Here is a 57,671-nt window from a genome sequence, read left to right on the forward strand (position 1 = left end):
GCGACGACGTCCTCCCGGAACTCTCTGGGATAAGGACCGGGCATGATGACATCCTCCCCGCCAGCGCCTCCCGGCACTAACGATCAGTTGACACCGGTTCGTTCCTCACGCCCACGTGATGACGGTCACGTTAGTGGTTTTAGCAGCGCTGCTGGTATCGCCTTGCGCCGAATTCAGGAGAAGCTTGATGCGTACAGAGAGCAGATGAAGGGTCCAGGTCTGTCCGCGCCTGAGCAAGCAAGCTACGCTCTCTTGGAGGAGCTGAAGTCTGAGATCGAGTTGGAATGTGACCGCTACTGGCGACGCAGCGGCATCGACTGGAGACCTCTGAATCCGGTCGCAAAGGGCTTCGTCAAGCGAGCAAACGAATCACACTCTGGCAACTGACGTGATGTCTAACTCCTAGTTGAGAACGCTGGGACCCGCGAGCAAAGTCGTCCGTTGGGATCTCCGCGTCCCATCCGACCGAGTCGTCTGGATGCGAAATCTAGGTAGTCGCGTCTCCATACCCACATGAGATTCATGATCGACAACTCCTTGATCTTGCCAGGCTTGGGACGCTGCTGACGCTGATACAGCTCCCGAACCCCGAGCCGCGTTCCCGACGGGCCGTGCCCCCCCCGCTGGTAGATGCCCCATGGGCCTTGACCTCGATATGCTGATCGTTCGCGATCAGCACCTCCAGGCGCGCCTATTGCTCCTCAGTGAGCAAACCCGAACCGGTGTGGAGGGTTCGGAGACCTTCGTAGAGCGGATCGGCTTTCCCGCCCCGCTGCCCGAACGAGTCGCACTGGATCCGGCGACGCACTCGTCGAGTGCGTCGCCGGCCGACGTCACGGGTTGGAAGGGCCCCCATCAGCGTCACCACGTCGGGCAGCTCCTCACTGGAGACGTTCCTGAGTCCAGTGAATCCGCCCATCGCGGCGGCCTCGCCTCCGCCCCACGAACTGCTTCGCCCTGCGCCGTGGGCTGCCGCCCGCACGCCGCGCACATGCTATTCGGTATCTGTCGGACGAGAAACCCGCTCACCCCGATTGCCCCCGCAGCACCGATAACTCATCTAGCGTTATATGCGCCCAGCGTCGCCCATGTAACAGATGCAACTGTGACACCGGCGTTTCCGTGGAGGCGCGGCGGAGCTGACCCGCACCTCTTCTATCGCGTCAAGAGGTCTCTCGCGGCTCCCGCTTCGCGCGCCGCGTGAAACTCTGGAAGAAGCCCTCCATGGTCAAGTTGAGCGCTGAAAGCTGCGCACCTACCTCCACAGCGTCCTTGAACCCGTCGTTTTGAGCGAGCGCTCGGGCGAACTTCTTCAACGCTTTCTTGAGTTCCTTCATGTCGGCCCGGTTGATCGAGCGACAGTTGGGTGGTGGTGTGCCCGCGCGCTCAACGACGTGACTCGGGTGAACCACGAGAGGGATGACTTTCGCATCGGCACCGTACTCGCCCTGGGCCCAGTTCACGGAACCGGCGAGTTGGTTGATGTCCTTCTTCCAGATGACCTTGGCTGTCGCGCCGGTTTTCGCCTCAATCACCACGTACCGGTGCATTCCGGTCGACCACATCACATCGCTGCCGATCTTGAAGTCCCGTTCCGGCTGCTGGGCGAGGAACCCGAGGTGCTGTCCAAGCGAGGCGAGGGCGTCCTCCGCTTCGTCCGTGCGGACCGGGTCCCACGCCAGATCGGTGATCAGTACGTCGATGCCGACGATCAGCTCCGCGCCGTTGTTGTACGCCGCCGACAGGAAGGACTTTGCCTGCTGTGCTTGATCGTCATTTTGCCCGAGTTGCTCATAGGCGATGCCGGCAAGCGGGGTGAGGACAGCCGGGTTGTTCCGCGAGGCCTGATCCAGCACAAGTTGCGCGGTGACTCCGTTCACGTGACCGAGGTAAGCCGCGTGAGTCTCGCCGAGCCATCCGGCGAGTCGTATGTCACCGACGGCAGCCGCAGCGTTGACAGAGTGCCCCGCGTGCTCGGCCGCTTCCTCATACCGGCCAACGCGCGCGGAGTTGTAGGCCGCGCGTAGGTGGCGCGAGACATCTGAGACGGCACCGGGGTCATACTTAACCCCAAGAAGCGCTTCCCGTGACAGGGTGCGGAAGGCAGCATCGCCACCAATGACCTGCCTGATCACAGCCTCAATGTCGTGAACCGTGGCGCCTTCGAGGTCTGAGGCGATCGTCCGCGAGAGCTTAAGCTGCGCGCGTGTTGCGGGCGAAAGCCTGTCAGCAGTGTCTGCCCTCGCCACGAGCTGTGTCAGGCGCGGGCCAATGAGGACGACCGCGCAACGATCATCCCGACTGCGGACGCCACGACCGATGCCTTGCTCAAGTCGCTGCAACTGGCGGGCGACCATTGCCTCGCTGTCACGCAAAGCGATAGCTTCGCGTCGTTCAGAGCCGGTGTACGCGAAGGGCAGACTGTCGATGACGAGCAACCGGCAAGCTTTGTCTGGTAGATCGATGCCGTCGTAACGCCCAACGACCACAACCAAACCGACATGACCGGCTCGCAGTTTCGCTACTGCCGAGCTGATGTCGTCAGGTTTGCTGACTGTCGTGTGCGCGAAACTCGACCACCCATCGGCGAGCCGCCAGCTCGGTACGAGCACGACGACGTTATGATCCGCTGCGACCGCGCCTGCGAGCTCTCGAATCTCTGAGACTTTGATCGTGGGGTTGAGCTCCTGCGGTGCGAGGACAAGGCGGTCTCCCAGGTCGGACGCCGTATCGGGCACGATCGATTTTGCAACGCTCTCGGGATCGGCATCGAAATGTGTCACCAACAAGCTGTCATCGGCCAGCGTAGCTGTCATGTAGATGCGCCGCTTCGCCTCTGCGAAAGACGGGAATTTCTCGACTGGCGTGCACGGCGGCTTGATCTCAATCTCTTCTGCGGAGACAGTCACCTCGCAGATCGCCAGCAGATCCACTATGACAGGCCAGGACCATTCGAAATCCGAAGTCGTTCGATGGGGACGCAGGATGGCAAGCACCTGCTCCTGCCGCGAAGTCCACGCCCAGAAGGGAACGCGGAGGACTGCACTTCGATCTACATCTCGGATGTCCAGGTAGGCGTTTAGCCCCTGCGCTTTGAGGTCCTCCTCGAACAGGTCAAGCAGTTGCTCATATGCCGCGTGGTTTGCCGGGATCGCCAATCGAGCGCCCTCCTCGGCGATCGCAAGCGCTGCATGTGCGTCATCGATGACGACTGTTCCGACGGGTACTGGCTGGCGCGTGGTTGATCCTGCTATACCAAAGCGGGTCTTGGCGTTCATCAAGGTCTTCATCGTGGTCACGCAGATCGCCTCGCCTGCGGTGAACTTATGATTCTCCGGGTCGGTGACCACCGCCAGCCCGAGAGCGCGTGCTTCCTCCTCGACCCGCTCAGCAAGATGAGAGTCAGGGGCCACGTACAGGGCGGGTCCCTTCCCTTCGTGGAGCGACGACTGCAGCATCAACAGTCCGACGATGGTTTTTCCACCACCCGTATTCGTCTTGATGACGAGGTCTGTTTCGGCCCTACGGGGGTACCAAGCGTCGAGAACAGCGCCTTGCACTGAGCGCAGGTACCCGTAACCAGCTTCCTTGTTCGGCAGAGCATCGAAGAGTTCAGTTGGCTCAGTAATGGCGCGAATCGCCGCCCCAGCAGTCAGCTTGCCGAAGTTGAAACCAGGCTTTTTCGTCATGCCTAAAGTATCCCAGACCATTCCGCGCTTGAAGATGTACGACGACGGCGGTTATTTGGTCTTCGGACTTTGGCAAGGCCGATCCGCCCAGCACCCTTCTTCGGGTGCAGGGCGGATCTGCGTCCTCACTTCGCTGACGTTCAGGCCAACCCCGGATGAGCTGGCAACACGGTAGTCGTGGATGGTGCCGCCTGAGAGGAATAGGCCCCCAGAGGTCTACGTGAAGACGCTGCTTTTCTTATTGTTTGCAACGTTCCTCACGTGTCAGTGGCGTGTAGTGCAAAGTCTTCCTGCCTGGATGTTGCCACCTGCTTCAGCTACGGATCGGCAGGTGCTTCGTAAGAGCAACCGCTGCCACACGCGCGGGAGATTCCGCACCGGTGAAGGGGTTATGGATCACCACATCCGGGTTCGCAATGATGAGAGTCTCCCGAACTACTGTCGCGGTGCTCTCATCGAGAAGTCCGACGTGGTCGAGCACCGTTGCCAGCAAGTACGCCCGTTGCGTATCTAGCGCCGGGCCGCGAGTATACCCCTCCTTGGGCGCCTGGTCCCAGATCGGCGTGCTGGAATCAGACGAAGCAGGATCCTGGATCGCGGCTCGAAGCGCAATGACCGCGTCGGTGTCGTAGCGGATCCGGCGCAATAGTGGGCCTGTTAGGAGGGGAAAAAGCTCAGTGGCGTCTCGGAGCATGATCTGATGGTGCGCCCGCTCGACAATCACCGGTAGCGTGCGGGGTGGGCAGGACCGCAAGGCGATAGCAAGTGAGTCGATCCATTCGCGACGTTCTCGGGGAGCACCATCGCGGAACCAAGACTCCAGATCGGCGAACAGTGCACGACTATGCTCATCGTTCGGGAACAATTCGCAGAACAAGGCCCGGATCTCCGGGTCTGTGTCGAACCCCGGATGCTGCGTCAGCGCATCACGAAGTACGTCAGCAGGAATCTGCCACGAGTTTGGATCGACCAATAGATCATATATCTCTGCCGCCTCACGCCGGTCTGATGCGCCAGAATCGACATGTGCCAGACAAGCGATGAAAAGGTCAAGGTCGCGGCGCCCGCCGCGATGCAACCAAAGCAAATACTCTGCGCTAGCTCGGAACTGAGGGTTTGTGTCGGCCTCTGCGCGAATGAGTTCGTTGACGACGGGGTGTGTCGACAGGCTGGTGCTGAGCCTTCGAAGCACGCTTGCACGTACGCCTTCGCGGACATTTCGCGCGTTGGCAGCGGACAACAGCATGAACAGGTCCTCGCCGAAGTGCGCAAACACCTCGCCCCAATTGGCATTGAGAAGGTCGACCAGCTCACGGTCGACACCTCCGAAAAGATGACGCAAATGCACGCCTGGCCGAGTGGGTTCCCCGATGGTTTCCAGGAGTCCGTCATGCAGTCCGAGGTCGCCGAGCAGCAGCATCCCCACCCATCCGTTCTGCCGACGGTCTTCCAGCACCGGACCGTAACCGCAAAGTTCGGCTTGCACCTGTTCTCGCAACCAGTCGGAAGCCTCCTTGCATTGTGCTTCCTCGGCGCTCGGCGAGATCCGGTACCGTTCCACGCGACGGATCATGCCGGTCAATGCCGCGCGTTGCACCCATACGTCCGGATCCTCACCCCAGTGCTCGAGCAGGTCACGCAAGGTAGCAGGAGTTAGATCGGATCGGGTCAGCGCATCGACGAGCGTCTCCCGAAGTCGTGCTGGTAGGTAGGCGAGCTGATCGAGAACTGCGTCCATCATCAGGTTGGCGGTGGGGTCAGCGCGAGAACCGTACGCGCGCACGATAATTGGAGGTGCGGGGTCGTGGATACCTGGGCTGAGATGCTGGGGGTGCTGTAGGGCTCTCAAAGCGAATGCGATGACGGCTTCGTGCGCCGGCCACGCAGTGACAATCGCGTCTACATGCCAGGTAAGAAATCCGGTCCCGATCGCCGTGCAGAGTGTCGCAAGTTCGTCCGGGTCATAGCCGCGTAGAACAGCAGCGGACGCAGAGTCTTCCGTGGCACTGGCGAGCTGGGCCCAAGCATCAGCGACGGCTGTCGCCAGCACGACCCGAGCTTCTCCGTCTCCCTCGTCCGCTGAGGACCGCAGGAGCCCCACGAGCACCCGAAGCCCTTCTTCGGCACCAAGCACCTCCAGCGCTAGTGGTGCAAGCGGTGCCGCCGTTTCGAGGGGTCCGTACAGTCGCTCATTGAAGACCGCACGCACTTCGGGCTTGTCTCCGAACCGCTCCAACAGCGCTTTCCCAACGCGGACGGGGCGCCAAGAGTCCAGAGCAGGCAGAAGCGCTTCAAGCGCGTCGTCGTCAGGCAACGATTCAGCAAGAGCGAGGACTCCCTCGCTGAACGAAAGGTTTGGAGCTTCTTCCCGGATGGTCGCCGCGGCACTACGCGCGAAAGCGGGATCGGCACTCCACGACTCGGGGATGAGCCTAAGGTTGTGTAGTACGAGCCCGTGCCGATCGGGGTTTTCCAACTCGCCCGCGACCCAGCTCTTGATTTCGTCGTCACCGCTGAATGTGGTGCACGCCAGCAGCCAGGCCATCGACCGGTCGCCACCGTTTTTGCCATTGCCCGATAAGGTCTCCAGCACGAACCGCGCCGCTTTCGGCTGCTCGAACAACGCATGTTGCACAAACGGGACTGCGAGATCTTTCCAGTGCTCCCGCGGCCGCAACCCCTCGTGCCACAGGAACCTTCCGAACCACTGCTCCTCAGCCGCCGAAAGGAAATCAAACTTACCCCCTGCCGCTTCTCGCAGAAGGTGCAGTGCGCAGACTCGCAGCTCCGGGGTGATCTGAGTTCTCGCCCACTCCAGAAGAGGGGGCAGCTGCGGCCAGTCAGGCCACCCAGTTCCCAGGCATAGCAGCGCGAATGCTTGGTCGATGGCTGTCGCGCCGTCTCCGACGCTTGCCTCAATGAGGGCACCAATTGTCGCGTCGCCGGAGTAACGGACGGCGATGGCATGGGCTGCATTCAGCTGCACACTCTCTTCCTCATGTCGCAGTCCCCACATCAGCGCGGGCAGGACCCCCTCCTCCGCAACAGCGGTGTCGCGGAGCATCCATAGAGGGGATTCTGGTGAGGGGTGCGCGGCGCTGAGCCATCGGCTGAATGTCTTGAGAAGCAATGGTGTTAGCGACATATGTTTTGTCATCGAGACCAGCGACGCGATCAAGGTAGCCCGGTGGTCAGTGTTGGCGTGCCCATTGACTCGGTCGATGATTTCCGTCACCCATTGCGATTGCTTCGACGTGGTGATCGCGACGCCGGCCGCGATCGCGTCGGCGATAAGCTCATACTTGTCAACCGGGTCCGCTTCGGGGTGCTCGCTGAGCCGAGTGAGCAGGGACGCGTTCACATGTGCGTTGACCTGCGCGGCAAGCCCGGCGACGAGCACATCCCTCCAGGTAGGGTCGCCAGCCCGTGCGGTCAGGACGTTCTCTTGCGCTTCGGGCGAGAGGGTGGCCAGATGCTCGCCGGCAAGCTGGTCGAGCAGAACCCTGTGCAGGAATCCAACCATACCGACGTCTTGCGGGACCAGCAGACCATACTCGTCTTCCGCCTGCGACAGCACCGCCGTCGCGACCCGGGCCGCATCCGCCGCAGGATAGGCCAACCCGTCGTCGCGACGAAGCTCCTCCCGGAACCATCGCTCCATCTCCTGACGTGGTCGGACTGCTGAGCCGCCCTCTACCCGTGCCTGGTAAGCGACGCCGCGGAGCACAGTGAGCATGTCACCGGTAGAAAACTCTGACCCCGCTGCGTAGGAGGCTCGGCGCCGCATTTGCGGGTGTTTGTCCACCAGAAGTTGGACGAGTGCGGAGTACAGTTGGAATCGTTGTGGAGGGAGTGACTCACCCCGCCAAGATTTCGCCAGCAACCCGAGAAAAAGCGGGGTTCCCAGTAGCGCGCTCAACGCTGGGATCTGGGTCAATTCCGCTAGGAACGAGTCCGCTTGCGGGCTGGGGGCGCCGTCTGCGTTGATCGTGTCGGACTCGGACAGCACCCGGGCGACCAGGTCAATCTGCTGCGGGTAACTGAGCGGCGCGAGGACCGCTTTGGCCCAGGGCTCCACCCAATTCAGCCGGTCCACCGCGTTTGGGCGGGCAGTGAGGATCGCGCCTATGCGGCGCTGGGCCACGAACGACTCGACGAGCCCAAGCGCGTATTCAGCAGAGGCGGGATCACTCCATTCGTCGACGCCGTCGACGAGCAAGACCGCCCGTTCATCATCCAGAGCAGGCTGGGTGAGATCCCACACCGACGGCCCACCTTGGCGGGTGATCCAGGCCTGAATGGCGGACACAACGGAGTTTGTGGTGGAGCCTTCGAGATGTCGGCAGAGAAAGCCGAATGGCAGCCATAGTGGCAAGTCGCCGCCATGCGCCCGCTGCAGCGCCACGGACTGCGGCTCGACAGCGAGCAGGTCCACGGCTGTAAACATCAAGAAACTGGACTTGCCCGACCCAGGTGCGCCTATCAGGAGCCGCAATCGAGCAGACTCGATCCATTCGTCGGCCGGAGTACGTGCCCGGTCAGCCTCTGCGTTTCTGACTGGGCCTCGCCGTACTTGCCGGCGCCCACGGCGACGCATCATCCGAGGAGTCCCCACATACTCCTCCATTGGCTCGAACGAGGCAGGATCCCCCGTCTGATCCGGTTCCACGGCAGCAACCCGTGCCGACGCGTCCCCTGAGGATGGCTGAGTATCGAGAATCAGGTACGGCAAACCCTGGGTATGTGTACCGGTGATCGTCCGGGATGCTCCTTGCGATCGGAACGCGGCCCGGTAGAGACTTCCCAGGGCGCCACGGACCGCTCGTGCCCGCTCGGGGGTGATCCGCCGAGAAAGCTCCGCGGCGCGGTCTTCACCACAAAATGCGGCCACCCACGCCCGCCCAAAGAAGTCATCCACCAGACGAGGATGATCGCGGAGCCGATTCGCAACTTCTTCTGCTCCCCACGGCTCAAACTCGATGCCATGCTCGGCGAGGAACTCGCGCCCAGATCGGACAGCCGCATCCAGACTCGTTTCGCGAAGCGACGAACTCGTAGCGTAGTAGAAGCGAGAGCAACGGTCCGCCCACTCGCCGGCGAGGAAGTCAGCAATCGCAGAGCTGATTGACGCGGCAGTGAGGTTCTTCACCCGACGTGACTGCAAAGCCACGAAACCTCTCTCTGCCGTGGCTTCGGCGTCCAGCGTGGAAGCCCTTCGCGCATACACGTCGATCCCAGCCTGGGCCTGCCCGGGCAAACCGTACAGATTCGCCTGTTCGATGTGCGCTTCCGTCTCCAGCAGGCGCGCAAACAAACGTTCAGCGTTCTCGGGAGTCAAATCACCAACAGGCAACAGCGCCGGCTTGGTCTGCACCGGTGGGTCCGGCCATGGGCCGTCCGGAACGGACCACAGTGTAGCCGGCAGTTCGAGTTGGCTCTTCGACATGAGGCCATGCTATTGGGGCGCTACGACATCGATCGTGGTCTCGAATGCGCCAGTCATGTGCCGATTGCGTCGGACTTCGATCAGGTCTTGTACGGCCAGCGCTTCGGATTGTCCAGGCCACCCATGAAGCAGAAGTCAATGTATCGGCGAGTCCTTTCGCGCCGATACGCCCGCCGCCTCGCCCTCGCCCAAGCTCGGGTAGCAGATTCGGTGTCAACGTAGAGGCGCTTCGCCCGTGATGCCAGCCAGCGTTTCCGGAATCGTCGCGTCCGCGCGATCCTTGAGCGCGCGTTGACTAGTTCATCGTTGAGGATGACATCGGGGTCCGAAGCGACAATAGTCGCCGCCCACCGGCGCTGTCTCTGACGCCTGTCCACAAAGGTGACACAGACCGTCAGCAACAGATATGCAGCCATACAGGAGATGAAGACCCAGAAGGCAAGATCCATGTTCGTGGCCTCCCCTGCCGATCCCGTACGCTGCAGATCTGATTTCTCAGACTGATAGAGCCAGATGAACCCTGCCAGCGTCATCACACCAGCCACTCCAGTGCACCAAACCAGGAGGTTGCGCCAGGGAGAGGGATTGTGATGTCGATACGCGACTAGAAGCAAGGAATCCATCCGGATCTGCTGGTTGACCGCTTTTCTCGCTACGGGGTCGTCTTGGGCGAGGTTGCGGGCTATCTCCAGCCGAGAAAGAGAGGCTTCCAAGCGTCTAGGGTAGGAAAGTTGAACGAGGAAGCCGCCGACAGCGACCAGCCCCGTGGCTCCGCCAATCGCGGTAGCTACTGGCACCCACTCTTCTAAGCTCATCGGTCCCAACCTACCGGCCGTGCCGGACAAACTGGTCGCGACGTGTCAAGGGGCCCAAGGGATTCCACTTAGAAATGAACCAGCCAAGGAAACCGGAGGAATCCCGGAGTTCATGGAGCGTCCAGCAGGCCGAGCGGTGGTGAGCCAAACACCGTTGTTGCCCGTGGCCCGCGCTGTCGCGCGAACGGGCGGAACGGCCGGACTACTCACGTCCGTCCTTGGACTCGCGCTCCTCGGGTTGGCGCCGAGCGCCTACTCCCTGTTCGACGCAGCAATCGCCTTCGGTGTGATGATTGGCACCGTCACCCCGCTCGCCTTCGCCCACCTCGCCGTATCAGCTCCCGAATCGCGCATGGGCCGAACACTAGGCAGCGCCGAGTTGGGCCGCGAACTCGGCGACGCCGGGGGTCCCTTCCTCGTCGGCGCAGCTGCCACCGTTTGGGCACTTCCCGCGGCTCTTGCCCTGCTCGCAGGCGCCACTCTCGCGGCGTCCTTCGTCAGCTGGACTACACTTCGTGCGCCAGCGACCATCCCACGCTCGTCAGCTTAGGCCCGCTGCAAATTCTCCCGACCGCCATACCTGCGGCTTCACCCGGTCATGGACCCAGTGCCCGATCAGTAGCAGCAGGCTGACCGGCCCGAGAACGATGAACGCGATCCCCATGGCCAGGCACCACAGAAGCGGCAGGCTCAACCACACAACGCCGTCATCGTCGATGAAGGACTTTAGCATGTTCGCGACCAGGAAATACGGCACTGCGACAAGCATGGACGGCACACCCCATTTCAGGCCAGCACGGCGACTAATGCGAGAGATCAGCCGTGGGCCAGGTGCATAGCGGGCCACGAAATAGTAGGCGCGGGAGACCCTGGCGAAGACAAAGCGAAGAATGATGTTCCTCTCGAACACACGGCGAAGGAGCGGCGCTTTGAGAGTTGCCCGGAGGCCTGCCCAAGGGGCTAAGAATGTTGTCGCAGGGGTTGCCGATTCACTTCCACTGTACGTCCGAGCCTACGGAAGCGGAAGTGCGCCGAAACTGCTGATCCGCCATCACCCAATGGGGTTCCCTTCGCGATCGAGATGCTAGTTGTCAGAGCGAGCGTCCCTTGGCCGGTACTCGGCTGTCTGAGTTGGGCCTCGCACGCCGCGACCCCGCTGCCGGAATTCCCTACGCCGACTGGGCGGCTCAAGTGGCTGCGCGGCGGCGTGACCTCATCGGCGCGCTCACCGAGACGGTGCTCGACCGTCGGCTCACCCCGGTCAAGCACACCGCAATCGACCTCGCCCTCGCAGATGCCGTCCGATCATCCGAAGTGCCGATCCTGCCCATGGTCGTCGAACGCATCCTCACCCCCTCCGCCACAGACGATCCCGACGGGCGACTCACCGAGGACTGCCGGATGGTCGGGCACACGCTGCGCCGCCTGGTCGCCGGCGACCTCTCCGGACTGTTCGACGGCCCCTCCACCGAGAAGTTCGGCCCAACCCTCCCGATGCTCCCCCTCGGCCTCTCCCGGGTTGCAGAGAACTCGGCGCTGCTCGCGGTGCTGATGACATGCTCGGCCGCATGGATGGAAGCCGCCCTCCAAGACCCGTCCGCGGGCAACGGTTCGTGGTCTACGACGAGGCCTGGTGACTCATGTCCTACCCCGCACTCCTCGCCCGAATGAACGCGCAATGGCGACTCGCCCGCCACTACGGGATCGCGAACCTGCTCATCTTCCACAAGCTCACCGACCTCGAAAATGTCGGAGACCAGGGCTCACGCATGCGCGCCCTCGCATCCTCGCTCCTCGCGAACGCGGAAAAGCGAATCGTGTACCGGCAGGAATCCGACCAGCTCGGCGCCACCGCGCAAACCCTCGGCCTCACCGGCACCGAACGCTCACTCCTGCCCGGCCTCGGCATCGGGCAAGGACTGTGGAAGATCAAGAACCGCAGCTTCGTCGTGCAACATCAACTCCACCCCGCCGAGCTCGCGTTGTTCGACACTCGGGCTCGAATGCTCTAGAAAGGCACCTGCCGATAGTCGTCATCACCTGGAAGAGTGCTCGAACGGCCTATTGACGTCACCTGCCCGAGCCAGCTGGACTCCTGACCATCATCGTTTCTCTTGCGGGCCCTAGCATGAGTTCTGTCACTCCGCTGATAATTCACCTCCGCACGCCAAGTTCCTTCAGCATAAGAGCGAGATTGTCTTTCAACTTTCCGGGGAGAGAATTGTAGCGTCGGCGCCGCAATTCACCTTGATGCTCCTGACGCCACATCTCAAGGTGACCCTGCGTTCCTAACCCAAAGAAGTCAATTGTGGTGGCGCCACGCACGGACGAGTGACGAATCAGAGACGGTCGATGCGCGTCACCGAGATAGCCACCAACAAAATGCGCATCCCGCTGCTGATCCAGATACGGATGAACAATACGGAGAATCACATCACGATACTCATCGACACCCGGTTTCGGTGGTTCAAGAAAATCCTCTGCTTTCTTGATCCGACGATTGCACCAGCTGCAAGCAAGCACAAGATTGAGCGCCTCATACGTCCACTCGGGATACTTCTTGACTGACTTTGGAACAACATGATCAAGGTCGGCCTCCCTTCGAGCCGTCGGAGTGATCGACAACAAGCAAAACGCGCATCGGCCAGACTGATTATCCTCGGCCCAAGAGCGCAAGTTGTCAACGAATCTCTTCCGAGCCCCAGTGCGAGACTTCCAGCCGATCCACGCACCAGCAGAGTCCCGTCGCTCTGTCAGGCTGAGGCGCATCTCCTCAGGAGGCTCTGATAGCGGTATCATCGCGTGCGCTCCAGTTCCATCTCAACCTCTCGAAGAATGTCCTGGACGAGAGGCGTCTCCTCATTTGCCACGCCTTGCAGACGCTTTTGAGCGAGACGAACCTCGGACACTCGAGCCTCGCTCGGTTCCGCGATAAAGCTCGCAAGAAGCGTGAGGTCTTCCTCAACTTCGGTATTCCCGACCACCCGTGCGCCGAACACGCGATAGAGGATGTTCTCGACGGAGCGCCCTCCGACCGCCTCTTCGAAGGGCTCGAACCTGCCCCACTGCTCACCCGACGACAGCACATCGTCTGCATCCACCACCACGTGGGGGGAATGGGTCGCGATGACGATATGCGACTCCAGGTCCTTTGGCACCAAGGCCCGAAGCAGCGGAGCGACTGCCGACTGCCAAGTGGGGTGCAGGCCAATCTCAGGTTCGTCGATGAGCACAAGCGAATCTGGGGCTATGTGCGCGGCGAGGCGAGCAGCCAGTGAGATAACCAGGAGCTGACCAGCGCTTAGCCCACTGACGGAGTCATGCCGAGTGCCTTGGGTGAACACAAGGTTCGCTACCAGTTCGCCTCGCTTCCGAAGGTGAGCGATTCCGTCTGCCATATCGACCTCGCACTTCTGCGCGGAGCTTTCGATTTCGCCCATGAAATAGTGCCACGCATCGAGATCAAGCTTTGAGGGTTCGGCCCGCATCTCACGAAGAAGCGGAAGAACCGCAGCTTCGAACAGGTCCAGCGGACGGGGACCGAGCTTAGTCTCTTGCACCATCCGAGGCCTACCCCGAGGAGGCTTCTTTTCCGCTTCAAGTTCGAGGGCGAATTCCGAGAAACCGATCACTTTGAGCGCGTCATGAAGAGCTTGGATTCTCGACACATCTCGCAAACTCAGGAGGACGGAATCAATCGTAAGTGATTCGACTGCTTTCGTACCGGTCCAGTTTGTGGCCTGGCGCACTCCAAGGTATCGGTACTTGTCCAATCGCCTAGTGGAAGGAAAGACATCTGTGACCAAGTTAGAGATCGCCAACACTTGCGAGAATTTGTGCATGGAGGGAACGATATCGATGACGGAGTCGTTCTCTTTATTTCTACCTTCAGCGGCATCAACGATCGCTCGAAGGAGCTGGCTCTTCCCACTACCATTTGGCCCAATGACACAAGTCACCCGCGACGCACTGGCTTCCATGACGTCAAGCTCGAAGTAAAAGTCGGGGATATTAAACTTAGTTAGGTGAGGCACGTCGGGATTCCACTTCGTCGAAGCTGGTCGGCCCTTGCCAGCGCAAGAGGATGAGAAGGCTCACTCTAGCAAAGAGTGCACGCACGTTGCTTGGATACGAAACCTGGAAACCGCACGAACCGTTCGCCGCAAGCGTCCTTCTTGTGCACAGCATTCAAGTGACACCGCTTCGAACGGTGCTGCACTATTGTGCCCGGAGTCGAAGGATCCGACATAGAAATGACCGCCAAGCTTTTCGCTGCTCGCATTTGTTACAGCGGCGGTCTTGGCCGGTCACGACACCCCAGAATTAGCGGACCATGTAGCGTCTCAGATTCGCAGCGCACGCACCTGACTGGTGGCCGTCGCCTTCCTAGCGATGACCTCCGATCTCGTCAGGAAGGCCTCGCGTATGTCCAGCACGTCTCTCGTCCCACCGGATACCTCACCTCCGCCGCCTGCCCGTGTCACTGCGCGGATCGCGGCGATCCTCACGGCGCTGCTTCTGCTGTTTGGCGGAGTGTTCTTCCCGTCGCCGGCGCAGGCGGCGACGCTGGGCACCGGGTACGGGGATGAGAATCTGTTCATCGGCGCGTTCTCATCGCACGGACGTCAGACGTATTGCATGGATCTCGGCTTGGTCGGTCCGTGGGGTACGACTCAGCCGCCCGAGTTGGCGACCACGCTCGATTCGCTCTCCCGCACCCAGCTCGCCGAGCTCAACCACGTGATGGGTCGGTGGGGTGAATCCCGTGATCCGAACATCACGTCCGCGGTCGCGATGTTCGTCTGGGACGTCGCCGACCACGACGTGTACCTGAGCAAGGGCGGCGACAGCGGGCTCATCACCCGCGTCCCTGGAAACCAGCAGGCCACCGTCCTCGCGCACCTCGCCGGAATGCGCGATGCCGCCGCCTCGAACGCAGTCAAGGACCCGTCGGTGTCCTTGTCGATCGCGATGACCGACCAGTACCACGGGACGCTCACGATCACCGCGGACCCGGCGTCCTTGTCCGGCACGGTGAGCTTGTCGAATGCGACGTTCGCGGACGGTTCTACGTCGGCGACGCCGGGCGCGGGCACGCATCAGATCGTCGGCACCCCGCCCGAGGGTGCACACGACTACCGTGTGCGCGCAGCGTTCACCGCGTCCTCGGTCGGGCGTTGACCTGTTCTACACGCCTGGGTCGCAGCGCATCCTTGCCGCGGCCTCGTTCAAGCCGTTGCTGGCGCAGGCGGAGTCGCCGGTGGTTCCGTTGGATTTCCAGCCGGTCATCGAGACGCAGGTGTCGTCGAAGTTCGTGCAGGCCGGCACCCCGTTCACCGACCAGCTCGCGGTCACGGCTACCAAGCACTCGTGGATCAATGTGAACGGGAGTCCCGTGCCGGTACTCGCCGACGGCACCCTGTACGGACCGTTCGACGCGCAGCCCGCCGAAGCAAGCGCGCCTCCCGCCGGTGCTCCCGTGCTCGGTACCGAAACCCTCACGCTCACGCATCCCGGGAACTATGTGTCGCCGGGCACGCTCGTGGCGCCGTCGTCGGGGTTCTACACGTGGGTGTGGAGCATCGACAAGCAGAAGCAGGGCGAGAACGCGAAGTACCTCACCGATTCGTTCACCGACCGGTTCGGCCGGGTCGCAGAATCGTCGGTGGCGCCGTTCCAGCCGGAGGCGGTGTCGAAGGCGAACGGGCGTCTCGTGACGCTCGGCGATGCGGTCACGGACACGATCACGGTGTCCTCGACGAAACTCGTACAGGGCACGGACATCCCGAAGGGCGCTTACCTGGTGTTCCGCGCCTACGGCCCCCAGCCCGCAGGCGATGCCCCGGTGTGCGAGGTGCCGTTCTTCTCCTCGGCGAAGGTGCCGGTCACGCAGGCCCGCCACTACCGCTCCGACGAGACGACCGTCGACAAGCCGGGGAACGTGTACTGGGTCGAGACCCTGTACGACCAGGACGGGAAGGTGATCGCCTCCGGGAAGTGCGGTGCGCCAGGTGAGACGACCGTCGTGACCGAGCGTCCGCCGGGCACCCCGCCGACGCCCCCGGTTCCGCAGCCGCCGCTGCCGAAGCCCCCGACATCCCTGGCTCAGACAGGCAGCGACGGGTGGATGAGCCTTGTCTGGGGCGGGATCGCGGCAGCGCTCCTCGCGACCGGCGGCACGCTCTGGTTCGGACGCAGGCTCGCGCTCTACCTGGAGCGCAACGGATACGTCAGAGAGGAGGACACCGGTATCGAAGACCTGATGAACAAATAGCGCACCCCCCACTGTGACGGGCGGAACCGTACGGGCCCCCTCCCCCGAGGGCCTGCGCGGTTCCGCCTGTTCTCGTATGCCCGCCCGGCGCACCTGACCCCTGAACAACAACTTCAGGGAGGGCAGAGATCATGCGGGACAGCGACGACGTGCGGGCGCGAATGGAGATCGCCGCGCTCACCGAACCCGGGCATACCGTCACCGGGCAGCTGCTCCGCATCATCGGCCCCGCCGAGACCCTCGCGCTGCTCCGGAACCCGCGCATTCCGCTTCCCGCCAAGGTTGACTCGGTGCTGGGGACGCAGTGGCGAGAGGCGACCGCGGCTCGGCTGGTCGATGGTCTCGCCGACCAGGTGGCCCGCCTCACCGACCGGCACGAGCTTCGCGTCCTCACGCCCGGCCGGGCGGGGTGGCCGGCGTCGTTCGCTGATCTTGGCGATCGGGCCCCGGTGATGCTGTGGGCGAAAGGGAACCCCGAGCTGCTCACGTCGTCGCTGTCGTCACGGGTGACGTTTACCGGGGCGCGGGCCTTCTCCTCGTATGGGGAGCACGTCACGCGGGAGCTCGTGGCGGATCTCTTGCGGGAGCCGCGGATCGTCGTCGCGGGCGGCGCATACGGCATCGATGCCGCCGCGCACCGTGCCGCCCTCCCGGTCCGCCCCGCATCCACGATCGCCATCCTCGCCAGCGGCCTGGACCGCCCCTACCCGGCAGGTCACGCGGGGCTGTTCCAAGACATCGTCGATGCCGGCGGAATCCAGATCAGCGAGACGCCGCCGGAGACGGCGCCAACCAAGTGGCGCTTCATCGCCCGCGCCCGCCTCCTCGCAGCCCTCGGCGGCGCGAGCATCATCCCCGAGGCCGGATACCGGTCCGGGTCGCTGCTCGTCGCCGCGCGTGGGACCGAGCTCGGACGCTCCGTCGGGGCTGTCCCCGGCCCCATCACCTCCGCCGCATCATCCGGCTGTCACCGGCTGCTGCGGGAAGGCCTCGCCGAGGTCATCACCCACGCCGGCGATGTCACCGAACTCCTCGACCCCGCCCCGCCGTCGTTCCTCAGCCCCGCCATCCAGGAAGTCGCCCGCCGAGTCGCACCGGATGCCGGCAAGACCGCTCGCCGCGCCGCCCTCTGAACCGCCCCTGCCGCCTCGCCCGTGACCGCGGGCGGACGGCCCCTCTGTGATCCCGAAGGAGAACCGTATGTCGAAGCGCACCCGCGCGAAAGCCGATACGTCCGTGATGGTGATGGTCCGGATGGTCGTCCAGGACGACGGCACCTTGCACGTCACCGTCGATGGTGCCCCATATCTTCCGGTGGAGTTCGCGCCACCGTGGCGGCGCGCCTCCTACCCGCACATCGTCGATGCGATCAGCGATGGGCGGCCCGGGCAGACGCTCCGCGTCGACGTGATCGAGACCGACGGCAGGGTCGTCACCGACTTTCGTGTCCCGCGACGTACGGCTCCGGCACCAGCGCCGGCTCCCGTGCTGGCGCAACAGCACGTCAGCCGGACTGTCGAGGCTCAGACTGTGCCGGCGCCGGCGCGGCCGCGCCTGGCAGAGTTCGCGGGGTCCGGATTCGTCCCCGGTGAGGACGTAGCGGTGGCGATCGTGATCGCGCACACCGAGACCAGTCCGGACGGGATCTCCCGCACGCTGATCGATGCCCGCTACCTCGATCACGCCCCGACCCGCGAAGTGATCCTGCTCGGCCGGATCTCCGGCACCATCTGCATCGGCCAACTGACATGAGCAGTCCGATCCGTCCGACCGGGACGTTCGGCGACGAACTCACCAACGCCGCCCTCGCCCTCCTCGCCGGCCTCGGCATGATCGCCGTGCTCCTCCGCGCCGCGGGGAGCATCGCCGCGTTCGTCACCGGGATTCCGCAACCGACGGCTGGCCTCGGTGCCGGGGCCGGGGTGCTGCTGCGCCCGGGCAATCCAGCCGGGGCGCTTCACGCGCCCGGCCTCGACCCGGTCGTGTACTGGCTGATCGCCGGCGCCCTGATCCTCGGGGCCGGTGCTGGCGCCTGGCGGGTCTGGGTGCTGCTCCGCCATCACTCACGGCGGCAGGCGATGGGCCCGTACCGGATCGCCGGGATCGCGACCCGCGCCGAAGTCGCACACGCCGGCTCGCCGCGGGCGCTGCTCTCACGGGCAGGAAACCTGCGCCCCTCCCTCAACCGCCCTGTGGCATCGGATGTCGGGTATCGGATCGGGGCATCCCGTGGCGTCGATGTGTGGGCTTCGGTCGAGGACTCGATCCTGCTGATCGGGCCGCCCCGATCTGGGAAGGGCGTCCACATCGTGATCAACTCGATCCTGACCGTGCCCGGCGCGGTCATCACCACCAGCACCCGGCCCGACAATGTGACCACGACGATCCGCGCTCGTCAGAAAGTCGGGCCGGTCGCGGTGTTCGACCTCCAGCATCTCGCTGACGGCATCCCGGCCGGACTGCGCTGGTCGCCCGTCCGCGGCTGCGCGGACCCGCTGACCGCGATGATCCGTGCGTCCGGGCTCGCGTCCGCGACCGGGCTCGGGAAAGGCGGCGTCGAGGGCGGCGACTTCTGGGAAGCGAAAACCCGGGTCGCGCTCCAGTGCCTCCTCCATGCCGCCGCCCTCGACCGTCGACAGCCGGCTGACCTGTTCCGGTGGACGCTCGACTCCGCAGCCGCTGGCGACGCGGTGTCGATCCTCGCTGCGCACCCCGGTGCGGCCGGTGGATGGGCGGAAGCGCTGCATGCGATGATCGACGCCGACCCGCGAACCAGGGACTCGATCTGGCAAGGAGTCTCCCTCGCACTCGCCGCGCTCGCGGACCCGCGCGTGCTCGACGCCGTAACACCGGCCCCGGATGAGGTGTTCGATCCCCTGGCATTCCTGGAACAGCGAGGCACCCTGTATCTCCTCGCGACCGCCGCCGGCGCCAACAACAGCGCACCCCTGGTCGCGGCGCTCATCGAAGACGTGGTGGAGGCCGCACGCCGGCTTGCGGCGCGTAGCGCGGGCGCTCGGCTCGACCCACCCCTGCTGCTCGCGCTCGACGAGGTCGCGAACCTGTCCCCGCTGCCCTCGCTGCCGACGCTCATGGCCGAAGGCGGCGGCACCGGGATCACCACCATGCCTGTCCTGCAATCCCTCGCCCAAGCCCGCGAGCGATGGTCCGAGAACGCCGCGCACGCGATCTGGGATGCCGCGATCGTGAAGATCATCCTCGGCGGCGCCTCCAACAGCCGCGACCTTGGGGACCTCTCCACCCTCATCGGGGAACGCGACGAGATCACCGACTCCACGACCGTCGGCGATCACGGCTCCCGCTCCGCGCAACGCTCCATCCGCCGGGTCCCGATCATGCCGCCCGACACCATCCGCAGGCTCCCGTTCGGCACCGGACTCGTGCTGCTCCGCTCGGCACCCCCGATCGTCACACGACTTCGCCGCTGGACCGAGCGCACAGACCGTGCACGGCTCATCGCTGATCGCGCCGAGGTCGAATCGCAGCTGCACTACCGCGGGGCCGCTGGTGGCGCCAGCGCACCTACGAAGTAGAGCCGCGACCAGCGCGGAGCAGGCAGGAGAAATGCGTTGGACATGCGATCCAAGACCTCAGTGACCGGGTATCTCGCCCGAACCCCGCAGCTGAAGCGGCTGCAGAACGGGCTACTGCTGTTCGTGACCCAGCTCGGCCAGAAGCAATACCAGCGCCAGGACGACGGCACCTTCACGCTCACAGGCACCGCCTATGTCGAACTCACCGTCCTGGGCGCCCGAGCCGAGACCGCCTTCGAGCTGTTCACCGAGGGAGACGATGTGATCGCTCTCGGCGAGTTCCACTCTCGGACGTTCGAGCGTCGCGGAGAGCCCGTCGAACAGATCCAGTTCCGCGCCGACAATCTCCTCCTCGACACCTCGCGCCCGCGCTACACAGTGACGCGAAGCCCGCGCCTCGTCGTCGCGGCGCCTTCGCTGCCCGCATCGTCCCCGTCTGCGGCGCTCGAATTCCGTGCGCCGACCGCGATGACGCTCGGGAGGTGACCAGCGTGAGCGACACCCCGCCACCTCCGATGCCCAGCGATGAGCCCGAGGCAGAGTTCGATTCCGAGATCGAGGAAGACGACCTGTACGCCCAGCTCATGGCCGGCACCGCACTCCCGGAGCCCCCGTGCCCGATCAACTGGAATCTCCTCTCCTCGGGCGATGCCGAAGCGGAATGGCTGGCGCTGAACCAGTGGGTGGATTGGCTCCGCCGCACCTATGGTCTGCCGGAGGCCGTCGTGCCGCCGCTCTGGCACCGACACCCCGAGCTCGTGTGGGAACTGTCGGCTCTGCATCTGCACTGGATCGCGAGCTACGACCCCGACCAATCGCCGTCCGGACCGATCGCCTGGCACACCGACTTCGCGGCCGCCCGCGACCGGCTCCGCGAATGGGTCGCGACCTGCGGCGCCCGGATCGACCGCGACCGCCCAACGCGGCAGACCGTCTGGCCAGGCGAGGACCCGCAGGGGCCGATCGAAGACGAGACGATCACAGATCGCGCGGATGACTTCATCGGCTTCGTGGCGGCTGACGTGCAGGCACGTCAGGAGATCGAAGACGAGTTCTTGCGGAAGAGGATCCGATCCACGCACAGCGGCATTCACCAATAACGAGGCCGGTACTCCTGCGTGGTGGGCACGACGAACCCACTGTGCCTGGCCCGACGCAACTCCTGACTCAGAACAACTCGTAGCGCCCGTGTTGGGTGCCCTAGAAGGATCGGAGAAGCCAGATGGATTCGAAGCCAGACGCGGCTTCCGCAGATGTTCTCCTGCGCACCGCCCAGGTCGCCTCTCTGCTCGCGGTCTCGAAGTCGGCCCTCGTTCGTTGGAGGCAGTCTGGCGAAGGCCCGGCGGTGTGCTGGCTTGCAGACGGAATCCCCCGATATCGGGTCGCTGATGTTCAGTCATGGCTCGAGGGACGAGCGACGCCCCGGCATCGTGCCCCGCGTCGAGGTTCCGGCCATGCCGACTCGTCGAGGTAGCAAGTGGGAAGGCCGACTCAAGATCGCCGGCCGTGTCGTCCGCACTCGCCGGTTCGACACCAAGCGGGCAGCGACGGATTGGGAGCGGCGGCAGCGGACGATCTTCGATGAGCAGGGCTACGACCCGAGCGTGGGAAAGGTCGCGGTTGAGACTCTGCTGTCGGAATGGCTGGAACAGCGCGAGAACCGAGTAAGCGAGACCACGCTCAAGACGGACCGGTTCCTCCTTCCGTCGGCGCAGCAGCTCGCAGGACGAAGCAGGCGCGAGCCGGTGCTGCCAACCTGGTTTCGAAAGCTCCGAGTCAGCGCGGTAGGCCCTAGCGCAGTCGCGAAGTGGCAAGATGACCTCGCCAAACGCGGACTGGTGCCTTCCACCGTAGGCCGGTATCGGACTTCCCTTTCGGCGTTCTTCAGTTGGTGCGTTGCCGAAGGGTATGTCGCTCAGAACCCGGTGACGCAAACAGCACCGCCGAAAGACCGACGGGCGCGAGAAGAAATGCGCCCGTTCCCTGCACCGCAGTTCGCAAGCGTCCACACCACCGTCTCCGCGATCAGTCCGGTCTATGGCGATCTGGTCCTTGTCCTGGGACGCACCGGTCTCCGCTGGGGTGAAGCTCGCGCCATGCAGGTGAAGCACTTCATCGACGTACCGATGCCGATGCTCCAGATCTCGCGCAACCAGCCCGAAGGCGCTTCTGGTAAGACGCCCAAATCGGGCAAGAGTAGAAACCTCCCACTCCCCGACTACCTCGTCCCGGTGATCCAACGCTTCACCGAAGGAAAGCACTCAGACGATCTGCTGTTCACCAGTCCCAACGGCGGGCAGCTGTTTCGCACCTCGTTCGTGCGCGCAACCCGCTGGGAGGATGCCGGACTCGGGCGAACGCTCCACGATCTCCGGCACACCGCCGCCTGCGAATGGCTTATGCAAGGAGTCCCGCTCACGACGGTCCAGCACTGGCTGGGTCACAGCTCGATCAAGGTCACCGCGAGATACCTGCATCACCTCGGTGACTACGCCGACCGCGCGGCGCTCGACGTGCTCAATAAGGCTGCCGCCAAGTCATCGGCCGCACCGCGACCCCCGCAGACCAGCCCGCATGGGGTCCAGCAGGGACGAACCAGCAAGCCGTCAAGTATCCGCGAATTAGGCCCTTGATCAGGGAAAACTTACCATCACTCCCCCACTTTTCCGCGGGGTGATTTTGGGGTGATTTTCTGCACCCGAGACCATCAAATAGGAGGTCATAAAAAACGAAAACCCCCGGCTCTCACCGGGGGTTTTCTTCTGTGCGCGATACTGGGATCGAACCAGTGACCTCTTCCGTGTCAGGGAAGCGCGCTACCGCTGCGCCAATCGCGCCTAAACTTCAGGCTATTCAGTTATGCCAACGAGGTGGCGACGGGATTCGAACCCGTGTATACGGCTTTGCAGGCCGCTGCCTCGCCTCTCGGCCACGCCACCGTGGTTGTGGTTGACACCACAAGCGGCCGAGTTGCACTCGGCCACTGGAGCGGATGACGAGACTCGAACTCGCGACCCTCACCTTGGCAAGGTGATGCGCTACCAACTGCGCTACATCCGCACATCGCTTGCTCTGCGTTTCCGCGTTGCCCTTGCGACTCGAATAACTATAGGGAAGTTGCTGGGGCACCGCAAATCAGTCCAGTACAGCCGGGCGTGGCGCGTCTCAGAACGTTGATTTTCCGCGGTTTTCGGCGCGGCGAGCCGTTTCCGCGGCCCGCTCCCGGATACTGGTTCGCATGGCTCGGAGTGCGCGCAAGACGGTCGCTCGCGTCGCGTGGGCGTGCGTCGCGATCCTGGTGATCGTCGTCGGCGCGCTCGCGATCGCGAACCAGCAGCTCATCTCCGACGAGATCGAGGCGCGCAACTTCACGCCGAGCGAGCAGGTCTCGTCGCTCATCGGCCGGCTCGACCTCACTCCCGCGGGCGAGCGCGTGTTCCTGGCGTCGAAACCGACCCTCGACGCGAGCCAGCACTTCAGCACCCAGTGCTCCGACGTCTCCCACGGCGAGCAGGGGCACGTGCTGGGCTGCTACTCGAAGGGCACGATCCATCTCTTCGGCGTCACCGACAAGCGCCTCGACGGGATCGTCGAGGTCACCGCCGCGCACGAACTGCTGCACGCGGTCTACGCGCGCATGAGCGGGGACGAGCAGGCGCAGATGTCCAAGAAGCTGCGCGCCTTCTACGACGAACGGATCAAGACCGATCCGGGACTGAAGGAGCGCATGTCGGTGTACGACGCGCTCTCCCCCAGCGCGTTCGCGAACGAACTGCACTCGGTGCTCGGCACCGAGGTCCACACGCTGCCGAAGTGGCTCGAGGAGCACTATGCGAAGTGGCTCGGGAAGCGCAGCGCGATCGTCGACGACTTCGACCGGTACCACGGCGTCTTCACGCAGCTGCAGGATCGCGCGAAGACGCTCGAGAAGCAGATGACGACGCTGCGGACGAGCGTCGAGCAGCGGCGCGAGGCCTACAACGCGGCCGTCGCGCAGTTCAACACGGACGCGCAGAGCTTCACCAAGCGCAACAACGCCTACGAGTTCGCCGACGATCCCGATGAGTTCAACCGGATCCGCGACGGGCTCACCGCGCGCCAGCAGCAGCTCACGAAGGACCGCGAGCAGCTCGAGAGCGACATCGCGAGCTACGAGACGATGCGCACCGAGCTGCAGCAGCTCACCAAGACGAGCGACGAGCTCGATCAGAAGCTGAACAGCGACCTCGCGCCGCCGGCGACGCGCCCCAACTAGGGCACGCGACGCGGCGGAATCGCCCGGGCGGCGACCCGATGTGCACGGCCATTCCGAAAGTGTGTATTATCGATCAGGTTGGCCCGCGGGAGATCGCGAGCGAAACGGGCGATTGGCGCAGTTGGTAGCGCGCTTCCTTCACACGGAAGAGGTCATCAGTTCGAGTCTGGTATCGCCCACCGCAAGAACCCCCGGCTCAGCCGGGGGTTCTTTGGGTTTCAGGGGCCGGGCCGAGCCGTCGGCCGCAGGAGCGAACAGGGTCGAGCAGAGACAGCCGTGCCCGGCCCAGCCTGATCGGAGCGCGCGACGCGGTCGACACCGGTGGATGCCTGAGCGACAAGTGGACGGCGAGCCGGTCGCCGGTTCGGCATCCGGTCGTCGGCTCGGCGTCCAATCGTCGAAGAGATGGACGGCACCCGCGCTTCTCGAGGCGCCGGGGCTGCATCGGGATCACGTCCCAGCCGACATCGCTCGGATCAGTGCAGCCGACGAAGAGGCGGATGCTCTGCGAACCGTGCCAGGCTCGGTCGTGCCGCGCATCGATCCCAGCCCCTTCTCAGATCGGTGGGACCAAATGAGAGCACGAACGCGTTGTCCCTCATGACGCCGCCTTCCGGCGACGTCGGCACGACACGAACGCACCACCCGACGACCGAGGAGCACGCACCATGACCAGCGGGATCACCGACACCGGATCCATCACCCGCACCCCCGGCACCGAGACGGCCGTGCTGGCCGGCGGCTGCTTCTGGGGGCTCGACGACCTCATCCGCGCGCAGCCCGGCGTGCTGAGCACGCGCGCCGGCTACACCGGCGGGCAGAACGATCACGCCACCTACCGTGACCACCCCGGCCACGCGGAGGCCGTCGAGATCGTCTTCGACCCGTCGCGGACGAGCTACCGCGATCTGCTGGCGTTCTTCTTCCAGATCCACGATCCCTCGACGCTGAACCGCCAGGGCAACGACATCGGCACCAGCTACCGATCGGCGATCTTCCCGCTCACCCCCGAGCAGGAGACGACCGCGAAGGAGACCATCGCCGACGTCGACGCCTCCGGCCTGTGGCCGGGGCCGGCGGTCACGACGATCGAGCCCGCCGCGCCGTTCTGGGAGGCCGAGCCGGAGCATCAGGACTACCTGCAGCGCTACCCGAACGGGTACACCTGCCACTTCCCCCGCGCCGACTGGGTGCTCCCCCGGCGCTCGGAGGCGTAGGCGCGACCGCCCCGCAGCGGCGGCCCGCACCGGCGCTCCCGCAGCGGCGAACGGGATCGCACGGAGTCCGGCCCTAGGCTGGCGCCATGACCGAGATCCGCTTCGGTGCGCACGCGCCGGCCCTCCGCACGCTGCTGCACCTCAGCGACACGCACCTGCTCGACGGTGCCGCCCTCGGCGGCCGCTACGACACCGTCGGCAACCTCGAACGCACCGTCGAGCGGGTCCGTGCGATGGAACCGCGCCCGGACGCCATCGTGGTGACGGGCGACCTCACCGATCTCGGGGAACCCGCCGCGTACCGCGAACTGCGGGGCATGCTCGAGCCGCTGGCCGAGGAGATCGGAGCCGCGCTGATCTGGGTGGCCGGGAACCACGACGAGCGCCCGGCGATGCGGGAGCACCTGCTCGACGAGCCGGGCAGCCAGGCACCCATCACCGCGGTGCACGACCTGGGCGGCCTGCGCGTCATCGCGCTGGACTCCACCGTTCCGGGCTGGCACCACGGCGAGCTCGATCCCGAGCAGCTCGCCTGGCTGCGGGCCGAACTGGTCGAACCCGCTCCGCTGGGCACGATCCTCGCGCTGCACCATCCGCCGCTGCCGAGCCACATCCCGTTCTTCGACATCCTGGAGCTGCGCGACCAGCCGGCGTTCGCCGAGGTGATCGCGGGCAGCGACGTGCGCGCGATCCTCGCCGGGCACCTGCACTACTCCACGAGCGGGACCTTCGCCGGGATCCCGGTCAGCGTCGCGTCGGCGACCTGCTACACCATGGACCTGGCGCTCCCGGTCGAACGGGTGAACGGGATGGATGCGGGCCAGTCCTTCCACCTGGTGCACGTGTGGGAGGACACGATCACGCACGCCGTGGTGCCGGTGGCCTCGGCCGAGCCCGCAGAGGCGTTCACGCCGGAGTGGTACGCCGAGATGGCCCGGCTCGGCCCGGAGGAGCGTCTGGAGCGGTTCAGCCGGAAGCGCTAGTCGAACGCGGCGAGATACCGGCGGGTCATGCGCGCCTGCACGAGACGGCCGAGCGGTCCGCCGAGGCGCGTGAACCAGCGGGCGGATGCGGAGAACGCGACGATCCGGAACACGACGTCGCCCGAGGGATCCAGGCGGAGCTCGAACCGCTCCTCGCCGCGTTCGGGATGCCCCGGCAGGGTTCCGTAGGCGAAACCGCAGCGATCGGCGCTGCGCTCTGCCCAGACGACGCGGCAGGGCGCGATGAAGCTCAGCGGACCGATCCGCAGGCGCATCCGCACCTCGGTCCCCGTCCGGAACGGTTCGTCGGACGCGCTGACGTCGGCGCCGGCCCGCCGTTGCACGGCGCCCGACAGGAGCTCGTCGCAGCAGCCCTCGAAGCGCTCGCGGCCGCGCCCGATGACGCGCTCGGTGCGCACGTGGTGGTACCCCGCCGGCAGTTCGCCCCCGGTCGCGCCCACCTCCGGGTACGTGAGATCGGTCATCCGTTCGATTCGCGCGACTCGGCCCACTCGGCGCGCAGCAGCCCCATGCGCACGATGTCCTCGTAGTGCCCGCGCACCCACGCGTGCTCGCGCTGGCGCCCCTCGATCACGAAGCCGAGCTTCTCGTAGACGCGGATCGCCGCGGCGTTCGACGAGATCACCTCGAGGTGGATGCGGCGCAGGTTGCCGCGAAGGAACGCGAACTCGAGCATCTGCGCCATGGCCTCGCTCCCGAAGCCCCGGCCACGGGCGTGCTGGGCCAGGGCGATCCCGATCTCACCGTGCCTGGCGACCTCGTCGATGTCGAACACGCCCACGGTGCCGACCGCGTCGCCGTCGACGTCGATCACGAAGCTCATGCTGCCGTCCGGGTTCGCCTCGCGCTCCTGGATCCGGGCCTGCCAGGCCTCGCGGCGCGGCGCTGCGGGCCGCCCCGGGTTGCGTTCCTCCCAGGTGTCGAGGTCCGACGCGATCCCGTACAGCGCGTCCCAATCGGCATCGGTGCGGGAACGGAGCGAAACAACCGGCGGCGTCGACATGGGAGACACCCTACTCCGGGGTACGGACATCGCCTCGAATCGCTACTGCCCCGCAGGCGTCTGACTCGGAGTCATCTCCGAGGTCTTCTCCATCCGGAGCACGACGGTGCTCCCGAGCTTCGCCCGCTTCCCCGCACCGGGAGAACTGCCGATGACGGTCCAGTTGACCGGGGCCAGCACCGTTCCGCTCTTCCCGTCGAACCGGACCGTCAGACCGAGGTCCTCCAACCGCCACTGCGCGGTCTTGCCGTCGAGCCCCGAGAGGTCCGGCAGCTCGACCCCGTTCTTCCGCGCGTCCTCCTCGCGTGCCGCACGTTCCGCTTCCTGCCGCTCCTTGAGCCGCGCCTCGTACTGCGCCTTCTCCTCCGCGCCGGTCCTCGGACTCGGGGTCGGAGTCACGCTCGGAGCCGGGCTCGCGGTCGCGCCCGGGGGTGCGGCCGTCCCGCTCGCGCCGGTGCCGGTGCCGGTGCCGGCGGGCAGGGCGATCACGAACGCCGCGATGAACATGATGGTCATCACGACCGCGGGGATCGCCGCGACCGCGCCGAACGCCAGTCCGCCGATGCCGGCGCCCCGCGCTCGACCGCCGCGGACCGACAGGATCCCGAGCACGATCGAACCGGCGCCGAGCCCGAGGCCGAGGAACGGGACCCAGCAGAACACGAAGGCGGCGATGCCCACCAGGAGCGCGACGATCCCCGAGATCGGAGCACGACGGGTCGGCGTCGGATCGGGCTGAGCGGCGGTCACGTTCCTCCTCGGGTCGAGCACCCGCGGGGTTCGGCGGGCGGGCGCCGACGGATGTCGGCCGCGCACGCCTCACAGCGTACACAGGGGCCGGCCCCGGTCGGCACGCGCTCGCGCCGTCCGGACCCGAGGCGTAGCCTGGGCGGGCCGGCGGGTTCTCCATCGGCCGCCCACCGCGCATCGCACGAAGGAGTCCCGATGATCGGCACCCTGCACAGCACCGTCCTCGACTGCCCGGATCCTGCGGCGCTCGCGGAGTTCTATCGCGGGATCCTCGGCGGCACGGTCGTGTCCGGCGAGGACGACGGCTGGGTCGATCTCGAACTCCCCGAGGGCCCGGCGAAGCTCGCCTTCCAGGGCTCCTCCGGATACGTCCCGCCGGTCTGGCCGGGCGATGACGGGGACCAGCAGCTGCACCTCGATGTGCTCGTGCCAGACCTCGAAGCCGCGCACGCACCCCTGCTCGCGCTCGGGGCACGATTCCTCGAGGCGCACGACACGTTCCGGGTCTACCTCGACCCCGTCGGGCACCCGTTCTGCACCGTCAGCAGCTGATCGCCCGTCGCCCGCGGCGACAGCGGCGACCGCGAGGTCAGCGACCGATGCCGAGCTCCCGCGACAGCTCGGCGACGACGCGCTCGAACCGCGCGCGATCGAGCACGTGGCCCTCGCGGCGCATGCCGGAGTCGGAGATGCGCAGCACGCGCTCGGGCGAGAGGAAGCTCTCGCGCCCCTGGCCGTCCCAGCCCCCCGTGCCGACGCTGATGAAGCCGCGGTGCTGCTTGGTCGACAGGTAGCAGCCGGCGACCGTGGTGGCGTCGATGCGCGCGATGATGAGCACCGGGCGATCCTTGCCGCGTCCGTCGTGCTCGGCGTAGGGCACCCAGGTCCAGATGACCTCGCCGGGATCGGGGGTGCCGTCCACCGCGGGCGCGTAGCTCGGGCGCAGGCGCCGGATCTCGGCCGCGCCCAGGTCGCGGGTCGCACCGTCGCCGGTCTGTCCCGGCGACGCTTCCGTGCCTGCACCGGAGGGGCCCGTGCGCGGGCCCGCGGTGGTCCGCTTCCCGGCCGGATCCGAGCGGCTCTGGAGGCCGCGGCGGAGCGCCTCGATCAGCGCGTCGAGGATCGCGCGCAGCAGGCCGCCTCCGCCGCCGGAGCTCATGAGGCGATCTCGCCCTGCGTCAGCGCGTTCAAGCGGGACATGCAGCGGAGGTACTTCTTACGGTATCCGCCGTCGAGCATGCCGCCGCCGAAGATCGTGGTGAGCGGGGCGCCCGTGGCCCGGATCGGGATCTGGGCGTCGTAGACCCGGTCGATGAACGCCACGAAGCGCAGCGCGGCCGACTGGTCGGTGAGCTCGTGCACGTCGCGCAGGCCGATGCACTGCACCCCGGTCAGCATGCCGAAGTAGCTCGACGGGTGCACCGTCGCGAGGTGCGCGACGAGCGTCGAGAAGTCGTCGTCGGTCGTGCGCTCCCCCGCGGCCGCGGCATCCGCGAGCGCGAAGCGGTACGCCTCGTCGCTCAGGGCGACCGCATCGCCGTCGAGGTCGCGCTGACGGTAGTCGGTGCCGTCGATCCGGATGGTGACGAAGTTGTCGGCCATCGCCTGGATCTCGCGCATGAAGTCGGCCGCGGCGAAGCGGCCCTCGCCGAGCGCGTTCGGCGGAGTGTTGGAGGTCGCGACGATGCGCGAGCCCGTCTTCACGAGGTCACCGATCAGTCGGGTCATGAGCATCGTGTCGCCCGGATCGTCGAGCTCGAACTCGTCGATGCAGATGAGCCGGGCGCCCTGCAGCACGCCGAGCGCCCCCGAGTAGCCGAGCGCGCCCACGAGCGCCGTGTACTCGATGAAGGTGCCGAAGTACTTGCGTCCGGCCGTCGCGTGCCACGTCGCCGCGAGCAGGTGGGTCTTGCCGACGCCGAAGCCGCCGTCGAGGTAGACGCCCGGCTTGGTCGGCGTGTTCGGTCGGGGCTCGGCCGCCGCCTTCTTGCGGCCGAAGCCGAAGAAGCCGCCGCGGGCCATGGGGGCCTCGGGCTCCGAGAAAGCGCGCAGCGTATCGCGGGCCTCCGCCTGCGACGGGTACTCGGGGTCCGGACGGTACGAGTCGAAGCTCGCCCCGTCGAACTGCCGCGGGGGGACGAGGGTCGCGACCAGCTCGGCGCCCGAGATGCTCGGGCTGCGGTCGACGAGGTGGGCGGAGCTGTGCTGCGGATCCTGAGACATCGCCGACAGCTTACCCGCGCGGGGCGCCGTCGGCCGCATCCGATCGCGGCGCGGGATCCGGCAGCGCGCGGACGAACCGCTCGGTCGCGGCCTCCCAGGCCTCGGGATCCACGTTCCAGAGCTTCACGTGCTCGCCGACCAGCTGCCGGCGCAGCACGACGAGGTCGCTGTGCCGGGCCGCGAAATCCAGCGCCCCGTCCTCCGGTACGTAGGTGTCGCCCGCGCTGACATGGATCAGCGTCGGCACCGCGAGCCCGCGCCCCAGCTCGGGTGCGCTGAGCGCGGCGAGCCCCGGCGACGCGGGATCGCCGCCGCGCACACGACCGCCCTCGAGCAGTCGCACGGCGAGCGCCGCGATCGGGCGCGGAATCCCGACCCGTCGCGCCTGGTGCCGCAGCAGCCCGTGCCAGTCGAGCGCCGGCGAATCGAGCACGAGCCCGTCCACCGCATCGCGGTGCGCGCCCCGGGTCGCCGCCAGCGTGCTCGCCGTACCGCCCATCGACCACCCGAACAGCGTCACCCGGGTCGCGCCCCGGCGCACCGCCTCGGCGATCGCCGCGTCAACGTCGCGCTGCTCGGCGGAACCCAGGCCGTAGCGACCGTGCGCACCGCGCGGAGCACCCGAATCGTTGCGATAGGAGATGACGAGGCTCGTCAGACCGGCGCGCGCCAGCGGCGGCACACCGCGCAGCGTCTCGGCCGGCAGCGCGCCCATGCCGTGCACGTGCACCGCCCACCGACCGGGCACCGGATCGGCCGGGCGCACGATCCAGGCCGTCGCCGGCCCGTCCTCCAGCGGCAGCACGATCCGCTCGACCGAGGCTCCTCCGCCGATCTCGTCGGCGAGCTCCTCGGGATCCGCGTACCACCAGCCGGTCACCCGCCCCGTCGCCCCGCGCCGCACGCGGCCGCGATCGGTCGCGAGGATCTCGCGCACCGCGCCCCCGCGGCGCGCCTCGAGCACCGGCCCCACTTTCGCGTGCGTGGCGCCGCCGTCGAGGATCAGCGAGTAGCTCCCCGGCAGCTCCGACCACCCGCCCCGGATCCGGACCACCGGACCGTCCACCCCGTAGCGGCGCGACGCCCGCGCGGCGGGCACGACCGAACGCACCCGTGTCGAGGAGTCCGGTCGCGCCTCGGGCGTCACCACCCGGCGCGCGACCGCACCGGCCAGCAGACCGCACCCGGCCGCCGTCGCCGTCGCGATCGCGGCGAAACCGACGACCGCCTGGATCGGTCGAAGCCTGCTCATGGGCACCTCCGGGATGTTTCTGCAGCGCGGCGTGGCATCCGCACCATACTCTCAGCAATCCTTAGTGTTCCAGGTGTGAAGTCCGGGAACGAAGTGAATACCGATGCGTTCGAGCGCGCTGCCGAGCAGCTGCGCCACGCACGGTTCCGCAGCGAGCTGCAGGTGCGCGAGATCCCGGCCCCCGAACGCATCGCGCCGCGCTCCGTGGCGCTCGCCGCAGGCGTCACCCGAGGCTCGGCGCACCCCGCCGAGGAGAGCGGCGACTCCCCCTACGGGGCGGGCCGCCTGATCCTGCTGCACGATCCCGATTCCGCCGCGGAGTGGGGCTCCCCGTTCCGCATCATCTGCTTCGCGCAGGCCCCCCTCGAGGTCGAGATCGGTGTGGATCCGTTCATCGCCGACGTCGCCTGGTCGTGGCTCGTCGACGCGCTCGATTCCCGGGGCGCGCAGGTGACCTTCGCGTCCGGGACCGCGACGAAGACCCTGTCGACCGGCTTCGGCACGCTCGAGGAGCAGGGCGATGCGGCGCAGATCGAGATCCGCGCCTCCTGGACCCCGCTCGGCACCGACTTCGGCGCCCACGCGGAGGCCTGGTCGGAGCTGCTCTGCCTGCTCGCCGGGCTCCCGCACCAGGAGGGCGTCGCCTCCCTCGGCGCGAAGCGCGCGCACCGCGGCGAAGGCCGGAGGGCGTAACCCGTGCTCCAGCAAGCGGACCTCCACTCCACCTGGACCATGGTCACCGACGACGCCGGGCTGCGCGCCGCGGCGGAGTCGCTCGCGACCGGTCATGGCCCCGTCGGCGTCGACGCCGAGCGCGCCTCCGGCTTCCGCTACGGCAGCGAGGCGTACCTCGTCCAGGCGTACCGCGAGGACTCGGGAACCTTCCTCTTCGATCCCACCGGGATCTCCTCGTTCGCCCCGCTCGCGCAGGCGCTCGACGGGCTCGAGTGGATCCTGCACGCCGCGAGCCAGGACATCCCCTGCCTCGACGAGCTCGGCCTGCACCCGCCGCTGCTCTTCGACACGGAGCTCGCCGCACGACTGCTCGGCTTCGAACGCGTGGGCCTCGGAGCGCTCGTCGAATCGCAGCTCGGCATCTCGCTGCAGAAGGCGCACTCGGCGGCCGACTGGTCGACCCGTCCGCTGCCCGAATCGTGGCTCGAGTACGCGGCGCTCGACGTCGCCCTGCTGCCCGATCTGCGCGAGTCGATCGCGCACGAGCTCGATGCGCAGCACAAGCGGGAGTTCGCGGACGAGGAGTTCGAGGCGGTCCGCCAGCGCGCACCGAAGCCGCCGGTCGAGGATCCGTGGCGTAAGGTCTCGGGCGGTCACCGCCTGCGCTCTCCGCGCGAGCTCGCGATCGTCCGCGAGCTCTGGCTCGCGCGCGACGAGCTCGCCCGCGAACGCGACACCGCCCCCGGCCGCCTGCTGCCGGACTCCTCGATCGTCGCCGCGGCCGGAGCGATGCCGCGGTCCCGCGGCGACCTGGCCCGGCTCAAGACCTTCGCGGGTCGCGCGAGCCGGACGGAGCTCGATCGCTGGTGGGAGGCGGCCCTGCGCGGCAAGACCACCGACCAGCTGCCGAAGCCGCGCCCGCGCGATCCCGACGCGATGCCGCACCACCGCGGGTGGGCCCAGCGCCACCCCGACGCTGCCGCGCGCCTGTCGATCGCCCGGGAGGCGCTCACCGCGGAAGCCGAGGAGCGCAGCATCCCGCTCGAGAACCTGCTGACCCCCGAGCTGCTCCGCCGCGTCTCCTGGGCGCCGCCGAAGCCGGCGAAGGGCACCTCGTCCGCGAGTGCCGAGCAGATCTCCGATCGGCTCGAGGAGCTCGGCGCCCGCCACTGGCAGGCTGTCATTACCGCACCAATCATCGCCGTCGCTTTTGTAGAGGCCAAACAAAGCTGACGCCGCGGTCCCGAAGCGTTTCCTGCGGGTTCCGCACGGCGACTCGTCCCCCGTGCCGCCGACTTCCTAGGATGGTGAGTGATCACATCACACCCATTTGATGGAGGCAGAGTGGCCGCAATGAGAGACGTTGTTTTCGTCGACGGAGTCCGCACCCCGTTCGGGCGCGCGGGCGAGAAGGGCATGTACTGGGGTACGCGGGCCGATGACCTCGCGGTCAAGGCGCTGCAGGGCCTGATCGCACGGAACCCGAACCTCCCCCTCGACCGCATCGACGACGTGGGGATCGCCGCGACCACGCAGCAGGGCGACCAGGGCCTCACCCTCGGCCGCACCGTGTCGATGCTCGCCGGGATCCCGGTCACGGTGCCCGGCTTCGCGCTCGACCGCATGTGCGCCGGCGCGCTCACCGTCGCCTCGTTCATGGGCGCGGCGATCGGCTCGGGCCAGTACGACCTGGCGATCGCCGGCGGCGTGGAGCACATGGGCCGGCACCCGATCGGCCTCGACGCCGATCCGAACCCGCGCTTCGTCTCGGAGCGCCTCGTCAGCCCCGACGCCCTGAACATGGGCGTCACGGCCGAGCGCCTGCACGACCGGTTCCCCGCGCTCACCAAGGAGCGCGCGGATCGCTTCGGCATGCTGAGCCAGCACAAGGTGCAGGCCGCCTACGACCGCGGCGACATCCAGCCCGACCTGATCCCCGTCGCGCTGCGCAGCGCAGCCGGCTGGGGCCTCGCCACGGAGGACGAGGGCCGCCGCCCCGCGACCACCATGGAGGGCCTCGCCACGCTCAAGACGCCGTTCCGTCCGCACGGACGCGTCACCGCGGGCAACGCCTCCCCCCTCACCGACGGCGCGACCGTCTCGCTGCTCGCGGGCGCCGACACCGCGAAGGAGCTCGGCCTCCCCGCCAAGATGCGGCTCGTCGGCTTCGGCTTCGCGGGCGTGCAGCCCGAGGTCATGGGTCTCGGCCCGGTGCCCTCGACCGAGAAGGCGCTGAAGCGCGCCGGACTCACCATCGACGACATCGGCCTGTTCGAGCTGAACGAGGCCTTCGCCGTGCAGGTGCTCTCGTTCACCGACCACTTCGGCATCGCCGACGACGATCCCCGCGTGAACCCCTGGGGCGGCGCGATCGCGCTCGGCCACCCGCTCGCCGCGTCCGGCGTGCGCCTCATGATCCAGCTCGCCCGCCAGTTCGAGCAGCGCCCCGATGTGCGCTACGGCGTCACCGCGATGTGCGTCGGCCTCGGCCAGGGCGGCACCGCGATCTGGGAGAACCCGAACTACGACGGCAAGAAGGGCAAGTAGCCGAAGATGACCGATTACCGCTCCATCGACTTCTCCCCGCTCCTCGAGGCCTCGGCCGACGAGGTCGTCACCGAATCGTTCGTCCGCGACGTGGCGCTGCCCTCGGGCGGCACCCTCGCGCTCATCACGCTCGACAACGGACGCGACCACACCCGGCCCAACACGCTCGGGCCGCTGACCCTGGACGCGCTGAACACCGTGCTCGACGGCCTCGCGGCCCGTGCCGCGGCCGGCGAGATCCAGGCCGTCGCCGTGACCGGCAAGCCGTTCATCTTCGCGGCGGGCGCCGACCTCTCGAAGGTCTCCACCCTCGCCACCGAGCAGAACGCACGGCTCATGGCGCAGTTCGGGCACTACGTGCTCGGCAAGCTCGGCCAGGTGGGCGTGCCCTCGTTCGCGTTCGTGAACGGCCTCGCGCTCGGCGGCGCCATGGAGATCGCCCTCAACTGCGACTACCGCACCGTCGACTCGTCCGCCGCGGCGCTCGCCTTCCCCGAGGTCTTCCTCGGCATCATCCCCGGTTGGGGCGGCGCGACCATCGTGCCCAACCTCGTCGGCATCGAGAAGGCCATCGAGATCATCGTCTCGAACCCGCTCAAGAACAACCGCATGATGAAGCCGAAGGACGCGCTCGAGGCCGGACTCTTCGACCGCATGTTCGGTCCCGCGAGCTTCCTCGAGCAGTCGGTCCTCTGGGCCGACTCGGTGCTCACCGGCGCCGAGAAGGTCGAGCGGCCGAACGAGCCGGGCAAGCTCGAGCGCCTCACCAAGTGGCCCGCGGCGATCAAGATCGCCCGCGACACACTCAAGGCGCGCATCGGCACCGCGGCGAAGTCGCCCTACATCGCGCTCGACCTGCTCAGCGCGGCGAAGGACAACGACCGGGTGCGCGGATTCGAGCGCGAGGACGAGGCGCTGGCGCAGCTCATCTCGGGCGACCAGTTCCACGCGTCCATCTACGCGTTCGACCTCGTGCAGAAGCGCGCGAAGCGGCCCGCGGGAGCTCCCCCGAAGGAGCTCGCCAAGAAGGTGCAGAAGGTCGGCGTCATCGGCGCGGGCCTCATGGCCGGCCAGTTCGCCCTGCTCTTCGCCCGCAAGCTGCGCGTGCCCGTCGTCATCACCGATCTCGACCAGTCGCGCGTCGACAAGGGCCTCGCCTACATCAACGGCGAGATCGACAAGCTCGAGCAGAAGGGCCGCCTGGGCGCCGACGACGCGAATCAGGTGCGCGCGCTCGTCAGCGGCACGACCGACAAGTCGCTCTTCGCGGACTGCGACTGGGTCATCGAGGCCGTCTTCGAGGAGCTCTCGGTGAAGCAGCAGGTGTTCGCCGAGATCGAGCCGATCATCGCCGAGACCGCGGTCATCGCGACCAACACCTCGTCGCTCTCGGTCGAGGAGATCGGCGCGAACCTCGCGCACCCCGAACGCCTCGTGGGCTTCCACTTCTTCAACCCGGTCGCGGTCATGCCCCTGGTCGAGGTCGTGAAGGTGCCGTCGACCGACGACGAGACCCTCGCCACGGCGATGGCGGTCGCGAAGAAGCTCGGCAAGAGCGCGGTCATCACCGCCGACCGCCCCGGCTTCGTGGTGAACCGCCTCCTGGCCAAGGTCATGGGCGAGGCTGCGCGTGCGCTCGACGAGGGCACCCCGCTGCCCGTCGTCGAGCGGGCGCTCGCGCCGATCGGTCTGCCGATGGGTCCGTTCGAGCTCATCGACCTGGTCGGTTGGAAGGTCGCGGCGCACGTGCAGGACACGATGGTGGCGGCGTTCCCCGAGCGCTTCTACGCATCGCCGAACCTGCACGCGATGGCCGACATCGAGGATCCGCTCGTCAAGAACAAGTTCGGCAAGGTCGAGGACCTCTCCCGCGCGGCGAAGAAGCAGCTGAGCTTCGGCAAGACCGCCGTCTCCGAGGAGGAGATCCTGCGCCGTGTCGAGGACGAGCTCGCCGGCGAGATCAAGATCATGCTCGACGAGCAGGTCGTGCACGCCGCGGAGGACATCGACCTGTGCTTGATCCTGGGCGCCGGCTGGCCGTTCCAGGCCGGCGGGGCGACGCCCTACCTCGACCGGGTGGGTGCGAGCGAGCGCGTCTTCGGCGCTACGTTCCACGACCCGCTGGTCGCCGGCGCGCGCTGAGCCGTCGGCAGTCCGACTGCTCCCGTCATCCTGCGCGAGCTTGCGAGTCGCAGGATCTCTACCCCGGTAGGGATCCTGCGACTCCTCCGTTGCGCAGGATGACCAGACCTTCGTCGCGCAGGATGACCAGACCTCCGTCGCGCAGGATGACGGGATCGAAGCGCACCTACTCCGGGCGCGCGACCGGGATCCGGTTGCCGCGGACCTGCTCGACGACGTCCGCCGCGATCCGCTCGGCCGTGAGGCCCGCCGCTTCGAGCAGTTCGCCGCGGGACGCGTGCGGCGGGAACTCGTCCGGGGTGCCGAGCTCGCTCACCGCGGTGTCGACGCCCGCGTCGCGCAGCGCCTGCCGGATCCGAGTGCCGATACCACCGACGCGGATCCCGTCCTCGATGCTGACGAGCAGGCGATGCCCGCGCGCGAACTCGACCACCGATTCGGCGACCGGGACCACCCAGCGCGGATCGATCACCGTCGCCGAGACGCCCTGTGCGGCGAGCAGCTCTGCGGCTTCTCCGGCGACGCGCGCCATCGGCCCGACGCCCACCAGCAGGACGTCGCGCGTCCCGTCCTCGCGCGCCGGATCCTCGCGCAGCACGTCGGTGCCGTCCTCGGTGCGTCGCAGTGCCGGAAGCGCGTCGCCGACCGCGCCCTTCGGGTAGCGGATCACCGTGGGACCGTCGTCGACGGCGACCGCCTCGGTCAGCAGCTCGCTCAGCCGCTCCTCGTCGCGCGGCGCCGAGATGCGGATGCCCGGGACCACCTGCAGGGTGGCGAGATCCCAGACCCCGTTGTGGCTCGCGCCGTCGGGTCCGGTGATCCCCGCGCGATCGAGTACGAAGGTGACGCCCGCCCGGTGCAGCGCGACGTCCATCAGCAGCTGGTCGAAGGCGCGGTTCATGAAGGTGGCGTAGATCGCGACGACGGGGTGCATGCCGCCGTAGGCCAGCCCCGCGGCGCTCGTCACCGCGTGCTGCTCGGCGATCCCGACGTCGATGACCCGCTCCGGGAACGCCTCGGCCAGCGCGTCGAGGCCCGTCGGCTTGAGCATGGCCGCCGTGATCCCGATGATCCGATCGTTCTCGCGCGCGAGCTGCAGGATCCGCTGCCGGAACACGCCCGTCCAACTGCGGCCGGACGAGACCTCGAGCGGCTCGCCGCTGCCCGGGTCGATCTGCCCGACCGAGTGGAACTGGTCGGCAACGTCGTTCTCGGCCGGAGCGTACCCGCGCCCCTTCTCGGTGATCACGTGCACGAGGGTCGGACGGCCGTAGCCCTTCGCCTGCCGCATCGCCTCTTCGAGCGCGGGCAGGTCGTGCCCGTCGACGGGGCCCACGTACTTGATGTCGAGGTTGCTGTAGAGATCCTGGTTGCCCGATGCCCGGCTGACGAAGCCGCGCATCGCACCGCGCGTCGCGCGGTAGACCGTGCGGCCCGGCGCACCGAAGCGCCCGAACAGCCGCTCGCTGCCCTCCTGCAGATCGCGGTAGCCGCCGGTGACGCGCACGGAGTTGAGGAACCGGGCCATACCGCCGATGGTCGGCGCGTAGGAGCGCCCGTTGTCGTTCATCACGATGACGAGGTTGCGCGAGTTGTCGTCGGTGATGTTGTTGAGCGCCTCCCAGGTCATGCCACCCGTGAGCGCTCCGTCGCCGACGACGGCGATCACGAAACGTTCCGACTGCCCGGTGCGCGCGAAGGCGCGCGAGATGCCGTCGGCCCAGCTGAGCGAGCTCGACGCGTGCGAGCTCTCGACGATGTCGTGCTCGGATTCGCCGCGCTGCGGATAGCCGGCGAGACCGTCGCTGCTGCGCAGGCGCGAGAAGTCCTTGCGACCGGTCAGCAGCTTGTGCACGTAGCTCTGATGGCCCGTGTCGAAGACGATGGGATCCTTCGGCGATTCGAAGGTGCGGTGCAGGGCGATGGTGAGCTCGACGACGCCGAGGTTCGGCCCCAGGTGCCCGCCCGTCTTCGAGACCTCTGCGATGAGGAACTCACGGATCTCGGCGGCGAGCTGCTTGCACTCCTCGAGGCTCAGCCCGGCCAGATCGCCGGGGCCGTCGATTCGATCCAGGATCGCCACCCGTCACGCCTCCGATCCGCTCGGCGCGCGGCCGATGCATCCCATCAGTCTACTGAACGCCGCGAGGGGCCCCGGCATGCGCCGGAGCCCCTCGTGGTGACGTGCGATCCTTAGGCTGCGAGCGAGCGCAGCACGTACTGCAGGATGCCGCCGTTGCGGTAGTAGTCGGCCTCGCCCGGGGTGTCGATGCGGACGACCGCGTCGAACTCGGTGACGGTGCCGTTCTCGTGCGTCGCGGTGACGTGGACGGTGCGCGGCGTGCGGCCCTCGTTCAGCTCGGTGACGCCCGAGATGTCGAAGGACTCGGTGCCGTCGAGGCCCAGCGAATCGGCGTTCTCGCCGGCCGGGAACTGCAGCGGCAGCACGCCCATGCCGATGAGGTTCGACCGGTGGATACGCTCGAAGCTCTCGGTGATGACCGCCTTGACGCCGAGGAGGCTGGTGCCCTTCGCCGCCCAGTCGCGCGACGAGCCCGAACCGTACTCCTTGCCGCCGAGCACCACGAGCGGGATTCCCGCCGCCTGGTAGTTCTGCGACGCGTCGTAGATGTAGGACTGCGGTGCGCCCTCCTGCGTGAAGTCGCGGGTGAAGCCGCCCTCCACGTTGTCGAGGAGCTGGTTGCGCAGGCGGATGTTCGCGAAGGTGCCGCGGATCATGACCTCGTGGTTGCCGCGGCGCGAGCCGTAGGAGTTGAAGTCGCGCGGGGCGATCCCGTTCTCCTGCAGGTACTTGCCGGCGGGGGTCTCGGCCTTGATGTTGCCGGCCGGGCTGATGTGGTCGGTGGTGACCGAATCGCCCAGCTTGGCGAGCACGCGGGCGCCCGAGATGTCGGAGACCGGAGCCGGGGTCGCGGGCATGCCGTCGAAGTACGGGGGCTTGCGCACGTAGGTCGACTTGGCGTCCCACTCGAACACGTCGCCGTCGGGCGTCGGCAGCGAGGTCCAGCGCTGGTCGCCGTCGAAGACGCTCGCGTACTTCTCGGTGAACATGCCGGAGTCGATCGACGAGTCGGCGATCTTCTGCACCTCGACCGGGTCGGGCCAGATCTCGCGCAGGTAGACGTCGTTGCCGTCGGCGTCCTGCCCGAGGGGCTCGTTCTCGAAGTCGAAGTCCATCGAACCGGCGAGCGCGTACGCGATCACGAGCGGCGGGCTCGCGAGGTAGTTCATCTTGATGTCGGGGTTGATGCGGCCCTCGAAGTTGCGGTTGCCCGAGAGCACCGCGGTGACGGCGAGGTCGTTCTCGTTGACCGCGGCCGAGACCTCTTCGTTCAGGGGGCCCGAGTTGCCGATGCAGGTCACGCAGCCGTAGCCGACCAGGTAGAAGCCCAGGTCCTCGAGGTGCGAGGTGAGGCCGGACTTCTCGTAGTAGTCGGTGACGACCTTCGAGCCCGGTGCGAGCGTGGTCTTGACCCACGGCTTCGCCTTGAGGCCGCGCGCGTTCGCGTTGCGGGCCAGCACGCCGGCGGCGAGCATGACCGAGGGGTTCGAGGTGTTGGTGCACGAGGTGATCGAGGCGAGGGTGACCGCGCCGTGATCGATCGTGTACTCGGCGCCGTTCGCGTCCTTCACCTTGGCGGGGTTGGCGGCCTGCGCGTAGTTCTGCAGGTCGCGCTCGAACTGCCCCTTGGCGCTGGTCAGCTCGATGCGGTCCTGGGGACGCTTCGGGCCGGCGATCGAGGCGACGACGGTCGAGAGGTCGAGCTCGAGGTACTCGCTGAACTCGGGCTCATGAGCCGGATCGTGCCACATGCCCTGGGTCTGCGCGTACGCCTTGACCAGGTCGATCTGGTCGTCCGGGCGACCGGTGAGGCGCAGGTAGTCGAGCGTCACGTCGTCGATCGGGAAGATCGCGGCGGTCGAACCGAACTCGGGGCTCATGTTGCCGATGGTGGCGCGGTTGGCGAGCGGCACGGAGCCGACGCCCTCGCCGTAGAACTCGACGAACTTGCCCACGACGCCGTGCTTGCGCAGCATCTGGGTGATGGTCAGCACCACGTCGGTCGCGGTGACGCCCGCCGGGATCTGGCCCGACAGCTTGAACCCGACGACGCGCGGGATCAGCATCGAGATGGGCTGGCCGAGCATCGCGGCCTCGGCCTCGATGCCGCCGACGCCCCAGCCGAGCACGCCGAGACCGTTCTCCATGGTGGTGTGCGAGTCGGTGCCGACGCAGGTGTCGGGGTAGGCGTTGAGCACGCCGTCGATCTCACGGGTGAAGGTGACGCGCGCCAGGTACTCGATGTTGACCTGGTGCACGATGCCGGTCCCGGGCGGGACGACCTTGAAGTCGTCGAAGGCGCCCTGACCCCAGCGGAGGAACTGGTAGCGCTCGCCGTTGCGCTGGTACTCGATCTCGACGTTCTTGTCGAAGGCGCCGGCGCTGCCGTACACGTCGGAGATGACCGAGTGGTCGATGACGAGCTCGGCCGGTGCGAGCGGGTTGATGCGCTGCGGGTCGCCGCCGAGGTCGGCCATTGCCTCGCGCATGGTGGCGAGGTCGACGATGCAGGGCACGCCGGTGAAGTCCTGCATGATCACGCGCGCGGGCGTGAACTGGATCTCGGTGTCGGGCTGGGCGTTGGGGTCCCAGCTGCCGAGCGCCTCGACGTGCTGCTTGGTGACGTTCGCACCGTCCTCGGTGCGGAGCAGGTTCTCCAGGAGGACCTTGAGGCTGTAGGGCAGCCGCTCGTGTCCGGGAACCTTGTCGATGCGGTAGATCTGGTAATCCGTGCCACCGACGGTCAGGGTGCTCTGGGCCCCGAAACTGTTGACTGCTGCCATGGCCGCTCTCCTTCGTGAGTCAGGGTGCTGCTGCTGCCACCAGTCTGCACCCCTTCGGAGCGGTTCGCATCTCGAGAGGCGCAGCCGGCGTGAACGTCAGCGATTTGTCTTGACGTCGAGATAATTCTAGCTGATTTTGCTGGCCGGAACCGTCATTGGCCCGACGCGTTCGGCGTGTCGATCGCGGGCGATTCATCGGATGATTGGGTCGCACGGGTGACCCTGCTCAGCACGAGCCAGGAGAACAGCACGACCAGGGCGAACAGCGGGGTCCCCATGACCAGCCGCGCCGCACCGAGCGCCTCGACCTGGGCGCTCGCGTAGAGCGGGAGCTGCACGGCCAGGCGCAGCACGAACATCGCGAGCCACAGCAGCGTGCAGAGCGTCGCCGCGCGCCGCAGAGCGCGCTGCTTGCGCCAGCCCGTCAGATCCCCCGTCAGCGCGCCCGCGGCGAAGCCGAGCAGCGGCCACCCGACGAGCAGCGAGATCGTGAGCCCGACGGACCACGCGCCGTTGATCCAGAAGCCCGGGAGGAAGAAGTCCTGCCCCCGGCCCGAGATGAGCGTCACGACCACGCAGATGGCGACGCCGATCGCGCCCGAGAACGCCGCGGTGAGCGGCTCCTTGCGCAGCAGGCGGACCACGATCGCGATCACCGCGAGCAGCGCGGGGGCGATCGCCGAGAGGCGCGGATCCCGAGTCCAGACGAAGGTCGCGAGGAACAGGACCCCCGGCAGCAACGCCTCCGCGACGCCGCGCCAGCCGCCGATCGCCGCGAGCACACCGCTCGCCGAGACCGCCTCGCCGCTGAGCCCGGCCTCGACCGTGCGCCCCAGCGCACCGCCGACCCGAAGCCGCCCCGGACCGGGCTCGGTCGCCTCCGGAACCCCGGTCGCGTCCGGCGCGTCGGCGCCCTCGCGGGGATCGCGCTCGGTCACGCCTGCTGCACCCCGGCCTCGCCCTGGGCGAGCCCCGCGGGAACCTTGAGCTCGAGCAGCTCGCTCGGGGGCATCGGATCATCGCCGCGCACCACCACGAGCTCGCGGAACAGCTCGACGATCTGCGCCTTCGCCTCGGCATCCGACGCAGCGCGACCCATGATCACACCGCGCAGCAACCAACGGGGGCCGTCGACGCCGACGAACCGGGCCAGCCGGACCTCCTGCTCGTTCGTACCCGCGCTGCGGACGAGGAGCTCGGGTCCGAGGTCGCCGTCCTCGTGCGCGACCTCGGCGCCCTGCGAGCCGAGCTGCTGAGCGATCTCGGTACGCACCTCGTGCCACAGGCCGGTCGTCTTCGGCGCGGAGAACGCCTGCACCTGCAGGAGCGAATCGGCGTACTCGAGCGACACCGCGACCACGCGCTGCGCGCGCTCGTCGACCTCGAGCCGGAGCTGCAGGCCCTCGCGCGGAGCGACCTTGATGCCGCCGAGATCCACGTAGGGGCGCATCGCCGGCACCTCGCTGGCGTCGTAGGGCCCCGCGGTCTCGCGGTCGACCGGCGCCGACTTCGCGTCGTCGACCTCCGGTGCCGCCGGTTCGTGGAGCTCCAGCTCGTCGGCGTTCCGGTTCGACTCGTTCTGGGGAGTCTCGTCGCTCATGGTGTCTCTGGTCTTTCTGTTGGGGAAGAACGTTCGGCGCGCCGCACGGGACGCGCCGGGTCGGGAACCGTCAGGCGTCGCGCACGCCGGTCGAGCCGAAGCCGCCCGCACCGCGCGAACTCTCGGGGAGCTCGTCGACCGCGACGAACTCCGCACGGACCACCGGCATCACGACGAGCTGAGCGATCCGATCGCCCGACTCGACCTGGAACGCCGAACTGCGGTCGGTGTTGAGCAGGGCCACCTTGATCTCGCCGCGGTAGCCGGCATCGACCGTTCCGGGCGCGTTGACGACGGTGACGCCGTGCTTGGCCGCGAGTCCGCTGCGCGGCATCACGAACGCCGCGAAACCCTCCGGGAGGGCGATCGAGACGCCCGTGCCCACGAGCCTGCGCTCCCCGGGAGCCAGCAGCACCGACTCGGTGCTGCGCAGGTCGGCACCCGCATCGCCGGGCATCGCATAGCTCGGAATCTGCTCGGCACGGATGGGAATCTCAAGGGGATCGATCACACCGGACAGGCTACCGGATCCGGACCCGCGATAATGGAGAGCATGACGCAGACGCAGGCCTCCCCCAGCTACCACGAACGACTCTGGCCCACGCCGGCGCTCCTGGGGGTCCTCCTGCTGCTGATCCCGGCGGTGACGCTCGTCGTCACCCCCATCGACAAGACGCTGGCGCTGCCGGTCGCGATCCTGCTCTACCTGATCATCGCCGGCACGCTCGTGCTGCTGAGCCCCACCATCACGGTCCGAGACGGCATGCTCACCGCGGGTCGCGCGCGCATCCCCGTCGAGTTCCTCGGCGACGTCGAATCGCTCGGCGCCGACGCGCTGCGCACCGCCATCGGGCCCGGCCTGGACGCGCGCACGCACCTCGTCATCCGCGGCTGGATCCACCGCGGCGTGCGCATCGCGATCACCGACCCCCAGGACCCGGCGCCCTCGTGGATCCTGACCACCCGCCACCCCGAACGACTCGCGAAGGCGCTCGGCAAGTCCTGAGCCCCGCGCGCACGAAAGAGAGCGCCGCTCCCGTCATCGACGGGAGCGGCGCTCTCTTTCGTTCGGCTGGCGCGTCTATCGTGCGCACTCCGCGCAGATCGGACCGAGATCGGTCTCGTGATCCATCTGCGAGCGGTGGCGCACCAGGAAGCAGTTCACGCAGGTGAACTCGTCGTCCTGCTGAGGAAGCACGACCACGTCGAGCTCGACATCGGACAGATCGGACCCGCCCAGGTCGAAGCTGGGGTTGTCGGCGTCCTCGGAGTCGATACCCGACGCGCCCTTTGCCGGGCCGCGTTCCTTCAGAGCCTCGATCGAATCGGACTCTTCTTCGGACTTGCGCGGTGCGTCGTAATCGGTGGCCATTCTCTCCTGCTACTCCCGTCGGTTGCGCGACGTGTGATCCATTCGGCGGCGATAGTCTGCCCCACACGGCGAAGGAACGCAAACCGCGGCCCCCGTGAGTTCGCTGGAAGCTGATCCGGAACCGCTCCGGAGCGCTCCGAGACCGCCGCCGCCCCATCGACTCGCCCGCGAATTTCCCACCCGCCCGCGTCAATCCGCGTATCCCGGCCCGGAGCATGCCACTCTGGTGGGCGAATCAGCGGGAGGAAGAACCGATGGAAGAACTGCGCCTGGTCCGACGCGACGAGCAGTCGCTCGTCGTCGCGTCCGAGAGCGGCGAGGAGTTTCGCCTGGTCGTCGACGACACCGTGCTCGCCGAGCTCCGTCACCTCGGGCGCAAGGCCCGCTCCGGCCCCCGGGTCAACCCCCGCGAGATCCAGTCGCTGATCCGAGCGGGCAAGTCCCGCTCCGAGGTCGCCGAGACCGTCGGTGTCGAAGAGGAGGTCATCGAGCGCTACGAGGAGCCCGTCCTCGCCGAGCGCCGCTACATCCTCGAGCGCGCCCAGGCGGTTCCCGTGCGCACCGACCCGGTGCGCGTCGGCCAGGACGAGTCCGTCGACGAGCCCGAACGCTTCGGCGCGGTCATCGGCGAGCGCCTCATCGCGCTGAGCGCGGAGATCCCCGAGTGGAGCTCCTGGCGCGACGAGGAGGCCGGCTGGATGATCGCCCTCGAGTTCATCTCGCACGACGTCGAGCACCGCGCGGTGTGGTCGTTCGAGCACCGCAAGCAGATCCTCGCCCCGCTCACCCCCGACGCCGTGTCGCTCTCGAAGCAGGGCGACGTGGGCGACCGGCTGATCCCGAAGCTCCGCGCGGTCGATTCCGGCGAGGCCGGGACGACCGGACGCTTCGACGCGGAGGCTTTCGCCGGCGAGCAGGTCGAGGCGTCGGAGGCGCCCGCCGAGCCCGAGCAGCCCGTCGAAGCCGAGAAGGCCCCGCTGGATCCGGAGGCGGAGTACGAGCGCCGCCGCGGCATCGACCAGCGCGCCATCAACACCCCGCAGCCGGAGCTGACCGACCTCGGGCAGACCGCCGACCTGCTCGATGCCCTGCGCCGCCGCCGGGGCGAGCGCGACCAGGCCCTGCGCGAGAGCGCCCAGCAGGCCGCGGACACTGCCGAGGAGACGAGCCCGGCTCCCGCGCCCGAGCCCGAGGCTCCCCGCGACGCGGCCCCGACGGAGCGCCTCGCGACGGTGCGCGGGCTGACTCCGGTGACGGATCGCGAGCGCTCCGCTCCCGCGGAGGCTCCGAAGGCCCCCGAGGCGAGCCCGTCGGAAACCGCATCCGCCGACGACCAGGGCCGTCAGGGATCGCGCAAGCGCCGCGCATCGATCCCGAGCTGGGACGACATCCTGTTCGGTACCCGCAGCGAGGACGATCCGGCCTAGCGGCCGCGACCCGTCCGGCGCTCCGGCTCGGCAGAGGACCTCGGAGTCCCCGGAGGGCTCAGCGCACCCGGTCGGCGACGCGCGCGAGCGCGCTCGCGAATCCGCTGCCCGCCAGCGCACCGCCGAGCCGCAGCGGGATCCCCCGCTCCTCGGCGCTCAGGCTGCCGTGCTGGCCGACCATGGCGAGCGCGCGCGGATCGTCGCCCCGCAGCGTGAACGCCACCTGCTTGCGCGCCGCGACCAGCACCTCGCCGAGCCGCGGCACGACGTCGGCGCCGGTCTCGCCGAACCAGCCGTCGGCGATCGCCGCGTCGCGCGTGCCGACCCAGGCCAGCTTGCCGAGCCGGGACTCGACCTCGCGGGCGACGGACTCCGGGTCGGCGCCGTCCTCGAGATACAGGGAGCGGAACCGCGGTTCGCCGCCGATCAGCGCGACCCCGGGGATCGGGTCCTCGTCGAGCACGATCTGCCCGTGCTGCGGCACGTCGACCATGCCGTGGTCGGCGGTGAGCACGACGCCGACGCCGCCGGGGAGCCCGCGCAGGAATCCGTCGAGCGCGGCGTCGAACTGCTCGAGGCGCGCCAGCCAGGCGTCGCTCCCCCAGCCCTGCTCGTGGCCGGCCTTGTCGAGCTCGTCGATGTAGAGGTACGCGAGGACCGGATCGGGTCCGCGCACCGCCTGGGACGCGAGCGCGAAACGGTCCTCGATGCGCTGACCGCCGAGGTACTCGGCATCCGACAGGATCGCGCGCGTGAGACCGCCGTCGGCGTGCGCGGGCCGGCCGATCGCGAGCGGCCGCGCGCCCATCCGGCCGGCGAGGCCGAACAGCGGTTCGGCGCGCTGCCAGGATCGGATCGGCTCGATGCCGTCCCAATCGCGGAGCGTCGTGACCAGCCCGAGCTCGGGGTGCCGGATCCGGTATCCGATGAGCCCGTGGCTCCCGGGCAGGCGCCCCGTGGTGAGCGTGGTGAGGGCGGCGCCCGTGGTCGACGGCGCGACCGTCTCGATCCGTCGACCGGGCATCGACAGGATCGTGCGCGCGTGCCCCGCCCGCTCCTGCAGGTTGGCATGGCCGAGCCCGTCGACCACGATCAGCACCAGCGAGCGCAGCTCCGGAAGCTCCGGCAGCGGTGCGGGATCCCCGGCGGGCACCGGGGCCCCGGCGAAGGCGAGATCGAGCGCGTCGGCGGCAGTGGATCCCAGCGCGGGGGCCAGACAGGCCAGCCCGGTTGGGAGAATCGCGGCCAGCCTCGCGCCGTTGTCGGTGGGCGTCGGTAGCATGACCACCATCGTATCCGCGCGATGCGCGCCCAGCCTGCAGCTGCGCGACGCCCATCGTGCGCCCCGAAGATCGAAAGGCACGTGATCGGCCCCGTGAGCGACACGACCCCAGCAGACGCGGCATCCGGCGTCGAACGGATCGAGGACATCGACATCTCGAACGAGATGGAGGCCTCGTTCCTCGAGTACGCCTACTCGGTGATCTACTCGCGCGCGCTCCCCGACGCCCGCGACGGCATGAAGCCCGTGCAGCGGCGCATCCTGTTCATGATGACCGACATGGGGCTCCGCCCCGAGAAGGGCCACGTCAAGTCGGCCCGCGTGGTCGGCGAGGTCATGGGCAAGCTGCACCCCCACGGCGATTCCTCCATCTACGACGCGCTCGTGCGCATGGCGCAGAACTTCGCGATGCGCCTGCCGCTGGTCGACGGGCACGGCAACTTCGGCTCGCTCGACGACGGCCCGGCCGCCTCCCGCTACACGGAGGCCCGGCTCGCGGGCGCCGCCCTCGCCATGACCGAGTCGCTCGACGAGGACGTGGTCGACTTCGTCCCGAACTACGACAACCAGATCATGCAGCCGGAGGTGCTGCCCGCCGCGGTGCCGAACCTGCTGGTCAACGGCGCGAGCGGCATCGCCGTCGGCATGGCGACCAACCTCGCCCCCCACAACCTCCTCGAGGTCGTCGAGGGCGCGAAGCACCTGCTGTTCAACCCCTCGGCGACCGTCGACGAGCTCATGGAGTTCGTGCCGGGCCCCGACCTGCCCGGCGGCGGCATCATCGTCGGTCTCGACGGCGTCAAGGACGCCTATCGCACGGGCCGCGGCGCGTTCCGCACCCGTGCCAAGGTCACCGTCGAGCAGCTCACGGCGCGCCGCACCGGCCTCATCGTGACCGAGCTCCCCTACCTCGTCGGGCCCGAGCGCGTCATCGAGAAGATCAAGCAGGGCGTCGAATCCAAGAAGCTCTCGGGCATCTCCGACGTGCAGGACTTCACCGACCGCAAGAACGGTCTTCGCCTCGTCATCACGCTCAAGACCGGGTTCTCCCCCGAGGCCGTGCTCGAGCAGCTCTACCGCTACACGCCGCTCGAGGACTCGTTCAGCATCAACTCGGTCGCGCTCGTCGGCGGGCAGCCGCAGACCCTGGGTCTGCGCGAGATGCTGCGCGTGTTCCTCGACCACCGCGTCTCGGTCGTCAAGCGCCGCTCCGAGTTCCGGCTGCGCAAGCGGCGCGAGCGCCTCCACCTCGTCGAGGGCCTGCTCATCGCGATCCTCGACATCGACGAGGTCATCCAGCTCATCCGCACCAGCGACGACGCCGAGACCGCGCGCGGGCGCCTCATGCAGGTCTTCGATCTGTCCGAGGCGCAGGCCGAGTACATCCTCGAGCTGCGCCTGCGTCGCCTGACCAAGTTCTCGCGCGTCGAGCTCGAGGCGGAACGCGACCAGCTCCAATCCGAGATCGAGCAGCTGCTCGAGATCCTGAGCAGCCCAGAGCGACTGCACGCCGTCGTCGCGAACGAGATGGACGCGGCGGCCGAGGCCTACGGCACCCCGCGACGCACGGTCCTCACCGGTGCCGTCGCCCGGCCGACCCGAGCCGCAGCGGGTGCCGCTGCGCTCCAGGTCGCCGACACCCCCTGCACGGTCCTGCTCTCGGTCACCGGCCGCGCCCTGCGCGTCGACCGCGACCCCGAGGCGCTCGACACGGTTCGCAGCACGTCGCGCGCCACCAAGCACGGCGCGGTGCTCGTACGCGTCGATTCCACCGTGCGCGGCGAACTCGGCGCGGTGCTCAGCGACGGAACGCTGCACCGGTTCACGCCGGTCGATCTGCCGCTCGTCCCCGCAGCCTCCATCGCATTCTCGGCCGGGGTCAAGCTGACGGACTACATCGGCGTCACCGACAAGAAGCTCCGCGTCGTCGGCGTCGTGCCGCTCGACACCGAGCTGCCCATCGGGCTCTTCACCGCGCAGGGCACCGTGAAGCGCGTCGTCCTCACCGAGCTTCCGGCCAAGCCCGACTTCGAGGTCATCGGTCTCAAGGCGGGCGACGAGCTCATCGCTGCGTTCCCGGCCCCCGACGATTCCGAGTTCGCCGTCGTGGCATCCGACGCGCAGCTGCTGCGCTTCCCCGCCTCCGCGGTGCGCCCGCAGGGCCGCCCGGCCGGCGGCATGGCCGGCATCCGCCTCGGCGCCGACGCCAAGGTCGTGTTCGCGGGCGCGGTCGAGCCCGGGGTCGATGCGCGGGTCGTCACGATCGCCGACAGCTCGCTGACCCTCCCGGGGACCGACGTGGGCACCGCCAAGATCTCCGACTGGGCCGAGTTCCCCGCGAAGGGGCGCGGCACCGGCGGCGTCCGCGCGCAGCGCTTCCTCAAGTGGGAGGATCAGATCGCCTGCGCCTGGGTCGGCACGGGCGAACCCCGCGCACTGGCCGCCGACGGCGCGGCGCGCAAACTGCCGGACGCTCTCGGCAAGCGCGACGGCTCGGGCCTCCCGCTCGACGGCGCAGCCGCGTTCGTCGGCACGGCGCCCTAGGCGCGCGTCAGGACAGCCCGATCAGCGCGATCCCGGCGACCACCACTCCGGCCGCGCCGATGCGCAGCACCGCACGGTCCTGCTTGAACCGCCAGACGCTGTAGAGACTGACCAGGATCACGCTCACCTCCCGCATCGGGGCGATGAGCGCGATCGGTGCGATCTTCGTCGCGGTGAGCACGAGGATGTACGACAGCGGCGAGAGCACCCCGAAGACGAGCAGACGACCCCACTGGATCCGGATCACCGAGCCGAGCGACGGCCGCTCGCGTCGTCCGAGCAGCAGCAGCATCACGCTGAAGCCCAGCACCTCGGTCACGGTGAAGCCGACGAAGTAGGCGACGGCGGGCAGCCCCGCTCGGTTCATCGAGATCGCGTCCCACACCGTGTAGCCCGCGATCGCCACACCCGTGAGCACGCCCCAGACGATCTCGGGCGGGATCCCGCGCCGCCGAGCCGGGCCGGTGCGCAGAGCAGTGCGCGGACGGCCGATCACGCCGACCGCGATCACGCCGAGCACCACCACCAATGCGCCGACGAGCGCGAGCGGGCCCGGACGCTCCCCCAGCACGAGCAGGGCGAATACGCCGGTGAGCACGGGTCCGCTGCCTCGGGCCGTCGCGTACACGGTGGTCAGGTCCCCCGCGGCGTACCCGCGCTGCAGCGCGAGCATGTAGCCGATGTGGAGCACTCCCGAACCGGCTGCGCCGACGAGGAAGGCCCAGGGGTCCGCGCCCTGCAGGCCGCCCGTGAACGGGATGACGAACGCCCAGAGGCCGCTCGCGATGACCGCGCCCCACCAGAGGAAGGGCAGGCCGGAGCCGCTGGATCCGTGCGAGACGATGTTCCAGGCGGCGTGGCAGACGGCGGCCGAGAGGACGAGGGCGATAGCGATAGCGGACACGACGGAACCTTCCACCCGGCGCGCTGGTGCGTCGGGTTCGGTTCCTCCAGGCTTTTGTCCGTTCAGATGACGCCGAGATGCGGATCCCGGCGTGGCACCGCTCGGACCAGGCAGGCGCGGCCCCGGAACCCTAGGTGCTATCGGAATCAGCCTAGCAGCGCGCGCATCGCCGTGATTCCGGGCCGGATCAGTCAACAGGGTGCTCCGACACCGGCGGCACGGTAGCTCCGGGACCGGCGACGCGGCCGCGGATCAGGCGTCGATGCGCTCGCGATCGAGGTCGTCGGCGTTCTCGACGAGGAACTCCTTGCGCGGCGCCACATCGTTGCCCATGAGCAGTTCGAACACCTGCGCGGCCGAGTGCGCGTCCTCGACCCGAACACGCCGCAGCGTGCGGTGCGCGCGATCCATGGTCGTCTCGGCCAGCTGATCCGCGTCCATCTCGCCCAGGCCCTTGTACCGCTGGATCGGCTCCTGGTACTTCTTGCCCCGACGGCGCAGATCGGAGAGCAGGGTCTGCAGCTCCTTCTCGCTGTAGGTGTAGATCACGTCGTTCGGCTTGCGCCCGGCGTTCTGCACCACGACGCGATGCAGCGGCGGCACGGCGGCGTAGACGCGACCGGCCTCGAGCATCGGACGCATGTAGCGGAAGAAGAGGGTGAGCAGCAGGGTGCGGATGTGCGCGCCGTCGACATCGGCGTCGCTCATGAGGATCACCTTGCCGTAGCGGGCGGAATCGATGTCGAAGTCGCGGCCGGAGCCGGCCCCGATGACCTTGATGATCGATCCGCACTCGACGTTGTTGAGCATCTCGGCCACGGAAGCCTTCTGCACGTTGAGGATCTTGCCGCGGATGGGCAGCAGCGCCTGGTACTCGCTGTCGCGTGCGGGGCGCGCCGTGCCCAGCGCGCTGTCGCCCTCGACGATGAAGAGCTCGGTGTCGGCGATATCGCGCGAGCGGCAGTCGATGAGCTTGGCCGGCAGCGAGGAGCTCTCGAGCGAGGACTTGCGACGCGCCGTGTCCCGCTGCGCGCGCAGCGAGATGCGGGACTTCATCTCCGAGACCATCTTCTCGAGCAGAGTGCCCGTCTCGGCCTTGTCCTGCCGTCGGGTGGAGGCGAAGCGCTCCTCGAGGCCCTTCGTCATCGCGCGCGTGACGATCTGGCGCACGGCTGCGGTGCCGAGCACCTCCTTCGTCTGCCCTTCGAACTGGGGTTCGGGCACTCGGACCGTGACCACGGCGGTGAGGCCGGTGAGGATGTCGTCCTTCTCGGGCTTGTCGGAGCCGGCCTTGAGCTTGCGCGCGTTCTGCTCGATCTGCTTGCGGAAGAAGCGCACGAGACCCTGCTCGAAGCCGGCCAGGTGCGTGCCGCCCTTGGGCGTCGAGATGATGTTGACGAAGGTCTGGATCTCGGTGTCGTAGCCCGTGCCCCAGCGCAGCGCGACGTCGACCTCGCAGGTGCGCTCCACCTCGCGCGAGACCAGCGCACCGCTCGCCTCGTCCATGACCGGCACCGTCTCAGTGAACGTGCCGGAGTCCGTGACCCGCCAGGTCTCGGTCAGCGCCGCGTCGACCGCGAGGAAGTCGACAAACTCGGAGATACCGCCGTCATAGGCGAAGCGGTGCACCTGCGGCGCACCCGATTCATCGAGACCCTCGGCGCGCTCGTCGCGGATCTCGATGCCGAGACCGGGGACCAGGAACGCGGTCTGCCGGGCGCGCGCCACGAGGGCGTCGGACTCGAACCGCGCCTCCTTCAGGAAGATCTGCGGGTCGGCCCAGTACCGCACGCGGGTGCCGGTGACGCCCTTCTTCACCTTGCCGACGACGCGCAGCTCCGAGGCGTCCTCGAACGGGGTGAACGGGCTCGACGGGCTGTCGCCGTCGAATATGCCCGGCTCGCCGTGCCGGAAGGACATCGCCCAGGTCTTGCCGTCGCGATCGACCTCGACGTCGAGCCGGGACGAGAGAGCGTTGACCACGGAGGCGCCCACTCCGTGCAGGCCGCCGGAACTGGCGTAGCCGCCGCCGCCGAACTTTCCGCCGGCGTGCAGCTTCGTGTAGACGAGCTCGACGCCGGTGAGCCCGCTGCGGGGCTCGATGTCGACGGGGACGCCGCGCCCGCGGTCGTTCACCGTCACGCTGCCGTCGGCGTGCAGCACGACCCCGATCTCGGAGCCGTGGCCGGCCAGGGCCTCGTCGACGGAGTTGTCGATGATCTCCCAGAGGCAGTGCATGAGGCCGCGCGAATCGGTCGTGCCGATGTACATGCCCGGCCGTTTGCGAACGGCCTCGAGCCCTTCGAGCACGGTGAGATGGCGGGCGGAATAGCTCGACTCGGCCACGGTTGCGGCACCTCTTTCTCTGGGGACGGATCTACTGTAGGCGAGACCTCCGACACCGGGGCGCCGATCCCCCGGCGCGTGCCGAAAACGAGCCGTTGAACGGCCGCTGAACGCTGCAGCGGCGCCCGCGGGCTACGCGGTCAGCGAAACGGTCGCCGAATCGGGCCGATTCCCGGGGTTCGCGTGCTTTGATGGGAGCACCAAACACGTACGGGAGGTAGCCATGACGACACTCGAGCAGGATCGCACCGAGGCCCAGGCCCGGGCGGATCGTCCCCTCGACGCGCTCGACCGCTGCGACAGCTGCGGCGCCCAGGCGTACGTGCGCGCGATGCTGAACGGCAGCGAGCTGCTGTTCTGCGCGCATCACGCGCGCAAGCACGAGGAGAAGCTCCGCCCGATCGCCGAGGTCTGGCACGACGAGACCGCGCGCCTGAACGCGTAGCGGTTCGCACGGACCGCCATCCGCGAGGATCGGCGGGACAACGGAAAAGCCCCGGCCGGAGCCGGGGCTTTTCTCGTGTCTGGCGGCCTACTCGAGGTAGTCGCGCAGCTGCTGCGACCGCGAGGGGTGGCGCAGCTTCGCCATGGTCTTCGACTCGATCTGGCGGATGCGCTCGCGCGTCACACCGAAGGTGTCGCCGATCTGGTCGAGGGTCTTCGGCATGCCGTCGCCCAGGCCGAAGCGCATGCGGATCACGCCGGCCTCGCGCTCCGAGAGCGAATCGAGCAGTTGCTCGAGCTGCTGCTGCAGCATCGTGAAGCCGACCGCGTCGGCCGGAACGACCGCCTCCGTGTCCTCGATGAGGTCGCCGAACTCGCTGTCGCCGTCCTCGCCGAGCGGGGTGTGCAGCGAGATGGGCTCGCGCCCGTACTTCTGCACCTCGACGACCTTCTCGGGGGTCATGTCGAGTTCGCGGCTCAGCTCCTCGGGAGTGGGCTCGCGGCCCAGGTCCTGCAGCATCTGGCGCTGCACGCGGGCGAGCTTGTTGATGACCTCGACCATGTGCACCGGGATGCGGATGGTGCGCGCCTGGTCGGCCATGGCTCGCGTGATCGCCTGACGGATCCACCAGGTGGCGTAGGTCGAGAACTTGAAGCCCTTGGTGTAGTCGAACTTCTCGACCGCACGGATCAGGCCGAGGTTGCCCTCCTGGATCAGATCCAGGAACTGCATGCCGCGACCGGTGTAGCGCTTCGCGAGCGAGACGACGAGGCGGAGGTTGGCTCCGAGCAGGTGGCTCTTCGCGCGCTGACCGTCGCGCGCGACCCACTTCAGCTCGCGCTCGAGCTTCTTGGGCAGGCCCTTCTCGGTCGCCAGCTTCTCCTCGGCGAACAGACCGGCCTCGATGCGCATCGCGAGCTCGACCTCTTCGGCCGCGTTCAGCAGTGCGACCTTGCCGATCTGCTTCAGGTAGTCCTTGACCGGGTCGGCGGTGGCGCCGGGGATCGCGGTCGTGACCGTCGGCACGTCCTCCTCGTCGGAGTCCTTGATCCGGATCGCACCGGTCGGCAGTTGCACGGCCGGGACGACCGGGATCGCCGCGGTATCGGTGGAGACGACCTCGTCGGTGTCGGGGGCGAGAGCGGCCTCCGCGACGGGATCCGGCTCCTTCGGGGCGCGCTTGCGCGTCGCCGGCTTCTTCGCTGCGGGCTTCTTCGCAGCAGCGGTCTTGGCAGCGGCCGTCGACTTCTCGGCAGGAGCCTTCGTCGCAGCGGCCTTCTTGGTCGCGCTCGCCTTCGTGGTCGCGGCCTTCTTGGCAGCGCTCTTCGGCGCTTCCGTCTCGGTCGCGTCCTCAGCCGAAGTGGCACGAGTCTTGGTGGTGGGTGCAGTGGCCACGCAGCCGCCTCTCTGTGTCGAGATCCTCCGTGTGCGAATCGTGCGATTTTCGCAAAACATGCACACAGCGTGAAAACCCATGTCAAGCCCGGCGTATTCCCGCGCACGCGCGAGAGCCGGATTGAATGGGCTGTGCTGCAATTATTGCACGCGCGCGGGCAGGTTCCTGACCATTCCGATCGAGTTCAGCGCCCAGCGAAATCGTCGAGCCGTGCCGGGGCCCGCTCAGACGAGGCCGGGGCCTCCCGGAGCGCCGCCACCCGGAGCGCCGCCGGTTCCGGGATCCCGCTGCTCGCGCAGGAACCGCTCCAGCTCGCTCGCGAGCTGGTCCGCGGTCGGGAGGGATCCGTCCTCGCTCACGAGCGGCGAGCGGGTGGTCTGATCCTCCATGTACTCGTCGTAGCGCACCTCGAGGTTCCGCACCATCTCGGTCGACTCCTCGTTCTCGGCGATCTGCGTGTCGACCTGGATGTTGAACGCGCGGGCCGCCTCGCGGACCTCGTCGGTCGGCAGGATCAGCCCGCTGGCGGCCATGATGCCGTCGAGCGCGGCGAGCAGCACGTCGGGGTTCTCGGTGTTCGCGAGGTAGTGCGGCACCAGGAAAGCGAATCCGACGACGTCCTCGCCGAGCGAGTGCAGCCGGTATTCGAGCACGTGGCCGGCCGAGGCGGCGAGCTTGGTCGTCGGCTTCCAGACGGATCGCGCCTCGATCAGGTCGTCGCGGCTGCCGCTCACGGTCGCTCGGATCGGGCGGGTGTGGGGCACGGGCATGGGGATCGCGTGCGTCCAGACCGTGGTCGAGACCTCGAACTCGTGCACCAGCATGAGCACGGCGTCGATGAACTGCTCCCAACGGAAGTCGGGCTCGTAGCCGCTGAGCAGCAGGAACGGGGCGCCGAGCTCGTCGTGCGCGAGCGCGAGCGAGAGCTCCTCGGGCGCGTAGTCGACCAGGTGGTCCTCGACGAAGGTGATGACCGGTCGGCGCGCGCGGTAGTCGAGCAGCAGGTCGGCGTCGAAACGCACGATCTCCTGCGGCTCGGTGCGCTCCCAGAGGTACTCCTCGAGCTGCGCGACCACACCCCCGGCGTCGCTGATGCCGCGCAGGGCGACCAGGAGCGGGAGGCCCTTGGGGACGGTCGCGCGGCGCTCTGCGTACTCTGCGGAGAAGATCGAATCGGTCACGGCTCCATCCTACGGAGCGGGCCCCCGCGACGGGCGGGCCGAGCGCATGCCCAGAGCGAACGTCCCCGGGCGTCACCGAATGGCCTGGTGGGCACGGAGGAGTAGTAGGCTGGTGAGCCGTGGACCGATCACGCGTCGGCCCGCTCTTTCGAATGCGACCCGAGGGAGATCCCACTTGGCCGATCAGCAGTTTGACATCGTCGTTCTCGGAGGCGGCAGCGCCGGGTACGCTGCAGCCATCCGAGCGAGACAGCTCGGCTTCACCGCCGCAGTCATCGAGAAGGACAAGCTGGGCGGCACCTGCCTCCATCGCGGCTGCGTCCCGACCAAGGCGCTGCTGCACTCCGCCGAGATCGCCGATGTGGCGCGCGAGGGCGAGGCGTACGGCGTGCTGTCGAGCGTCGCCGGCATCGATATGGCCGGCGTGACGAAGTTCCGCACCAACCTGGTCGCCGGAAAGCACAAGGGCCTGCAGGGCCTGCTCAAGGCCAACGGCATCACCGTCATCGAGGGCGAGGGCCGTCTGGTCGCCGCGAACACCGTGCAGGTGGGCGCCGACCGCATCATCGGCAAGAACGTCGTGCTCGCGACCGGCTCCTACTCGCGGAGCCTCCCCGGCCTCGAGATCTCGGGCCGTGTGATCACCAGCGAGCAGGCGCTCGAGCTCACCGAGGTCCCGAAGCGCGTCGTCATCCTCGGCGGCGGCGTGATCGGTGTCGAGTTCGCGAGCGTCTGGCGCTCGTTCGGCGCCGACGTCACCATCGTGGAGGGCCTGCCCCACCTCGTTCCCAACGAGGAGGAATCGGTCTCGAAGCAGCTCGAGCGAGCATTCCGCAAGCGCGGCATCGATTTCAAGCTCGGCGTCCGCTTCCAGGGCGTCACCCAGGACGCGAACGGCGTCACCGTCACTCTCGAGGACGGCACGACCATCCCCGCCGACTACCTGCTGGTCGCGGTCGGCCGCGGTCCCGTCACGCAGGGCATCGGCTACGAAGAGGTCGGCATCTCGATGGATCGCGGCTTCGTCCTGACCGACGAGCGTCTCGCGACGAACGTGCCCGGCGTCTACGCCGTCGGCGACATCGTGCCCGGCCTGCAGCTCGCGCATCGCGGCTACCAGCAGGGCATCTTCGTCGCGGAGGAGATCGCGGGTCTCAACCCCGTCGTGGTCCAGGACGTCAACATCCCCAAGGTCACCTACTGCGATCCCGAGATCGCATCGGTCGGCCTCACCGAGGCGAAGGCCAAGGAGCAGTACGGCGACGACAACGTCACCGCGTACGAGTACAACCTGGCCGGGAACGCCAAGAGCTCGATCCTCGGCACCGCCGGCACCGTCAAGGCGGTCCGGGTGAACGACGGCCCCGTGGTCGGCGTGCACATGATCGGCGCCCGCGTCGGCGAACTCGTCGGCGAGGCCCAGCTGATCGTGAACTGGGAGGCCTACCCCGAGGATGTCGCG

General features: G+C 67.8%; 45 protein-coding genes, 4 tRNA genes and 1 pseudogene (1 of these 50 running past the window's edge). 24 read left to right on the forward strand and 26 right to left on the reverse strand.

Annotated features, from left to right (window positions below; genetic code table 11):
* Nucleotides 1–1,163 precede the first annotated feature (1,163 nt).
* The 4 genes from XM48_RS06800 to XM48_RS17475 form a co-directional block, all read right to left on the reverse strand.
* Entirely contained in the window at nucleotides 1,164–3,689 is a 2,526-nt protein-coding gene (locus XM48_RS06800; protein WP_046455090.1) for a helicase C-terminal domain-containing protein, read from the reverse strand.
* Between the two features lie 313 nt (nucleotides 3,690–4,002).
* Nucleotides 4,003–9,063 carry a hypothetical protein gene (locus tag XM48_RS06805; protein ID WP_156174955.1) on the reverse strand — a complete coding sequence of 1,687 codons (5,061 nt, stop codon included), beginning with the start codon at nucleotides 9,061–9,063 and terminating at the stop codon, nucleotides 4,003–4,005.
* A 152-nt stretch (nucleotides 9,064–9,215) separates the two neighbouring features.
* Nucleotides 9,216–9,950 carry a hypothetical protein gene (locus XM48_RS17840; protein ID WP_156174956.1) on the reverse strand — a complete coding sequence of 245 codons (735 nt, stop codon included), beginning with the start codon at nucleotides 9,948–9,950 and terminating at the stop codon, nucleotides 9,216–9,218.
* Nucleotides 9,951–10,491: 541 nt separating this feature from the next.
* Nucleotides 10,492–10,860 (reverse strand): hypothetical protein, encoded by a 369-nt coding sequence (locus XM48_RS17475; RefSeq protein ID WP_197074162.1) that lies wholly within the window; start codon nucleotides 10,858–10,860, stop codon nucleotides 10,492–10,494.
* Between the two features lie 206 nt (nucleotides 10,861–11,066).
* Here XM48_RS17475 and XM48_RS06815 point away from each other — a divergent pair.
* A pseudogene (locus tag XM48_RS06815) lies at nucleotides 11,067–11,962 on the forward strand (ATP-binding protein); the annotation flags it as partial.
* Nucleotides 11,963–12,104: 142 nt separating this feature from the next.
* On the opposite strand, the gene XM48_RS17480 reads toward XM48_RS06815, so the two are convergent.
* Nucleotides 12,105–12,578 carry an HNH endonuclease gene (locus XM48_RS17480; protein ID WP_197074163.1) on the reverse strand — a complete coding sequence of 158 codons (474 nt, stop codon included), beginning with the start codon at nucleotides 12,576–12,578 and terminating at the stop codon, nucleotides 12,105–12,107.
* Nucleotides 12,579–12,745: 167 nt separating this feature from the next.
* Nucleotides 12,746–13,930, reverse strand: a complete 1,185-nt coding sequence (locus XM48_RS17485; protein ID WP_197074164.1) for an ATP-binding protein — start codon at nucleotides 13,928–13,930, stop codon at nucleotides 12,746–12,748.
* A 412-nt stretch (nucleotides 13,931–14,342) separates the two neighbouring features.
* Here XM48_RS17485 and XM48_RS18460 point away from each other — a divergent pair, with 412 nt between their 5' ends.
* The 9 genes from XM48_RS18460 to XM48_RS17500 all read left to right on the forward strand — a co-directional run bounded on the left by XM48_RS18460 (nucleotide 14,343) and on the right by XM48_RS17500 (nucleotide 22,411).
* Nucleotides 14,343–15,131 (forward strand): hypothetical protein, encoded by a 789-nt coding sequence (locus XM48_RS18460; protein ID WP_231580826.1) that lies wholly within the window; start codon nucleotides 14,343–14,345, stop codon nucleotides 15,129–15,131.
* Between the two features lie 79 nt (nucleotides 15,132–15,210).
* Nucleotides 15,211–16,224, forward strand: a complete 1,014-nt coding sequence (locus tag XM48_RS18465) for an LPXTG cell wall anchor domain-containing protein (protein ID WP_231580827.1) — start codon at nucleotides 15,211–15,213, stop codon at nucleotides 16,222–16,224.
* Between the two features lie 131 nt (nucleotides 16,225–16,355).
* Nucleotides 16,356–17,357, forward strand: coding sequence for a DNA-processing protein DprA (locus XM48_RS06840; protein WP_046455062.1), 1,002 nt, complete (start codon nucleotides 16,356–16,358; stop codon nucleotides 17,355–17,357).
* Between the two features lie 67 nt (nucleotides 17,358–17,424).
* Nucleotides 17,425–17,976: a hypothetical protein gene (locus XM48_RS06845; RefSeq protein ID WP_046455063.1), complete on the forward strand. Its 552-nt coding sequence runs from the start codon at nucleotides 17,425–17,427 to the stop codon at nucleotides 17,974–17,976.
* Entirely contained in the window at nucleotides 17,973–19,778 is a 1,806-nt protein-coding gene (locus tag XM48_RS06850; RefSeq protein ID WP_046455064.1) for a type IV secretory system conjugative DNA transfer family protein, read from the forward strand. Before XM48_RS06845 ends, XM48_RS06850 begins: the two co-directional genes overlap by 4 nt.
* A 42-nt stretch (nucleotides 19,779–19,820) precedes the next feature.
* A complete protein-coding gene (locus tag XM48_RS06855) occupies nucleotides 19,821–20,264 on the forward strand; it encodes a single-stranded DNA-binding protein (protein ID WP_046455065.1) in 444 nt (147 codons plus the stop codon).
* 98 nt (nucleotides 20,265–20,362) lie between these two features.
* Entirely contained in the window at nucleotides 20,363–20,878 is a 516-nt protein-coding gene (locus XM48_RS06860) for a DUF4913 domain-containing protein (RefSeq protein WP_231580831.1), read from the forward strand.
* Between the two features lie 122 nt (nucleotides 20,879–21,000).
* Complete coding sequence (locus XM48_RS17495; RefSeq protein WP_084821042.1) at nucleotides 21,001–21,252, forward strand: AlpA family transcriptional regulator; 252 nt, start codon at nucleotides 21,001–21,003, stop codon at nucleotides 21,250–21,252.
* Nucleotides 21,134–22,411 carry an integrase gene (locus XM48_RS17500; protein WP_231580828.1) on the forward strand — a complete coding sequence of 426 codons (1,278 nt, stop codon included), beginning with the start codon at nucleotides 21,134–21,136 and terminating at the stop codon, nucleotides 22,409–22,411. Before XM48_RS17495 ends, XM48_RS17500 begins: the two co-directional genes overlap by 119 nt.
* A gap of 132 nt (nucleotides 22,412–22,543) precedes the next feature.
* Here the strand turns inward: XM48_RS17500 and XM48_RS06870 are convergent.
* From XM48_RS06870 to XM48_RS06880, 3 genes are all read right to left on the reverse strand, one after another.
* A tRNA-Val gene (locus XM48_RS06870) sits at nucleotides 22,544–22,615 on the reverse strand.
* Nucleotides 22,616–22,646: 31 nt separating this feature from the next.
* Nucleotides 22,647–22,717, reverse strand: a tRNA-Cys gene (locus XM48_RS06875).
* A 45-nt stretch (nucleotides 22,718–22,762) separates the two neighbouring features.
* Nucleotides 22,763–22,838, reverse strand: a tRNA-Gly gene (locus tag XM48_RS06880).
* A 178-nt stretch (nucleotides 22,839–23,016) separates the two neighbouring features.
* Between XM48_RS06880 and XM48_RS06885 the strand changes: the two genes are divergently transcribed.
* From XM48_RS06885 to XM48_RS06900, 4 genes are all read left to right on the forward strand, one after another.
* Nucleotides 23,017–24,033, forward strand: coding sequence for a hypothetical protein (locus XM48_RS06885; RefSeq protein ID WP_052961345.1), 1,017 nt, complete (start codon nucleotides 23,017–23,019; stop codon nucleotides 24,031–24,033).
* 106 nt (nucleotides 24,034–24,139) lie between these two features.
* Nucleotides 24,140–24,212, forward strand: a tRNA-Val gene (locus tag XM48_RS06890).
* A 489-nt stretch (nucleotides 24,213–24,701) separates the two neighbouring features.
* Nucleotides 24,702–25,250, forward strand: coding sequence for a peptide-methionine (S)-S-oxide reductase MsrA (gene msrA / locus XM48_RS06895; protein ID WP_046455066.1), 549 nt, complete (start codon nucleotides 24,702–24,704; stop codon nucleotides 25,248–25,250).
* 86 nt (nucleotides 25,251–25,336) lie between these two features.
* The gene (locus XM48_RS06900) at nucleotides 25,337–26,233 is read left to right on the forward strand and encodes a phosphodiesterase (protein WP_046455067.1); all 897 of its coding nucleotides are present in this window, start codon (nucleotides 25,337–25,339) and stop codon (nucleotides 26,231–26,233) included.
* Here the strand turns inward: XM48_RS06900 and XM48_RS06905 are convergent.
* From XM48_RS06905 to XM48_RS06915, 3 genes are read right to left on the reverse strand one after another with little or no spacing between them, the layout of a single operon-like run.
* Nucleotides 26,230–26,718, reverse strand: a complete 489-nt coding sequence (locus tag XM48_RS06905; RefSeq protein WP_046455068.1) for a DUF1990 family protein — start codon at nucleotides 26,716–26,718, stop codon at nucleotides 26,230–26,232. The genes XM48_RS06900 and XM48_RS06905 overlap by 4 nt on opposite strands.
* A complete protein-coding gene (locus tag XM48_RS06910; protein WP_052961346.1) occupies nucleotides 26,715–27,257 on the reverse strand; it encodes a GNAT family N-acetyltransferase in 543 nt (180 codons plus the stop codon). The genes XM48_RS06905 and XM48_RS06910 overlap by 4 nt, the downstream gene beginning before the upstream one ends.
* Nucleotides 27,258–27,299: 42 nt before the next feature.
* Nucleotides 27,300–28,007, reverse strand: coding sequence for a PASTA domain-containing protein (locus XM48_RS06915; protein ID WP_046455069.1), 708 nt, complete (start codon nucleotides 28,005–28,007; stop codon nucleotides 27,300–27,302).
* 195 nt (nucleotides 28,008–28,202) lie between these two features.
* On the opposite strand from XM48_RS06915, the gene XM48_RS06920 reads away from it, so the two are divergent.
* On the forward strand, nucleotides 28,203–28,559 hold the full coding sequence (locus XM48_RS06920; RefSeq protein ID WP_046455070.1) for a VOC family protein: 357 nt from the start codon (nucleotides 28,203–28,205) through the stop codon (nucleotides 28,557–28,559).
* A 37-nt stretch (nucleotides 28,560–28,596) separates the two neighbouring features.
* On the opposite strand, the gene XM48_RS06925 is transcribed toward XM48_RS06920, so the two are convergent.
* Genes XM48_RS06925 through XM48_RS06935 form a run of 3 tightly spaced genes read right to left on the reverse strand, consistent with a single transcriptional unit; the run spans nucleotide 28,597 to nucleotide 31,482 of the window.
* Complete coding sequence (locus XM48_RS06925) at nucleotides 28,597–29,166, reverse strand: type II toxin-antitoxin system PemK/MazF family toxin (RefSeq protein WP_046455071.1); 570 nt, start codon at nucleotides 29,164–29,166, stop codon at nucleotides 28,597–28,599.
* The gene (zapE, locus tag XM48_RS06930) at nucleotides 29,163–30,230 is read right to left on the reverse strand and encodes a cell division protein ZapE (RefSeq protein WP_046455096.1); all 1,068 of its coding nucleotides are present in this window, start codon (nucleotides 30,228–30,230) and stop codon (nucleotides 29,163–29,165) included. The genes XM48_RS06925 and zapE overlap by 4 nt, the downstream gene beginning before the upstream one ends.
* Nucleotides 30,231–30,240: 10 nt before the next feature.
* A complete protein-coding gene (locus XM48_RS06935; RefSeq protein ID WP_046455072.1) occupies nucleotides 30,241–31,482 on the reverse strand; it encodes a S9 family peptidase in 1,242 nt (413 codons plus the stop codon).
* Nucleotides 31,483–31,575: 93 nt separating this feature from the next.
* Here XM48_RS06935 and XM48_RS06940 point away from each other — a divergent pair, with 93 nt between their 5' ends.
* The 4 genes from XM48_RS06940 to XM48_RS06955 all read left to right on the forward strand — a co-directional run bounded on the left by XM48_RS06940 (nucleotide 31,576) and on the right by XM48_RS06955 (nucleotide 36,846).
* On the forward strand, nucleotides 31,576–32,175 hold the full coding sequence (locus XM48_RS06940; protein WP_231580829.1) for a DUF3000 domain-containing protein: 600 nt from the start codon (nucleotides 31,576–31,578) through the stop codon (nucleotides 32,173–32,175).
* A 39-nt stretch (nucleotides 32,176–32,214) separates the two neighbouring features.
* Nucleotides 32,215–33,390, forward strand: a complete 1,176-nt coding sequence (locus tag XM48_RS06945; protein ID WP_046455097.1) for an HRDC domain-containing protein — start codon at nucleotides 32,215–32,217, stop codon at nucleotides 33,388–33,390.
* Between the two features lie 111 nt (nucleotides 33,391–33,501).
* Nucleotides 33,502–34,704, forward strand: a complete 1,203-nt coding sequence (locus XM48_RS06950) for a thiolase family protein (protein ID WP_046455074.1) — start codon at nucleotides 33,502–33,504, stop codon at nucleotides 34,702–34,704.
* A 6-nt stretch (nucleotides 34,705–34,710) separates the two neighbouring features.
* Nucleotides 34,711–36,846: a 3-hydroxyacyl-CoA dehydrogenase NAD-binding domain-containing protein gene (locus XM48_RS06955; protein WP_046455075.1), complete on the forward strand. Its 2,136-nt coding sequence runs from the start codon at nucleotides 34,711–34,713 to the stop codon at nucleotides 36,844–36,846.
* Nucleotides 36,847–37,012: 166 nt separating this feature from the next.
* On the opposite strand, the gene dxs is transcribed toward XM48_RS06955, so the two are convergent.
* The 5 genes from dxs to dut form a co-directional block, all read right to left on the reverse strand.
* Nucleotides 37,013–38,929: a 1-deoxy-D-xylulose-5-phosphate synthase gene (gene dxs / locus XM48_RS06960; protein WP_046455076.1), complete on the reverse strand. Its 1,917-nt coding sequence runs from the start codon at nucleotides 38,927–38,929 to the stop codon at nucleotides 37,013–37,015.
* A 110-nt stretch (nucleotides 38,930–39,039) separates the two neighbouring features.
* Nucleotides 39,040–41,712 carry an aconitate hydratase AcnA gene (gene acnA, locus XM48_RS06965; protein ID WP_046455077.1) on the reverse strand — a complete coding sequence of 891 codons (2,673 nt, stop codon included), beginning with the start codon at nucleotides 41,710–41,712 and terminating at the stop codon, nucleotides 39,040–39,042.
* Between the two features lie 152 nt (nucleotides 41,713–41,864).
* A complete protein-coding gene (locus XM48_RS06970) occupies nucleotides 41,865–42,650 on the reverse strand; it encodes a DUF3159 domain-containing protein (RefSeq protein WP_046455078.1) in 786 nt (261 codons plus the stop codon).
* On the reverse strand, nucleotides 42,647–43,312 hold the full coding sequence (locus XM48_RS06975) for a DUF3710 domain-containing protein (protein WP_046455079.1): 666 nt from the start codon (nucleotides 43,310–43,312) through the stop codon (nucleotides 42,647–42,649). Before XM48_RS06975 ends, XM48_RS06970 begins: the two co-directional genes overlap by 4 nt.
* A gap of 70 nt (nucleotides 43,313–43,382) precedes the next feature.
* The gene (gene dut / locus XM48_RS06980) at nucleotides 43,383–43,823 is read right to left on the reverse strand and encodes a dUTP diphosphatase (protein WP_046455080.1); all 441 of its coding nucleotides are present in this window, start codon (nucleotides 43,821–43,823) and stop codon (nucleotides 43,383–43,385) included.
* 42 nt (nucleotides 43,824–43,865) lie between these two features.
* Between dut and XM48_RS06985 the strand changes: the two genes are divergently transcribed.
* Nucleotides 43,866–44,318 (forward strand): DUF3093 domain-containing protein, encoded by a 453-nt coding sequence (locus XM48_RS06985; RefSeq protein ID WP_231580830.1) that lies wholly within the window; start codon nucleotides 43,866–43,868, stop codon nucleotides 44,316–44,318.
* Between the two features lie 75 nt (nucleotides 44,319–44,393).
* On the opposite strand, the gene XM48_RS06990 is transcribed toward XM48_RS06985, so the two are convergent.
* Nucleotides 44,394–44,684 (reverse strand): DUF4193 domain-containing protein, encoded by a 291-nt coding sequence (locus XM48_RS06990; protein WP_046455082.1) that lies wholly within the window; start codon nucleotides 44,682–44,684, stop codon nucleotides 44,394–44,396.
* A gap of 254 nt (nucleotides 44,685–44,938) precedes the next feature.
* On the opposite strand from XM48_RS06990, the gene sepH reads away from it, so the two are divergent.
* Nucleotides 44,939–46,111: a septation protein SepH gene (gene sepH / locus XM48_RS06995; protein ID WP_046455083.1), complete on the forward strand. Its 1,173-nt coding sequence runs from the start codon at nucleotides 44,939–44,941 to the stop codon at nucleotides 46,109–46,111.
* 58 nt (nucleotides 46,112–46,169) lie between these two features.
* On the opposite strand, the gene XM48_RS07000 is transcribed toward sepH, so the two are convergent.
* Complete coding sequence (locus XM48_RS07000; RefSeq protein WP_046455098.1) at nucleotides 46,170–47,393, reverse strand: alkaline phosphatase family protein; 1,224 nt, start codon at nucleotides 47,391–47,393, stop codon at nucleotides 46,170–46,172.
* Nucleotides 47,394–47,486: 93 nt separating this feature from the next.
* Between XM48_RS07000 and XM48_RS07005 the strand changes: the two genes are divergently transcribed.
* Nucleotides 47,487–49,937 (forward strand): DNA topoisomerase (ATP-hydrolyzing) subunit A, encoded by a 2,451-nt coding sequence (locus tag XM48_RS07005; RefSeq protein ID WP_046455099.1) that lies wholly within the window; start codon nucleotides 47,487–47,489, stop codon nucleotides 49,935–49,937.
* Between the two features lie 7 nt (nucleotides 49,938–49,944).
* On the opposite strand, the gene XM48_RS07010 is transcribed toward XM48_RS07005, so the two are convergent.
* Together XM48_RS07010 and XM48_RS07015 are read right to left on the reverse strand one after the other, a co-directional pair.
* The gene (locus XM48_RS07010; RefSeq protein WP_046455100.1) at nucleotides 49,945–50,841 is read right to left on the reverse strand and encodes an EamA family transporter; all 897 of its coding nucleotides are present in this window, start codon (nucleotides 50,839–50,841) and stop codon (nucleotides 49,945–49,947) included.
* Nucleotides 50,842–51,093: 252 nt separating this feature from the next.
* Nucleotides 51,094–53,187 carry a type IIA DNA topoisomerase subunit B gene (locus XM48_RS07015; RefSeq protein ID WP_046455084.1) on the reverse strand — a complete coding sequence of 698 codons (2,094 nt, stop codon included), beginning with the start codon at nucleotides 53,185–53,187 and terminating at the stop codon, nucleotides 51,094–51,096.
* Between the two features lie 223 nt (nucleotides 53,188–53,410).
* On the opposite strand from XM48_RS07015, the gene XM48_RS07020 reads away from it, so the two are divergent.
* On the forward strand, nucleotides 53,411–53,632 hold the full coding sequence (locus tag XM48_RS07020; RefSeq protein WP_046455085.1) for a hypothetical protein: 222 nt from the start codon (nucleotides 53,411–53,413) through the stop codon (nucleotides 53,630–53,632).
* Nucleotides 53,633–53,719: 87 nt separating this feature from the next.
* Here XM48_RS07020 and XM48_RS07025 read toward each other — a convergent pair whose 3' ends face one another.
* Nucleotides 53,720–55,027: an RNA polymerase sigma factor gene (locus XM48_RS07025; protein WP_046455086.1), complete on the reverse strand. Its 1,308-nt coding sequence runs from the start codon at nucleotides 55,025–55,027 to the stop codon at nucleotides 53,720–53,722.
* 225 nt (nucleotides 55,028–55,252) lie between these two features.
* Nucleotides 55,253–56,209 carry a proteasome assembly chaperone family protein gene (locus tag XM48_RS07030; protein WP_046455087.1) on the reverse strand — a complete coding sequence of 319 codons (957 nt, stop codon included), beginning with the start codon at nucleotides 56,207–56,209 and terminating at the stop codon, nucleotides 55,253–55,255.
* A 175-nt stretch (nucleotides 56,210–56,384) separates the two neighbouring features.
* Here XM48_RS07030 and lpdA point away from each other — a divergent pair, with 175 nt between their 5' ends.
* Nucleotides 56,385–57,671: the 5' portion of a dihydrolipoyl dehydrogenase gene (gene lpdA, locus XM48_RS07035; protein ID WP_046455088.1), read on the forward strand. It continues 87 nt past the right edge of the window; 1,287 of the gene's 1,374 nt are visible here — the first part of the coding sequence; its start codon is at nucleotides 56,385–56,387; its stop codon lies off the right edge, out of view.

The organism is Leucobacter sp. Ag1, from assembly GCF_000980875.1.
Lineage (GTDB): Bacteria > Actinomycetota > Actinomycetes > Actinomycetales > Microbacteriaceae > Leucobacter > Leucobacter iarius.

Bases quoted from the DNA above. Each gene is read 5' to 3' on its own strand.
- XM48_RS06800 (WP_046455090.1), bottom strand. From the start codon at position 3,689: ATGACGAAAAAGCCTGGTTTCAACTTCGGCAAGCTGACTGCTGGGGCG.
- XM48_RS17485 (WP_197074164.1), bottom strand. From the start codon at position 13,930: ATGGAAGCCAGTGCGTCGCGGGTGACTTGTGTCATTGGGCCAAATGGT.
- XM48_RS06955 (WP_046455075.1), top strand. From the start codon at position 34,711: ATGACCGATTACCGCTCCATCGACTTCTCCCCGCTCCTCGAGGCCTCG.
- XM48_RS06845 (WP_046455063.1), top strand. From the start codon at position 17,425: ATGTCGAAGCGCACCCGCGCGAAAGCCGATACGTCCGTGATGGTGATG.
- XM48_RS07000 (WP_046455098.1), bottom strand. From the start codon at position 47,393: ATGCTACCGACGCCCACCGACAACGGCGCGAGGCTGGCCGCGATTCTC.
- msrA (WP_046455066.1), top strand. From the start codon at position 24,702: ATGACCAGCGGGATCACCGACACCGGATCCATCACCCGCACCCCCGGC.
- XM48_RS06860 (WP_231580831.1), top strand. From the start codon at position 20,363: ATGGCCGGCACCGCACTCCCGGAGCCCCCGTGCCCGATCAACTGGAAT.
- XM48_RS17840 (WP_156174956.1), bottom strand. From the start codon at position 9,950: ATGAGCTTAGAAGAGTGGGTGCCAGTAGCTACCGCGATTGGCGGAGCC.
- XM48_RS06850 (WP_046455064.1), top strand. From the start codon at position 17,973: ATGAGCAGTCCGATCCGTCCGACCGGGACGTTCGGCGACGAACTCACC.
- acnA (WP_046455077.1), bottom strand. From the start codon at position 41,712: ATGGCAGCAGTCAACAGTTTCGGGGCCCAGAGCACCCTGACCGTCGGT.
- XM48_RS06945 (WP_046455097.1), top strand. From the start codon at position 32,215: ATGGTCACCGACGACGCCGGGCTGCGCGCCGCGGCGGAGTCGCTCGCG.
- XM48_RS17495 (WP_084821042.1), top strand. From the start codon at position 21,001: ATGGATTCGAAGCCAGACGCGGCTTCCGCAGATGTTCTCCTGCGCACC.
- XM48_RS07020 (WP_046455085.1), top strand. From the start codon at position 53,411: ATGACGACACTCGAGCAGGATCGCACCGAGGCCCAGGCCCGGGCGGAT.
- XM48_RS06840 (WP_046455062.1), top strand. From the start codon at position 16,356: ATGCGGGACAGCGACGACGTGCGGGCGCGAATGGAGATCGCCGCGCTC.
- XM48_RS06935 (WP_046455072.1), bottom strand. From the start codon at position 31,482: ATGAGCAGGCTTCGACCGATCCAGGCGGTCGTCGGTTTCGCCGCGATC.
- XM48_RS06910 (WP_052961346.1), bottom strand. From the start codon at position 27,257: ATGTCGACGCCGCCGGTTGTTTCGCTCCGTTCCCGCACCGATGCCGAT.
- XM48_RS06855 (WP_046455065.1), top strand. From the start codon at position 19,821: ATGCGATCCAAGACCTCAGTGACCGGGTATCTCGCCCGAACCCCGCAG.
- sepH (WP_046455083.1), top strand. From the start codon at position 44,939: ATGGAAGAACTGCGCCTGGTCCGACGCGACGAGCAGTCGCTCGTCGTC.
- XM48_RS06975 (WP_046455079.1), bottom strand. From the start codon at position 43,312: ATGAGCGACGAGACTCCCCAGAACGAGTCGAACCGGAACGCCGACGAG.
- XM48_RS06920 (WP_046455070.1), top strand. From the start codon at position 28,203: ATGATCGGCACCCTGCACAGCACCGTCCTCGACTGCCCGGATCCTGCG.
- XM48_RS06900 (WP_046455067.1), top strand. From the start codon at position 25,337: ATGACCGAGATCCGCTTCGGTGCGCACGCGCCGGCCCTCCGCACGCTG.
- XM48_RS06885 (WP_052961345.1), top strand. From the start codon at position 23,017: ATGGCTCGGAGTGCGCGCAAGACGGTCGCTCGCGTCGCGTGGGCGTGC.
- XM48_RS06990 (WP_046455082.1), bottom strand. From the start codon at position 44,684: ATGGCCACCGATTACGACGCACCGCGCAAGTCCGAAGAAGAGTCCGAT.
- zapE (WP_046455096.1), bottom strand. From the start codon at position 30,230: ATGTCTCAGGATCCGCAGCACAGCTCCGCCCACCTCGTCGACCGCAGC.
- XM48_RS06905 (WP_046455068.1), bottom strand. From the start codon at position 26,718: ATGACCGATCTCACGTACCCGGAGGTGGGCGCGACCGGGGGCGAACTG.
- XM48_RS06985 (WP_231580830.1), top strand. From the start codon at position 43,866: ATGACGCAGACGCAGGCCTCCCCCAGCTACCACGAACGACTCTGGCCC.
- XM48_RS18460 (WP_231580826.1), top strand. From the start codon at position 14,343: ATGACCTCCGATCTCGTCAGGAAGGCCTCGCGTATGTCCAGCACGTCT.
- XM48_RS06925 (WP_046455071.1), bottom strand. From the start codon at position 29,166: ATGAGCTCCGGCGGCGGAGGCGGCCTGCTGCGCGCGATCCTCGACGCG.